Source organism: Psychrobacillus sp. Z3-81 (assembly GCF_056620325.1).
On sequence record NZ_JBWQPU010000006.1, the window covers coordinates 115344 to 173014 of the forward strand.

General features: G+C 38.6%; 57 protein-coding genes, 2 pseudogenes, 2 riboswitches and 1 other annotated feature (2 of these 62 cut by a window edge). Of the genes and pseudogenes, 33 read left to right on the forward strand and 26 right to left on the reverse strand.

Annotation, left to right across the window (positions count from 1 at the left end):
* Both AC1ECF_RS08530 and AC1ECF_RS08535 read left to right on the forward strand, forming a co-directional pair.
* A protein-coding gene (locus AC1ECF_RS08530; RefSeq protein WP_480389069.1) for a long-chain-fatty-acid--CoA ligase crosses the window boundary here: on the forward strand, nt 1–404 show its 3' portion. Its footprint begins 1186 nt before the window's first position; the window shows 404 of its 1590 coding nt (coding positions 1187–1590); the start codon falls outside the window, past its left edge; it ends in the stop codon at nt 402–404.
* Nucleotides 405–507: 103 nt separating this feature from the next.
* Nucleotides 508–954, forward strand: a complete 447-nt coding sequence (locus AC1ECF_RS08535; protein WP_480388985.1) for a GNAT family N-acetyltransferase — start codon at nt 508–510, stop codon at nt 952–954.
* Nucleotides 955–1431: 477 nt separating this feature from the next.
* Here the strand turns inward: AC1ECF_RS08535 and AC1ECF_RS08540 are convergent, their stop codons facing one another.
* The 4 genes from AC1ECF_RS08540 to AC1ECF_RS08555 all read right to left on the reverse strand — a co-directional run bounded on the left by AC1ECF_RS08540 (nt 1432) and on the right by AC1ECF_RS08555 (nt 4366).
* The gene (locus AC1ECF_RS08540; protein WP_480388986.1) at nt 1432–2712 is read right to left on the reverse strand and encodes a hypothetical protein; all 1281 of its coding nucleotides are present in this window, start codon (nt 2710–2712) and stop codon (nt 1432–1434) included.
* Complete coding sequence (locus AC1ECF_RS08545) at nt 2699–3211, reverse strand: RNA polymerase sigma factor (protein ID WP_480388987.1); 513 nt, start codon at nt 3209–3211, stop codon at nt 2699–2701. Before AC1ECF_RS08545 ends, AC1ECF_RS08540 begins: the two co-directional genes overlap by 14 nt.
* Before the next feature lie 248 nt (nt 3212–3459).
* On the reverse strand, nt 3460–3771 hold the full coding sequence (locus AC1ECF_RS08550) for a phospholipase (RefSeq protein ID WP_480388988.1): 312 nt from the start codon (nt 3769–3771) through the stop codon (nt 3460–3462).
* An 85-nt stretch (nt 3772–3856) separates the two neighbouring features.
* Complete coding sequence (locus tag AC1ECF_RS08555) at nt 3857–4366, reverse strand: helix-turn-helix domain-containing protein (protein ID WP_480388989.1); 510 nt, start codon at nt 4364–4366, stop codon at nt 3857–3859.
* Nucleotides 4367–4529: 163 nt separating this feature from the next.
* On the opposite strand from AC1ECF_RS08555, the gene AC1ECF_RS08560 reads away from it, so the two are divergent.
* The 3 genes from AC1ECF_RS08560 (at nt 4530) to AC1ECF_RS08570 (ending at nt 7990) form a co-directional block, all read left to right on the forward strand.
* On the forward strand, nt 4530–5864 hold the full coding sequence (locus AC1ECF_RS08560) for an MFS transporter (protein WP_480388990.1): 1335 nt from the start codon (nt 4530–4532) through the stop codon (nt 5862–5864).
* 61 nt (nt 5865–5925) lie between these two features.
* Nucleotides 5926–6909: an ornithine cyclodeaminase family protein gene (locus tag AC1ECF_RS08565; protein WP_480388991.1), complete on the forward strand. Its 984-nt coding sequence runs from the start codon at nt 5926–5928 to the stop codon at nt 6907–6909.
* 94 nt (nt 6910–7003) lie between these two features.
* Complete coding sequence (locus tag AC1ECF_RS08570) at nt 7004–7990, forward strand: ring-cleaving dioxygenase (protein ID WP_480388992.1); 987 nt, start codon at nt 7004–7006, stop codon at nt 7988–7990.
* 357 nt (nt 7991–8347) lie between these two features.
* Here AC1ECF_RS08570 and AC1ECF_RS08575 read toward each other — a convergent pair whose 3' ends face one another.
* Entirely contained in the window at nt 8348–8830 is a 483-nt protein-coding gene (locus tag AC1ECF_RS08575; RefSeq protein ID WP_480388993.1) for a QueT transporter family protein, read from the reverse strand.
* 6 nt (nt 8831–8836) lie between these two features.
* A riboswitch (PreQ1 riboswitch) is annotated at nt 8837–8881 on the reverse strand.
* A gap of 121 nt (nt 8882–9002) precedes the next feature.
* A complete protein-coding gene (locus tag AC1ECF_RS08580) occupies nt 9003–10124 on the reverse strand; it encodes a polysaccharide deacetylase family protein (protein ID WP_480388994.1) in 1122 nt (373 codons plus the stop codon).
* A gap of 103 nt (nt 10125–10227) precedes the next feature.
* Between AC1ECF_RS08580 and AC1ECF_RS08585 the strand changes: the two genes are divergently transcribed.
* The gene (locus AC1ECF_RS08585; protein ID WP_480388995.1) at nt 10228–10479 is read left to right on the forward strand and encodes a DUF3006 domain-containing protein; all 252 of its coding nucleotides are present in this window, start codon (nt 10228–10230) and stop codon (nt 10477–10479) included.
* Entirely contained in the window at nt 10480–11106 is a 627-nt protein-coding gene (locus AC1ECF_RS08590) for an NUDIX hydrolase (RefSeq protein WP_480388996.1), read from the forward strand.
* 173 nt (nt 11107–11279) lie between these two features.
* On the opposite strand, the gene AC1ECF_RS08595 is transcribed toward AC1ECF_RS08590, so the two are convergent.
* Together AC1ECF_RS08595 and dapF are read right to left on the reverse strand one after the other, a co-directional pair.
* Entirely contained in the window at nt 11280–11837 is a 558-nt protein-coding gene (locus tag AC1ECF_RS08595) for a 3D domain-containing protein (protein ID WP_480388997.1), read from the reverse strand.
* Between the two features lie 182 nt (nt 11838–12019).
* Complete coding sequence (gene dapF, locus AC1ECF_RS08600; protein WP_480388998.1) at nt 12020–12874, reverse strand: diaminopimelate epimerase; 855 nt, start codon at nt 12872–12874, stop codon at nt 12020–12022.
* Nucleotides 12875–13203: 329 nt separating this feature from the next.
* Here dapF and AC1ECF_RS08605 point away from each other — a divergent pair, with 329 nt between their 5' ends.
* The 4 genes and pseudogenes from AC1ECF_RS08605 to AC1ECF_RS08620 form a co-directional block, all read left to right on the forward strand.
* A complete protein-coding gene (locus AC1ECF_RS08605) occupies nt 13204–14235 on the forward strand; it encodes a S66 family peptidase (RefSeq protein WP_480388999.1) in 1032 nt (343 codons plus the stop codon).
* Nucleotide 14236: 1 nt separating this feature from the next.
* The gene (locus AC1ECF_RS08610; RefSeq protein WP_480389000.1) at nt 14237–15325 is read left to right on the forward strand and encodes an NAD(P)/FAD-dependent oxidoreductase; all 1089 of its coding nucleotides are present in this window, start codon (nt 14237–14239) and stop codon (nt 15323–15325) included.
* Nucleotides 15326–15374: 49 nt separating this feature from the next.
* Nucleotides 15375–15713, forward strand: a pseudogene (locus tag AC1ECF_RS08615) (PAS domain-containing protein); the annotation flags it as partial.
* Nucleotides 15714–15917: 204 nt separating this feature from the next.
* Nucleotides 15918–16250: pseudogene (locus AC1ECF_RS08620) on the forward strand (methyl-accepting chemotaxis protein); the annotation flags it as partial.
* Here the strand turns inward: AC1ECF_RS08620 and AC1ECF_RS08625 are convergent.
* Nucleotides 16243–16908, reverse strand: coding sequence for an HAD family hydrolase (locus AC1ECF_RS08625; protein ID WP_480389001.1), 666 nt, complete (start codon nt 16906–16908; stop codon nt 16243–16245). The pseudogene AC1ECF_RS08620 and the gene AC1ECF_RS08625 overlap by 8 nt on opposite strands.
* Before the next feature lie 71 nt (nt 16909–16979).
* Between AC1ECF_RS08625 and AC1ECF_RS08630 the strand changes: the two genes are divergently transcribed.
* The 4 genes from AC1ECF_RS08630 to AC1ECF_RS08645 all read left to right on the forward strand — a co-directional run bounded on the left by AC1ECF_RS08630 (nt 16980) and on the right by AC1ECF_RS08645 (nt 20667).
* Nucleotides 16980–17276, forward strand: a complete 297-nt coding sequence (locus AC1ECF_RS08630; RefSeq protein WP_480389002.1) for a hypothetical protein — start codon at nt 16980–16982, stop codon at nt 17274–17276.
* Nucleotides 17277–17400: 124 nt separating this feature from the next.
* A complete protein-coding gene (locus AC1ECF_RS08635) occupies nt 17401–17718 on the forward strand; it encodes a YbjQ family protein (RefSeq protein ID WP_480389003.1) in 318 nt (105 codons plus the stop codon).
* A 333-nt stretch (nt 17719–18051) separates the two neighbouring features.
* On the forward strand, nt 18052–19323 hold the full coding sequence (locus AC1ECF_RS08640) for an MDR family MFS transporter (RefSeq protein ID WP_480389004.1): 1272 nt from the start codon (nt 18052–18054) through the stop codon (nt 19321–19323).
* 372 nt (nt 19324–19695) lie between these two features.
* On the forward strand, nt 19696–20667 hold the full coding sequence (locus tag AC1ECF_RS08645) for a GNAT family N-acetyltransferase (RefSeq protein WP_480389005.1): 972 nt from the start codon (nt 19696–19698) through the stop codon (nt 20665–20667).
* Between the two features lie 418 nt (nt 20668–21085).
* Here the strand turns inward: AC1ECF_RS08645 and AC1ECF_RS08650 are convergent, their stop codons facing one another.
* Both AC1ECF_RS08650 and AC1ECF_RS08655 read right to left on the reverse strand, forming a co-directional pair.
* Nucleotides 21086–21739, reverse strand: coding sequence for a DUF975 family protein (locus AC1ECF_RS08650; RefSeq protein WP_480389006.1), 654 nt, complete (start codon nt 21737–21739; stop codon nt 21086–21088).
* 86 nt (nt 21740–21825) lie between these two features.
* Nucleotides 21826–23184, reverse strand: a complete 1359-nt coding sequence (locus AC1ECF_RS08655) for an aspartate kinase (protein ID WP_480389007.1) — start codon at nt 23182–23184, stop codon at nt 21826–21828.
* A gap of 369 nt (nt 23185–23553) precedes the next feature.
* Nucleotides 23554–23787 (forward strand) — a binding site (T-box leader).
* 55 nt (nt 23788–23842) lie between these two features.
* Between AC1ECF_RS08655 and AC1ECF_RS08660 the strand changes: the two genes are divergently transcribed.
* Both AC1ECF_RS08660 and serA read left to right on the forward strand, forming a co-directional pair.
* Nucleotides 23843–25000, forward strand: a complete 1158-nt coding sequence (locus AC1ECF_RS08660) for a pyridoxal-phosphate-dependent aminotransferase family protein (RefSeq protein WP_480389008.1) — start codon at nt 23843–23845, stop codon at nt 24998–25000.
* Between the two features lie 2 nt (nt 25001–25002).
* Nucleotides 25003–26586: a phosphoglycerate dehydrogenase gene (gene serA / locus AC1ECF_RS08665; RefSeq protein WP_480389009.1), complete on the forward strand. Its 1584-nt coding sequence runs from the start codon at nt 25003–25005 to the stop codon at nt 26584–26586.
* 187 nt (nt 26587–26773) lie between these two features.
* Here serA and AC1ECF_RS08670 read toward each other — a convergent pair whose 3' ends face one another.
* On the reverse strand, nt 26774–27562 hold the full coding sequence (locus AC1ECF_RS08670) for an HAD family hydrolase (protein ID WP_480389010.1): 789 nt from the start codon (nt 27560–27562) through the stop codon (nt 26774–26776).
* Nucleotides 27563–27705: 143 nt separating this feature from the next.
* Between AC1ECF_RS08670 and AC1ECF_RS08675 the strand changes: the two genes are divergently transcribed.
* From AC1ECF_RS08675 to AC1ECF_RS08695, 5 genes are all read left to right on the forward strand, one after another.
* Nucleotides 27706–28305 carry a VanZ family protein gene (locus AC1ECF_RS08675; RefSeq protein WP_480389011.1) on the forward strand — a complete coding sequence of 200 codons (600 nt, stop codon included), beginning with the start codon at nt 27706–27708 and terminating at the stop codon, nt 28303–28305.
* Nucleotides 28306–28340: 35 nt separating this feature from the next.
* Entirely contained in the window at nt 28341–28508 is a 168-nt protein-coding gene (locus AC1ECF_RS08680; RefSeq protein ID WP_480389012.1) for a Fur-regulated basic protein FbpA, read from the forward strand.
* 100 nt (nt 28509–28608) lie between these two features.
* Nucleotides 28609–29763, forward strand: coding sequence for a DEAD/DEAH box helicase (locus AC1ECF_RS08685; protein ID WP_480389013.1), 1155 nt, complete (start codon nt 28609–28611; stop codon nt 29761–29763).
* A gap of 1 nt (nt 29764) precedes the next feature.
* The gene (locus AC1ECF_RS08690; protein ID WP_480389014.1) at nt 29765–30994 is read left to right on the forward strand and encodes an aminopeptidase; all 1230 of its coding nucleotides are present in this window, start codon (nt 29765–29767) and stop codon (nt 30992–30994) included.
* 13 nt (nt 30995–31007) lie between these two features.
* A complete protein-coding gene (locus AC1ECF_RS08695) occupies nt 31008–31868 on the forward strand; it encodes an SGNH/GDSL hydrolase family protein (RefSeq protein ID WP_480389015.1) in 861 nt (286 codons plus the stop codon).
* A 303-nt stretch (nt 31869–32171) separates the two neighbouring features.
* On the opposite strand, the gene AC1ECF_RS08700 is transcribed toward AC1ECF_RS08695, so the two are convergent.
* Nucleotides 32172–32495 (reverse strand): magnetosome magnetite crystal formation protein family, encoded by a 324-nt coding sequence (locus AC1ECF_RS08700; protein WP_480389016.1) that lies wholly within the window; start codon nt 32493–32495, stop codon nt 32172–32174.
* A 54-nt stretch (nt 32496–32549) separates the two neighbouring features.
* The gene (locus AC1ECF_RS08705) at nt 32550–33614 is read right to left on the reverse strand and encodes a M20 family metallopeptidase (protein WP_480389017.1); all 1065 of its coding nucleotides are present in this window, start codon (nt 33612–33614) and stop codon (nt 32550–32552) included.
* A 99-nt stretch (nt 33615–33713) separates the two neighbouring features.
* Nucleotides 33714–33806: riboswitch (TPP riboswitch) on the forward strand.
* Nucleotides 33807–33868: 62 nt separating this feature from the next.
* Here AC1ECF_RS08705 and thiT point away from each other — a divergent pair.
* On the forward strand, nt 33869–34441 hold the full coding sequence (thiT, locus tag AC1ECF_RS08710; protein WP_480389018.1) for an energy-coupled thiamine transporter ThiT: 573 nt from the start codon (nt 33869–33871) through the stop codon (nt 34439–34441).
* 89 nt (nt 34442–34530) lie between these two features.
* On the forward strand, nt 34531–35280 hold the full coding sequence (gene map, locus AC1ECF_RS08715; protein ID WP_480389019.1) for a type I methionyl aminopeptidase: 750 nt from the start codon (nt 34531–34533) through the stop codon (nt 35278–35280).
* Between the two features lie 51 nt (nt 35281–35331).
* On the opposite strand, the gene AC1ECF_RS08720 is transcribed toward map, so the two are convergent.
* Nucleotides 35332–36057: a tryptophan-rich sensory protein gene (locus AC1ECF_RS08720; RefSeq protein WP_480389020.1), complete on the reverse strand. Its 726-nt coding sequence runs from the start codon at nt 36055–36057 to the stop codon at nt 35332–35334.
* A gap of 163 nt (nt 36058–36220) precedes the next feature.
* Between AC1ECF_RS08720 and AC1ECF_RS08725 the strand changes: the two genes are divergently transcribed.
* Entirely contained in the window at nt 36221–38023 is a 1803-nt protein-coding gene (locus AC1ECF_RS08725) for a M3 family oligoendopeptidase (RefSeq protein ID WP_480389021.1), read from the forward strand.
* A gap of 5 nt (nt 38024–38028) precedes the next feature.
* Nucleotides 38029–38586 (forward strand): GNAT family N-acetyltransferase, encoded by a 558-nt coding sequence (locus tag AC1ECF_RS08730; protein WP_480389022.1) that lies wholly within the window; start codon nt 38029–38031, stop codon nt 38584–38586.
* Nucleotides 38587–38718: 132 nt separating this feature from the next.
* Here AC1ECF_RS08730 and AC1ECF_RS08735 read toward each other — a convergent pair whose 3' ends face one another.
* From AC1ECF_RS08735 to AC1ECF_RS08750, 4 genes are all read right to left on the reverse strand, one after another.
* Nucleotides 38719–39288 (reverse strand): beta-class carbonic anhydrase, encoded by a 570-nt coding sequence (locus AC1ECF_RS08735; protein ID WP_480389023.1) that lies wholly within the window; start codon nt 39286–39288, stop codon nt 38719–38721.
* Nucleotides 39289–39363: 75 nt separating this feature from the next.
* Nucleotides 39364–40371: a rod-share determining protein MreBH gene (gene mreBH, locus AC1ECF_RS08740; protein WP_480389024.1), complete on the reverse strand. Its 1008-nt coding sequence runs from the start codon at nt 40369–40371 to the stop codon at nt 39364–39366.
* A 262-nt stretch (nt 40372–40633) separates the two neighbouring features.
* Nucleotides 40634–40774, reverse strand: a complete 141-nt coding sequence (locus AC1ECF_RS08745) for a hypothetical protein (RefSeq protein WP_480389025.1) — start codon at nt 40772–40774, stop codon at nt 40634–40636.
* 84 nt (nt 40775–40858) lie between these two features.
* The gene (locus tag AC1ECF_RS08750) at nt 40859–42091 is read right to left on the reverse strand and encodes an aminopeptidase (protein WP_480389026.1); all 1233 of its coding nucleotides are present in this window, start codon (nt 42089–42091) and stop codon (nt 40859–40861) included.
* Between the two features lie 190 nt (nt 42092–42281).
* Here AC1ECF_RS08750 and motA point away from each other — a divergent pair, with 190 nt between their 5' ends.
* From motA to AC1ECF_RS08770, 4 genes are all read left to right on the forward strand, one after another.
* Nucleotides 42282–43085, forward strand: a complete 804-nt coding sequence (motA, locus tag AC1ECF_RS08755; RefSeq protein ID WP_480389027.1) for a flagellar motor stator protein MotA — start codon at nt 42282–42284, stop codon at nt 43083–43085.
* Nucleotides 43069–43836: a flagellar motor protein MotB gene (gene motB / locus AC1ECF_RS08760; RefSeq protein ID WP_480389028.1), complete on the forward strand. Its 768-nt coding sequence runs from the start codon at nt 43069–43071 to the stop codon at nt 43834–43836. Before motA ends, motB begins: the two co-directional genes overlap by 17 nt.
* Nucleotides 43837–44055: 219 nt before the next feature.
* Nucleotides 44056–45156 carry a PfkB family carbohydrate kinase gene (locus AC1ECF_RS08765; RefSeq protein WP_480389029.1) on the forward strand — a complete coding sequence of 367 codons (1101 nt, stop codon included), beginning with the start codon at nt 44056–44058 and terminating at the stop codon, nt 45154–45156.
* Complete coding sequence (locus AC1ECF_RS08770) at nt 45153–46067, forward strand: pseudouridine-5'-phosphate glycosidase (RefSeq protein WP_480389030.1); 915 nt, start codon at nt 45153–45155, stop codon at nt 46065–46067. The genes AC1ECF_RS08765 and AC1ECF_RS08770 overlap by 4 nt, the downstream gene beginning before the upstream one ends.
* Nucleotides 46068–46308: 241 nt before the next feature.
* On the opposite strand, the gene AC1ECF_RS08775 is transcribed toward AC1ECF_RS08770, so the two are convergent.
* The gene (locus AC1ECF_RS08775) at nt 46309–46530 is read right to left on the reverse strand and encodes a DUF1128 domain-containing protein (protein WP_480389070.1); all 222 of its coding nucleotides are present in this window, start codon (nt 46528–46530) and stop codon (nt 46309–46311) included.
* A gap of 89 nt (nt 46531–46619) precedes the next feature.
* The gene (locus AC1ECF_RS08780) at nt 46620–47978 is read right to left on the reverse strand and encodes an alanine/glycine:cation symporter family protein (RefSeq protein WP_480389031.1); all 1359 of its coding nucleotides are present in this window, start codon (nt 47976–47978) and stop codon (nt 46620–46622) included.
* A gap of 206 nt (nt 47979–48184) precedes the next feature.
* Here AC1ECF_RS08780 and AC1ECF_RS08785 point away from each other — a divergent pair, with 206 nt between their 5' ends.
* Together AC1ECF_RS08785 and AC1ECF_RS08790 are read left to right on the forward strand one after the other, a co-directional pair.
* Nucleotides 48185–48568 (forward strand): YtxH domain-containing protein, encoded by a 384-nt coding sequence (locus AC1ECF_RS08785; RefSeq protein ID WP_480389032.1) that lies wholly within the window; start codon nt 48185–48187, stop codon nt 48566–48568.
* A gap of 24 nt (nt 48569–48592) precedes the next feature.
* Nucleotides 48593–49567 carry a YihY/virulence factor BrkB family protein gene (locus tag AC1ECF_RS08790; RefSeq protein WP_480389033.1) on the forward strand — a complete coding sequence of 325 codons (975 nt, stop codon included), beginning with the start codon at nt 48593–48595 and terminating at the stop codon, nt 49565–49567.
* A gap of 246 nt (nt 49568–49813) precedes the next feature.
* Here AC1ECF_RS08790 and AC1ECF_RS08795 read toward each other — a convergent pair whose 3' ends face one another.
* From AC1ECF_RS08795 to AC1ECF_RS08805, 3 genes are all read right to left on the reverse strand, one after another.
* On the reverse strand, nt 49814–51718 hold the full coding sequence (locus AC1ECF_RS08795) for a heavy metal translocating P-type ATPase (RefSeq protein ID WP_480389034.1): 1905 nt from the start codon (nt 51716–51718) through the stop codon (nt 49814–49816).
* Between the two features lie 159 nt (nt 51719–51877).
* Entirely contained in the window at nt 51878–53437 is a 1560-nt protein-coding gene (locus AC1ECF_RS08800) for a fumarate hydratase (protein WP_480389035.1), read from the reverse strand.
* Between the two features lie 583 nt (nt 53438–54020).
* Nucleotides 54021–54206 carry an SE1561 family protein gene (locus tag AC1ECF_RS08805; protein WP_480389036.1) on the reverse strand — a complete coding sequence of 62 codons (186 nt, stop codon included), beginning with the start codon at nt 54204–54206 and terminating at the stop codon, nt 54021–54023.
* Between the two features lie 398 nt (nt 54207–54604).
* On the opposite strand from AC1ECF_RS08805, the gene AC1ECF_RS08810 reads away from it, so the two are divergent.
* Nucleotides 54605–55774: an MFS transporter gene (locus AC1ECF_RS08810; protein WP_480389037.1), complete on the forward strand. Its 1170-nt coding sequence runs from the start codon at nt 54605–54607 to the stop codon at nt 55772–55774.
* 13 nt (nt 55775–55787) lie between these two features.
* Here the strand turns inward: AC1ECF_RS08810 and AC1ECF_RS08815 are convergent, their stop codons facing one another.
* Together AC1ECF_RS08815 and AC1ECF_RS08820 are read right to left on the reverse strand one after the other, a co-directional pair.
* Complete coding sequence (locus tag AC1ECF_RS08815) at nt 55788–56558, reverse strand: SDR family oxidoreductase (RefSeq protein ID WP_480389038.1); 771 nt, start codon at nt 56556–56558, stop codon at nt 55788–55790.
* Nucleotides 56559–56844: 286 nt separating this feature from the next.
* Nucleotides 56845–57671: the 3' portion of a zinc-dependent alcohol dehydrogenase gene (locus AC1ECF_RS08820; protein WP_480389039.1), read on the reverse strand. It continues 313 nt past the right edge of the window; the window shows 827 of its 1140 coding nt (coding positions 314–1140); its start codon lies off the right edge, out of view; its stop codon occupies nt 56845–56847.

The window sequence follows — 57671 nt, forward strand, 5'->3', positions numbered from 1 at the left end:
TCCGCGATGGCTGGTTCTATACAGGAGATCTAGCAGTGACACATCCGGATGGCTATATTGAAATTCAGGATCGAATAAAAGATATGATCATCTCAGGTGGAGAAAATATCTCTTCCACAGAGATAGAGGGAGTTCTTTACAAGCATCCAGCTATATTAGAGGTGGCAGTTATTGCTGTTCCAGACGAGAAGTGGGGAGAGGTACCGAAGGCAATTATCGTAAGACAGCCAGGTCAGGAAGTGTCGGAGCCGGAGCTTATTGAATACTGTCGCTCTAATATGGCACATTTTAAAGCACCAAAATCAATTGAATTCGTCGAGGCCCTTCCTAAAACTGCGACTGGAAAGCTACAAAAATTCCGTTTACGTGAAATGTATTGGAAAGGAAATAAGAAAGTGAATTAGTTTGTAGGGAGTTCTCCAAGAGTAGGGAGAACTCTTTTTTTATTAAGTAAAGATTTAGTTCCTATGTCTGGTAAACTGAATATAGACTAAGGGGGAATAAGAGATGAAACTAGTAGATATAACAAAGGATAACTGGCTAAAGACAGTGCTGCTAACGACCAACGAAAATGGCAAGGCCACGGTGATTGAAGAATTTGTCGCATCCAACGCCTTATCCATCGTGCAATCCATGTTTGAGACAGGATGGATCACGAAAGGTATAGAAGTAGAAGGCAAGCTAATCGGCTTTGCTATGTATGGGTTTGATGAAGAGACGTCTAATTATTGGATCTGTCGTTTAATGATTGACCATACAGCCCAAGGAAAAGGATATGGGAAAAAAGCGATTGGATTAATCCTTGAGGAAATAAAACAAATGGAAGGCTGCGATGCTATCTATCTTTCCACTGAGCCAGAGAATGAGAAAGCTATCAAACTATACGAGAGCTTTGGGTTTGTAAAGACCGGACAGATTAATGAAGGCGAAGCAGAGATGGTGTTGCAGCTATAAGTGTGAGGGGAAAAGGGCTTAGCGGCTCTTTTTTTATTGGATTTAGATGGAGAGGGTGGAGAAAGTCGTAAAATTTGGGCTCAATGTCGTAAAAACAGTAGAGTAAGTCGTAAAAAACTGCTGCCAAGTCGTAGTTCTGGTCTTTGGTCTAAAGAATATCGTAAAATTGTGGCTTGAAGTTGTAAAAACAGTAGAGAAAGTCGTAAAAATGAGCTCCTAAGTCGTAATTATTTTTCCAGGAGAAAAATGTTGTAAAAAGAGAAGGAAATGTTGTAAAAACAAAGGGGAATGTTGTAAAAATAACCATTAATGTTGTAATTTTATTTACTGATACAAATAATGTTGTAAAAAAAGGAGGTAATGTTGTAAAAATCAGCGAGAATGTTATAAAAACAAGCGAGAATGTTGTAAAACCCTTTAAGGTCTTAATTAATGACTAGTAAACAAAAAACCAACCGAAGTTGGTTTTTAAGAACTTTATTCCCCTGAAGTTAGATAGGCATCAAAGTTTTCAATCTTATCATACAACTCTACTCCACCACCGTCTTTAATTCCATTATAATTTCCTATTTTACCTGGTTCCTTTTCAGAGAATATAAATTCTTCTCTTAAGGTATGGAAGACTTGCTGCCCCTTGTTATTGGTTAAGGATACCTCTATGATTGGTCGATAGATGTTCGGATAGTTTTCGTCCTGCTTAACCGTAACCTTTTCTAATTTCATATGTAAGCTATTGGTTAGTAGCCGGGCTTGATATTGGAATAATAAATTTGTGCCAAGGAAGCTTTCGAATTTTTCTTTCCTAATATATTCACCAAAACTTGCCTCATAATAATTCATTAAGGCTTTATATTCCTCTGAATTTAGAAGCACATCATAATCCTCTTGGCTTTCAACAACTGTTTCGCTTTGTAGGGTCATCCATTCATCTAGCAGCCGCTCATATTCCATATCAGGTCCATTGTATTGTTTTTCAAGAAAGCCCATAATTGCTTCTTCATTGGAAAGTGCCTCTGTAGATTGGTCTTCTTGAGAAAGGTATGCATCAAAGTTCTTGATCTTCTCATCAAGTTCTAGTGAACCTCCATTTATTCCATTATTATATCTTCCAATTTTATTAACTTCTTCACTAGAGAATATGAATTCATCTCTCATTGTATGGGAAATTTCCTGCCCCTTCCTATTAGTTAGGGATACCTCAATGATAGTCCTGTATATATTTGGATGAACTTTATCCTGCTCCATCGTAACTTTTTCTAAATTCATTTGTAACTCTCTATCTATAAGCAGGTATTGGTATCGGAAAAGTAAGTTTGTATTTATAAAGTCTAACAGTTTATCCCCCACAATGTATTCTTCAAATATATTTTCAATATATTTCATAAAGTTTGTATCCTCTTTTGATTTCTCTTGTTTTTCTTCTAAACTATTGCTTTCTAGTTTCAACCAATTTTTATACAGTTTTTCAAATTCAACATCAGGCCCATTATATTGCTTCTCCAGGAATCCCATAATCACTTCTTCCCTCGAAAGTGTATCACTTGTTTGCTCTGTTTCAGTAGGGAGTAGGTAAGTGACAAGTAAGAAGGAGGCAATTGCAATGAGAGCTAAAGAGATAACTGCCGGGAAAACTTTTCTTCTCTTAGGTTTGTTTATTTTTCCTTTTAATGCGAGCCAGCTGTTCTCTCGGGCCTTTAAAGACCTATCTACCTGTTTCATTTCTCCGAAAAGCTTATCGAATTCTTCATTCGGTTTCATTGTCTTCACTCCTTCCTTTATGAAACTCTTTTTTCAAGGCATCTAATGCCCGACCTGATTTCATTTTTACCTTAGCCTCTGTCCACCCTAGGATAAAGGAAGTTTCCTGAATGGAGCATTCCTGAATTTTACGAAGAAGCAAAACCTCTTGATAATCCTTCTTTAATTTGCTCATAGAGGTGTACATTCGAGCAAGCTCCTCATTTTTTTCTGCATGACTTTCTGGTGAGATTTCTTCTGTATCGTAGTCATGCTCTTTTTCAAAGCTAAAGAATTGGATTACTTTTTTCCTTCGAAAATAATCGTATGTTATATTTCTGGCTATCTTTAATAACCAAGTTGGAATGGAAGATTGTTGGTTAAAGTTATCGTAACCCTTATAGGCCTTATAAAATGTTTCTTGTGTCAGGTCCTCTGCCGTTTGTTTATGGCGAACGAGCATCCATATGTAGCTGTATACTCTGTCGCTGTGCTCTCTATATAGCTGTTCCATCTCCATCTTTTACCCCCCTTGCCCTTATAGACGAAGTTAAATCTATAAAGTATCGCATTTATTTTACCTTTTTAGTATTTTTTGTCATTTTATCACAAAAAAGGGCCCGTCTGAAAAATCATTTTGAGACGGGGCCTTTGCGACGAGGATGGTGGCATTTTAATGCGACCACCACAGGAGCAATGCTACATAGCATAGATATCTGTTAAAGAAGGAAAAGGGTGTCCCATAAGTAAAAAACTTATGGGACACCCTCAATAACGACGGCGATTATTAAAATTGCTGCAAGTAAAGGCAGTTTGAAGCCTCATATAGTTTGCGACTAAGCGGGCGTGTCTTCCGACGTCTGTGCGAGGATTTATAAGAGGATAAAGCCGATGAAGAAATTCACGATCACATTCACATCTGCTTCTACCACTATCGTAGCATCTGTCATGCATTCTACATGCAGCGTCTAATTCATTTACAGGAGGGCCGGGTCCGCTACAACCAGGGCCGCACCAGTTATAGCCAGGTAAAAGGCAAAAACGTGGACCTCTCCTTTTTCTGTGTGGCAAGCTCAACACTTCCTTGATTAATTGGATAATCTATAGGTTATGCAAGTTGTCCACTTATCCTATATACAAGCACCTACTCTAGAAAAATAAAATACTAATTAGAGGTAACCACTAAAAAACGAACTGGCTTGTCGGTTAAGTTATACCAGTAGTGAGGCTTGGTTGCGTCAAACATTTTAGATTGTTGTGCTCCTAACTGTTCTTTCTTGCCATCTATTAAAATGGTAAGTATTCCTTCCACTACAAAAATAAACTCATGTCCATTATGTGCAAACGCATTTCCTTCATTTTCACCTGGCTGTAGCGTAACAAGGATTGGAGAAAAGCTGCTGTCGTGTATACCATACGAGAGATCCTGATAAAAAAATTGTTGTTTTATTACTTCTAGGTTGTCATTTGAAGGCCCTTCCGGGAAAAATACAGCAGGATTTACTTGTAAGGCATCTGCAATTTTCCTTAACGATTCTAATGTAACACTAGATTTCCCATTTTCTACTTGGGATAGAAAGCTGATCGATACGCTTGTCTTTTCTGCTAGTTCCTTTAAGGTCATTTTCTTTTCTTTTCTTATTGTCTTTAAGACAGTTCCAATCGTAGATGACATATAATATACTCCCCGTTGCTTCATTCGTTATATCTATCATACCGAGAAAATTAAAAACCCTCAATGTTGCTAAATAAAAAATATTGACAGAATATTTTTATATCAATAAAATAGCTACATGGGGATTTAAGTGTCACTTCAATTTTAGATAAGGGGAGATTTTATGAATGCAAAGCAAATGAGAAAAGTGTGGATTGCTAGTCTTGTAGGTAGCTCTATTGAATGGTTTGATTATTTTCTTTATGGAACAGTTGCAGCACTTGTATTTAATCAATTATTTTTCGTGACAGAAGATCCGACTGTTGGGCTGCTGCTTGCATATGCAACATTTGCTTTATCCTTTTTTATTCGTCCATTTGGCGGTATTATATTCAGCCATATTGGAGATAAGATTGGACGTAAGCAGACACTTGTATTGACATTAAGCTTAATGGGAGTTGCTACCTTAGGGATGGGGTTATTACCAACCTATCAAGCAATCGGAATATGGGCTCCTATTCTTTTGATTACGCTTCGTCTAATTCAAGGACTTGGAATAGGTGGAGAGTGGGGAGGAGCGCTCTTACTTGCTGTAGAATATGCACCTAAAGAAAAACGAGGACTTTATGGGTCGATTCCTCAAATGGGCGTAACAATTGGGATGGTATTAGGTACAGTGGCGTTATCTATCATGTCGCTCTTGCCAGAAGGTTCATTTATGACTTGGGGCTGGCGAGTTCCATTTATCATGAGTGCCTTACTTGTAATTTTTGGTCTGTGGATTCGAAAAGGAATAGATGAGACACCATCCTTTAAAAAAGTGCAGGAATCTGGAGATATACCAAAGTTGCCTCTGGCTGCTACGCTTAAATATCATTGGCGTGAGGTGTTAATTGCAATAGGTGCAAAGGTGGTAGAAACAGCACCATTCTATATCTTTGGGACGTTTATCGTCTCTTATGCGACTTCGACTTTAGGATTTTCTAGAACAGTAACGTTAAACACAGTCACTGTTGCAACCATTGTAACTACCATTCTAATTCCGATTATGGGGGCGCTATCTGATAGAGTTGGGCGAAAAAAGGTGTATGTAGCTGGATCTGTTGGGATGATCTTATTTGCATTCCCATATTTTTGGATGCTCCAACAACAATCTGTTGTACTTTTAGTCATTGCGACTATTATCGGGCTTGGTGTTATTTGGGCTCCTATAACAGCAGTTCTTGGAACAATGTTTTCGGAGATTTTTGATGCCAAGGTCAGGTATACCGGGATAACGCTAGGGTATCAAATTGGTGCAGCTTTGGCTGGAGGTACAGCACCACTTGTAGCTACAAGCTTAATGCTGCAATTTAACGACTCCTATGTACCCGTTGCTTGCTATATTATCTTTACTGCCATAGTATCTCTGCTTGCAATATGGGCTGTGAAAGAACGGAGCCAACAAGATTTGGATAATGTATCTATGGAGGATAACCATAACAAGCTGAAGAATAGTTCTAAGCTGAGTGAAGTATAAATAAAAAATGGAACTCGTCTCATGCAAAAAGCAAGACGGGTTCTTTTTATAGGAGGACATCATGTTAGTCATCAATGAAAAAGAAATTATGAGTTTCTATCATATGAAAAATGCAATTGCCGATATCGAGCAAGTACTAAAAGCGAAGGAGAAGGAGCAAATACTGAATCCACATCGAACGGTAATTGAGTTTCCGCAGTATAACGCTTCCTCTCTTTATATGCCAAGCGCAGATTTAGTAAGCGAGGTAGCAGCAGTAAAGGTTGTAACCATTTTTCCGAATAATCCATCCCAAGGCAAGCCTACTACACAAGGGGTTGTATTAATTTCTGATGCACAAAACGGGGAACATCTCGCTTTTATGAATGCTTCTTATTTAACGAGACTTCGAACAGGTGCATTAAGTGGAATTGCAACCAATTATCTTGCTCGTAAGGATGCAAAGGTTTTAACCGTTATCGGAACTGGCGCTATGGCATTTGAACAGGTGCTAGGAATTCTAGAAGTACGTTCTATGGAACAAATTATATTAATTAATAGAAATGTATCAAAGGCTTACGAATTCAAAGAAAAACTCCAAAATTTCGGGATCAATATTCCTATTGAAGTATCAGAAGATGTGAGATGGGCGGTAAGACGAGCAGATATTATCTGTTGTGCGACACGCTCACAAGAACCCGTTTTCATAGGCGAGGATTTAAAGGAGGGTGTTCATATAAACGGTGTTGGCTCGTATCTTCCTCATATGAGAGAAGTAGATGAAATAACCGTTTCAAGAGCATCAAAGATTGTTGTTGATGATGCAGAGGGAGTAAAGGTGGAAGCAGGAGAACTGATACATGCACAAAACCAGAGTATTTGGTCTTTCCAACAGATACATAGTGAAGTTGGAAAGCTGGTTACAGGGGAACGAGCAGGCCGTGAAAATGACAAGGAAATAACCTTTTTTAAATCAGTTGGAGCTGCTTATTTTGATTTGGCAGTAGCCCAAGGGGTTTATAAGCAAGCTATTAATAAAGATTTTGGTATACAGGTTGATGTCTAATCGAAAGGCTACCTTCTTTGACTGTCTAAATAGTTCATGATAAAATTATCTCGAATTAAAGATATTTGAGTGAGAGACAAATAGGAGGAGCGACATGAATCATTTAAAGGGGATCCACCATGTAACAGCGATTACTAGCAGTGCTGAAGAAAATTATAAATTTTTTACGTATGTTTTAGGTATGCGTCTAGTGAAGAAAACAGTAAACCAGGATGATATTCAAACCTACCATTTGTTCTTTGCAGATGATGTAGGTGGAGCGGGAACGGATATGACGTTCTTTGATTTTCCAGGAATCCCAAAAGGGACACATGGAACAGATGAAATCTACAAAACGGGTTTTCGTGTACCAAGTGATGCTGCGTTAGAATACTGGGTGAAACGCTTTGATAAATTTCAGGTGAAGCATACAGGAATTCAGGAGCAATTTGGTAAAAAGGTTCTCTCCTTTGTAGACTTTGATGATCAACAATACCAGCTTGTTTCTGATGAGAACAATGAAGGAATAGCAGCCGGAACTCCTTGGCAAAAAGGACCGGTTCCATTAGAATATGCTATTACAGGTCTAGGTCCAATTCATATTCGTATTGCTCAGTTTGACTATATGAAAGAAGTATTGGAGAAGGTTTTATTATTTAAAGAGATTGCTCAGGATGGGGCGTTACATCTCTTTGAAGTAGGAGAAGGAGGAAACGGGGCACAGGTAATCGTCGAGAAAAATGTCGTATTACCACCGGGGCGTCAAGGCTTTGGTACAGTTCATCATGCAGCGTTTCGAGTAGAGGATAGGACCGTTCTAGATGAATGGACTGCCAGAATGGAAAGCTTTGGCTTCAGCACATCTGGCTTTGTCGATCGCTTCTTCTTCCAATCCTTGTACGCTCGTGTAGCTAATGGCATACTTTTTGAGTTTGCTACAGATGGTCCAGGCTTCATGGGTGACGAGCCATATGAAACCCTAGGAGAAAAATTATCTCTTCCTCCATTTTTAGAAAACAAACGTGAACATATTGAAAGCTTGGTAAGACCGATTGGCACTGTGCGAAGTACCCTAGAATTTGAAAAAGAATACTTGGATTGAAGCTTCGCTGAAAGCAGTAGATCCCTCCTTTTTAAGTCGAAATTAATTTTAGTAGGAAACACTTATTGGTTCGGAGCAGCGCCGGCGACTCCTGCGTCCGACGCAGCGGAGAACCATGAGGTACTAAAAAAGCCCTTATGATTCTATCATCTGATAAGAATCATAAGGGCTTCTCATTTAATTTTTTCCGGTCAACATTTATTTTATCCCGCATTAAGGGACAGTAAGACTCCCACTTCAAGATGGCAAAAGAAATGAGACAGCTAAGTGGGAGGTCAACTGTCCCTAAAAGCCCGATTGGTTCAACTAATGATTGGTGGGGGATGAAAGAATACCCCCACCAATCAAAGTTTCACTTTATATTAAATCTTTAAATTGAACTCTCTTGTTTAAAGCCATCATTATTGGAATACCCACTGCAAGTACAACGAATTCCCCAATTGCACACGTGTAATAGGTGTATAGGAAAGGTAGTTCCAATGTAAGATGAAGCTCGAACGCAATAATAAACATCGTAAAGGTAAATAGCAATGTATTTAAAACCATATGAGTCAATTGGTTTTTCACAAATTTACCTATTAGTATACTGATAGATAACGTCAAAACGGAATGTCCGACCCCAAATGTTAGATCATATAACCCTAACGGGGAGAAGAGATTCGTGATAAATACACCAAGCACAATACCAAAGAAATACTTCTTGTTAAAGATAATTAGGTGGTTAAACATTTCGGCAATCCTAAATTGGACCGCACCGAAAGCGAAGGGCGCCACCAAAAGCGAAACAGCAATATAAAGTGCTGCGATGATTCCGCTTGTCGCCATCGTTTTAATTTTCATATTCATTTCTCCTTAGTTTTTTTACGTGGGAGGTTCTCGAACCACGTTATTTCTAGAAAAGGAAGAGGTCTTTTCTCCAATTCTAGTTTCCTTTTAACAAAAGATAATATTATGCTATGAAAATAACGATGTCAAGGTCATTGCTGTAAATTTTATAAAATAGGGCAAAAATTTACAAAGAAGAATCCTTTAAGAAGTTTTGAATAACATGTTCTTTGGGATTATAGCTTTTTAGTCGATACCCTTCCTTTTCAATCCACTCTATAATCGTCGGAAGTGCAAGAGTCGTTTGACTACGATCGTGTAGAAGGACAACGATGTCTTTGTCTCCCGTTTTATATGCATTTATTATTCCCTCTTGTACATTACGTACAATTTGTTGCGCCTCTTTATCCTTGTATCTCCAGTCGTTCGAATCTACATCCCAATCCCATAGTTTATATCCAGCATTTTTTATTTCATTTTTGATTGATTTGGTTACATGGGGAACACTTCCATATGGAACTCTTATAAGCTTGGCATCCATGAGAGTCATTTCTTTAATTAGTTTAGTTCCGGCATTTATTTCATTGATAAAAGCTTTGGCATCCTTGTATACTTTCTTTTTATCATGCGTCATACTGTGAGTACCGATATAATGGCCGCTATCAGCCGTCGCTTGAACAATTTTCTCATTTCCAAGCATGTTATTACCTAAAAAGAAAAAGGTGGCTTTTACCTTATACTTTTTTAATATATCTAAGTTAGCGACTGTATATTTATTTGGACCATCATCAAAGGTTAGATAAACATTGGCTTTTTTAGCCGAAGATTTGTTTTTTTTAATCTTGCTTTGGAGTAGTTTTTCAAAATCGATATGTGACATAGAGGGATAGCTATCTCGGAAAATCCGTAGAGTCTTGTAATTTGGGAAGTATTTAATGTTAAATCCCAGCTCCTTCGCAAGGAATTTAACACTAATATAGAGCTTGCCATCTACATTTGTAATTGGAGACCATTTAATTTGCTTCCCATCTAGATATGTTTTTTCGCTAGATGGATAATATATAAAAACCTTTTTATATTTCTTAATGATGGTATTCCCATTAACTGTATATGGCTCTAAGTAAAGATACTTAGAGATTTCATCAAGCGGGACCTTTGTGTCGTTGTGAATAACTTGGACATCAGAAAAATCTATTAGTTTATCGTGAAGAGCTACGTTACGCTCTAGTTCCTCTGCTTGTACAGTGGAGGTTGAATAAATAAGGATGCTAATAAGTGCAGAAAAAAGAAAGAATAAATTTTTTTTCATATGTATCTCCTTTTCATATTAATCGTCCTATTATGTATACTCAGCCTGGACAAGGCTTAGAAGTGAATTGGAGAACAATAAAACAGAGATAGGAGAGATAAGCGTGAAGTACACGTTGGACCGGTTTGAGGAAGGCTTCGCAGTATTTTTGAAATTTCCCGAGGAAGAGGAGCAGCTTTTAATTGATAAGAGAGAAATAGAGGCGGAATTAAAAGAGGGAGATATCGTTGAAATAAACAAATCGGAAGGTAATTACGATATAAAAATACTAGAGCAGGAAACGGCTAATCAAAAGAAAAGAATTGAAGATTTAATAGAGAAGTTAACGAAAAAAAATAATATCGGAGAAGATTAAGTGGAGCTGCTAAAAATTTTTGATGAGAATCAATCTCCAATTGGAATAGCTACGAGGGAAGAGGTCCATCAGCAAGGTCTTTGGCACGAGACCTTTTCCTGCTGGTTCGTTGGATTAGAGAAGGGAAGTTGGATGATTTATTTACAGCTTCGAAGTGACCAAAAAGAGAACTATCCTGGTCTGTTGGATATAACAGCAGCAGGTCATCTCCTTGCTGACGAAACTGTAAAAGATGGAATTCGAGAAGTGAAGGAAGAGCTTGGGATAGACCTTTACTTTGAGGACCTTGATTCCCTGGGAGTAATCCCTACGACAATTTCTTCTGATAAACAGATAGATAGAGAATTCATTCATACATATTTATATAGATACGAGGCTTCTTTAGAGGATTTCCGTCTCCAAGAAGAAGAGGTTTCGGGAATAGTGAAGGGTAGTTTTTCGGACTTTGAGGCGTTATTTCTTGATAAGCGTCGGGTTATGGGGGTAGAAGGCATACTCTATATGGAGGGAAATCGAATCTCTATTAGCAGGATGGTAGAGAGAAAGGATTTTGTTCCTCATGAGATGAGTTATTATAAGCGAGTTATCTGTGGAATAAAAGAATACATCAGTAAAATAGATTCATGACCATCAAAAAAGGGGCCGTCTGAAAAGCCATTTTGAGACGGTCCCATTGCTCCTGCGGTGGTGGCATTTTGATGCGACCACCGCAGGAGCAATGCTACATAGCGCAGATATCTGTCAAAGAAGGAAGGGGGTGTCCCATAAGTTTTTTACTTATGGGACACCCCCTACTTAGATTATTCTAGTATTTTAATGGTTACTTTTTTACGACCCCATTTATAAGCTTCCGTCTTTGATGGGAAGAAAACATCGATTTTATTTCCTTTAATAGCTCCTCCCGTATCAGCAGCTATTGCGTATCCATAGCCTTCCACATATACCTTTGTACCAAGTGGGATGACATCTGGATCTACAGCAATTACTTTAACGTCAGGATTCTTTTTTAAATTTATACCGGTAGTGGTGATACCAGAGCAGCCATTACAATTAGCTGTGAAGGCACTTGCTGAAACAACAAATTCCTTTTCAACCTTATTATTTGAACGTGATGGTTTTTTCTTCGATGTTTTTTTAGAGCTTGCTACAAGTGTAAGCTTTTGGTTAACTTTAATCTTGTCTGATTTTAAATTATTCCATGATTTCAATTTGTTTACTGATATTTTGTACGTTTTGGAGATGCTATATAATGTCTCTCCTTTTTCTACTGTATGAGTAGTAGTTGCGGCATTCGCAATGTTTACTCCGCTGACCAATAATGCAATTGTCATGATAAGTGTGCCTAAGATTTTCTTCAAAATACACTATCCCCCTGCTATTTAGTCTAATTATATAGTAACAGTTGAATATTACAGAATTATTACACAATATTTCCAGTATCATTACATTTCGATTATAAACTGGTAGATACCTTAGTTTCTTTATATATTATTAAGAATAAAGACCCTTAAATCATTTTGTGATTTGAGGGTCTTAAGTCTTATGTATTATTCCAGCTATACACACCATCAAAAACGGTAGTGGCTGGTCCGGTCATATACACCGTATCATCTGTGTAACGGATGATAAGATCTCCACCAAGTAGCTTCACTGTAACATCTGTGTTCTTATCACAGTAGCCATTTAGAACAGCTGCTACTACAGAGGCACATGCTCCTGTACCACATGCCCAAGTTTCTCCGCTTCCACGCTCCCATACACGCATTCGTAAGGAGGTCTTATTCTCTACTTGTATAAATTCAGTATTCACTCCCTCGGGAAAGAGAGGATGCTGTTCAAATAAAGGTCCGATTTTCGGTAAGTCGAGAGAGTAGATGTCTTCACAAAACAGTACGCAATGTGGATTGCCCATAGATACTGGAGTAATAGAATATGTTTTTCCTTCCACATTTATCGCCTGGTTGATGAAAGGCTCAACTCCTTCAACGCTCATGGGAATATCCTTTGGCTCTAAGATCGGCTTGCCCATATCTACTGTGGCAGTTTGCACGTCCCCATTTGCTACTGTTAAATCGATTGTTTTTATACCGCTAAGCGTTTCAATAGTGAGTGTCTCTTTTCGTACAATATTACGGTCATACACATACTTGGCAACACATCGAATCGCATTCCCACACATTTTTCCTTCACTGCCGTCTGTGTTAAACATTCTCATTTTTGCATCAGCAATTTCAGAAGGGCAAATTAAAACAAGGCCATCACTCCCAATCCCAAATCGACGATCAGACATGGCTTTGCTTAGCTCTTTTGGATGTTGAATATCCGTCTCAAAGCAATTTATATATATGTAATCATTTCCACAACCGTGCATTTTGGTAAAGGGAATATTCATCAAGCAGACCTTCTTCCAAGTTTTGAATAATATACTTATTACACATTTTACTAAAATATGGACGTAAAAAGAAGGGTAGGTAAAAAGGAAAGTCTAATCAGTTATTCTGAGTAGAGCAAGGGTATGTGTAAATCAAGGTGGGGAGGGGGTTATTTTACCGGTTGCTCCAGAGTGATAGCAACACCGGTGTAAGGTGGTTCTTATTGAGTTGTTCTTTACAATATGGAATAATTCTTTCTGTCGTTACGCTTTTGCTTATAACAAGACCTTAAAAATATAGCGGTCTATCTCTCCAATTTGTTTTATAATCTTAGTTAAAGGAGTGGAAAAGAATGTTAAAAAAGCCGAAAATGCTGCAGCCGGGTGATAAAGTAGCTACAATTAGCTTGTCCTGGGGAGGAGCTGGAGACCCAGAGCTAAGATGGAGATACGAGCAAGGGGTAGAGAGATTGAAGACTGTATTTGATTTAGAGGTAGTAGCCATGCCAAACAGTTTAAAGGGGACTGCTTTTGTATATGAAAATCCAAAGGCAAGAGCGGAGGATTTAATGAACGCATTTGCTGATCCAACTATTAAAGGGATTTTTTCTAATATTGGGGGAAGCGAGAGCATTCGTTTATTGCCATATATTGATTTCGAGATAATAAAGAACAATCCAAAGGTACTCATAGGCTATTCAGATACGACCATTACCCATTTGTTGTGCCATAAGGCTGGATTATCCTCCTTTTATGGACCTTCCATATTAATGGATTTTGCTGAAAATGTAGAAATGCATGAGTATACCGCTGAAGCTGTAAGAAAGACCTTGTTTTCAACTGATCCAATAGGAGAAATAAAACCTGCGAAGGAATGGACAAGCACAAGACTTGAATGGATTGAAGAAAATAAGCATAAGAAGAGGCCAATGACACAAAATCAAGGCTATGAGCTGCTGCAAGGAAAAGGGCTTGCAGAGGGGCGTTTAATAGGTGGTTGTATTGATGTGTTAGAGTTTGCGAAGGGTACAAAGCTATGGCCAGAAGAGGCAGCTTGGAGGGATAGCATCTTGTTCTTTGAAACCTCAGAGGATCACCCAGAACCAAGTTATATAGAATATTGGTTAAGGAATTATGGCTCACAGGGGATACTTCAACAAGCAAAAGGAATTATCTTTGGAAAACCGCAGCATGAAAAATACTATCAGGAATACAAACAATCCATCTTGCGAATCTTACAGGAGCTTGGTCTAACCGAGCTGCCAGTCTTATATAATATGAATTTTGGACATACAGAGCCGAAATTTATCCTACCATACGGGGCGATGGCCCAAATTGATTGTGAAAGTGTTAGCTTTTCGATTTTAGAAAGTGGAGTGGAATAGAATGTCTTATATAGTAGTGGGTGGAGGAATTTTAGGAGCCTCCACCGCTTATCATTTGGCGAGGTACAAGGTTGATGTTACCTTAATAGATCGAGAGGATGAGGGACAAGCATCTGTAGCAGCTGCTGGGATTATTTGTCCTTGGGTGTCACAGCGAAGAAATAAAAAATGGTATCAGCTTGTGAAGCATGGTGCTAGATATTATCCTACTCTTATTCAAGAGCTAGCGGAGCTTCAAACAGGAAAAACTGGCTATAAAAAAGTGGGAGCCATTGCCTTGCACGATGAGGAAGCAAAGCTACAAAAAATGCTTCAAAGAACAGTAGAGAAAAAAGAGGATGCCCCTGAAATTGGAGAAGTAAGAATCTTATCGAGTGAAGAAGTGAGGAAGCTTTTCCCCCTTGTTACAGCTGAACATCATGCCTTGTTTATAGAAGGAGGAGCTAGAGTAGATGGAAAAGCCTTAACTTCCGCATTAAAGGATGCTGCTAAGAAACTGGGAGCAAAAATAATTAAGGGAAGTGCTTCCTTTTCAGACGGCAGATTATTGGTTGATGGGACTCCCATTAATGCCGATAAGATCATTTTAACTGCAGGAGCTTGGGGGAACGAGCTTCCCAAACAGCTGGATATTGATGCAAATGTGACCTTTCAAAAAGCGCAGATTATGCATTTTCAACTGGAAGAGACAGATACAAGCGCTTGGCCGGTTTTATTGCCGCCGAGTAGCCAATATATGCTTGCATTCGATAACGGCAGAATCGTCGCAGGATCTACGTATGAAGAAAATACTGGTTACGACAGCTCGGTGACGGAGGAAGGGAAAAAAGAATTGCTCCACCACGCGATAAGTATTGCAAATTCTCTGAAAAATGTAAAAATAGAAGAAGTAAGGGTTGGTTTCCGCCCTTATACTCCGGGTCATTTGCCGGTCTTCGGAAAGCTGCCAGGATATGAGAATATTTTCTTTGCAAATGGATTAGGAGCTTCTGGATTAACAGCAGGACCATTTGTGGGAGCGGAGCTTGCTAGATTAGTGTTAGAGAAAGAAACGGTTTTAGATTTAGAGAATTATGCGCCGTTTGAATGATGGGGGAAATAGCGTGAAGCATGTTCAGCAAACAGAAGAAGTAAATGATATGACAGTTGTTGAGGCATTGGAAAGAAATCTTGCCATCATCCGCTTTGACCATAATCGTCAGGTTGCTTACGTAAATGAGAATTTTGCTAAGGAGCTGGGGTATACGGTAAATGAGGTGTATGGAAAGTTTCATAAAGATTTTTGCTTTCCAACGCTTGTGAATAGCCCTGCATACGAGCAATTCTGGAAGGACTTATTCGCAGGAAAGTCTTATTTTAACAAGGTTGAAAGAAGAGATAAGCATGACAAAAGTGTTATGTTTGAGGCTTCTTATATGCCTGTTTTTGGAAAGAACAAAAAGGTCCTTGGTGTATCGTTAGTTGCAAGTAATGTGACAGAACGTCATTTAATATTAGAAAACGTGACAGAGGAATTAAAAGCAATGTCTGAGAATCTTCGGACTCGAGCGGATATAGGGATGGGGAAAAGTGAGGAATTACTTCAACGAATTGACGATATAGCAATCAGTTCTCAAGAAAATACTGCCTCACTAGAGAGTCTTCAGATGCAGGCCGATTCTATAAAAGGAATTGTCCAAACAATCCGGGAAATTGCTTCACAAACAAATCTCCTTGCCCTAAATGCAGCGATTGAAGCTGCAAGGGCAGGGGAACATGGTAGAGGCTTTAACGTCGTTGCACAGGAGGTTAGGAAACTGGCTGCAAGAGTAGAAGCGTCTATTGTAGAAGTACGTGATAATATCGAAGGTATTACGAAGCAAGTGAACAAAGTTGCTGTTAGTAATAGTCAGACTCAGAAAATCATTGAGAAGAGCCAGGACGAGATCAGAATAGCCTTAGAGGAATTCAAGGATATATCCAAGGCGTCGGAAAAGCTGGAGATTCAAACCTCTGAATTTGCCAAGCTTATTTAATGATGCTTTTGATAATGGGAGGTATTTCTGATAAATCATCTATTACATGGTTTGCTTCTAAACAATGATAGCTAGGATCCTTCTTCCAAATGGTGTGGATTCCCACTGCATTTGCAGCTTGAATATCATTGATTGGATGATCACCCACGTAGACACATTCATGGGGGCTTACTCCTAATTTGCTTAATGCTCGCTGGAAAATGAGCGGATCTGGTTTGTTTATTCCCTCTAATTCTGAAATTAAAATAGTATCAACATAAGATTCAATCCCTAGCGCATGTATATTATCCATTTGGAATTGGCCCTTTCCATTGGTGATAATACCAAGTGTTAGGGACATTTGCTTTAATTCCTTTAGCATAGAGTGTAAGTTTGGAAATGCTACACAATGTTGCTTAAAATTATGGCTGTAATAGAGAAGTAACTCTTCCACAGTCAAGCCTTCTATTTTGTATTCCTTGATTAATTGTCGATAAACTTGATCCTTCCATACATACCCTCTGTTATCAAGCTCGATAAACCGTGAACAGAATTGCTGTTCATCCACATCAGATAGGACATTTCGCAAACTATTAAAATGACTTGCTATAAATTTTGATAAGGAAGCATCTCTGTTTAAAAGGGTTCCATCTAGGTCGAATAAAACAGCTTTTAGCACTCCGATTCCTCTTTTCTGAATAATTCATTACAAACATGATACACTAAAGAAGAGCTAGGAGGTGTTTGTATTTGAGTAAATATCTGATGATTTATATAGAAGTTGAAAGGCAAATTGATTTTTACTTTCAGATGCAACAAATCGAGAAGCAATTGGAAATCGAGATGACTATAGAAGGTATTCGGACAGCGGAAAAGAGCTTCGAGCTCCAGCATGTACACGATATTTCCTATAAACCGTTTTCCTTTGGTGCTGGCATGCTCTATTTGCATACAAATCAAGGTGTTTTCTCTTTTAATGTGCAAGAAAACCCTGAAATTTTTATAGAAGGCTTTCGTAGCTTAAAAAAACAGTCTAAAAAGGTATGAAGAGGATCTAGTATTAAAACCATTTAGAATTTTACATTCTGTAATAATTTTAGAAGAATTACTGGGTGAAAATGAAAGAAGCTGGTGTATGATATAGCTAGAAGCTTTTAAAGGAGGAATTAGAATGCTAGTGACGACAACCAACACTGTTGAAGGAAAAACTATTGAAGCCTACCACGGCATCGTTATAGGAGAAGCAATCATGGGGGCTAATATTGTCCGTGATTTGTTTGCCTCTGTAACCGATATAGTGGGGGGTAGAAGTTCTGCCTATGAAAACAAGCTTTCTGAGGGAAGACAAATTGCTTTAGAAGAAATGAAAGTTCAAGCTAGTAAACTAGGAGCAAACGCAGTCATTGGAGTGGACCTAGATTTCGAAACCATCCGTGATGGCATGATGATGTGTGTAGCTACGGGTACAGCTGTTACTATTAGAGATTAAGTATGAAGAGATGACGCATGGCTTTATGCCGTGCGTTTTTAATTTTTTTATAGGTAAATTAATATCCAGTTTATACCCAATACTTGCGATGTAGCAACAAATACTTGCGTGCCTACAAAGTTACTTGCGATGTTGTATTGCTTACCTGCACTTCCTTAAGGAATACTTACGGTTTTGCTTCTAATACTTGCGGAAGTCAACCAACCTATGTATATATGCTTACTTGATATTCTAGGCTAACCTGATACGTATTACTTTTTTAGACTTTCGACTATTCCGAATCTTAGATTTCTGTGATAGGATTGTCTAGGTTATTAAAAGTGAGGGAATTTTATGAGAATTAGAGATTGGGATAGAGCCTTAAAGGTTCGTTTATTTGGGGAGTTTTTTAGTAATCTAAGCTTTTGGATGGTTTTTCCTTTTTTAGCTATCTATTTTGCTGAAGAGTTCGGTGCGAGTGTTGCAGGGGTATTACTGGTGTTTTCTCAGTTGTTTTCGGTAGCTGCAAATCTTGTAGGGGGATATTGTGCGGATCGATTCGGTAGGAGGACGATGCTGTTTTTCTCTGCAACGGCACAAGGACTTGCATTTATTTTATTCGCTATGGGAAATTCGCCTTGGCTAGATTCCCCTTGGTTGGCTTATGTGGCATTTACTATAGCAGGTATGTGTGGATCCTTTTATCATCCAGCCAGTCAGGCAATTGTTGCGGATGTAGTGCCAGAGAAGGATAGAAGTACTGTCTTCTCTGTATTTTATACATCCATTAATATTTCGGTAGTAATCGGACCGATAGTTGGTGCTGTGTTGTTCTTCCAATATCGTTTTGCGTTATTATTAGCTGCTGGGATTATTTTCTGTATTGTTGGATTTGCTCTTCGATTCTTGACGGAAGAGACGCTTTCTAATGAAATGAAACAAAAGCTGATGGTCAATAGCGGAGATAATTGGATACAAGTCATGGTAAATCAAGTAAAGGCCTATGGGTTGATTGTAAAGGATAAAGTGTTTTTCTTATTCATCATTGGTGGCATTCTTCTGGCACAAACTTATATGCAATTAGATTTATTGATTCCTGTTTATTTAGAGGGGATGATGGATAAGCAAGTGTTAGGAAATCTCTTTAATCGAGAATGGGCTGTAACAGGAGAGGGAGCATATGGAATCCTGTTATCGGAGAATGGGTTATTAGTAGTCATGCTAACGGTGTTTATAACGAGATGGATGACAAAATATCCGGAGAAATGGGTTTTCTTCCTGTCTTCCTTTTTGTATGCAGTTTCCATGCTCGTTTTCCCGATGACCACTAATTTTTGGGTACTTATTTTAGCGATGGGTATATTTACATTTGGAGAGCTTGCTACAGTTGGCTTACAGGAGAGTTTTGTTTCTAAGCTGGCCAAAGAGGAAATGAGAGGGCAATACTTTGCTGCGGCAAGCTTGCGTTATACTATCGGTCGGACTATCGCACCCCTTGTGTTACCGTTATCTGTACTAGTGGGGTACTCCTGGACATTTGTAGTTCTTGCAGTGCTTGCCTTATTGAGCGGCTTCATCTATTTATGGACATTTGTAGAATACAACAAAAGAAAAGTAACGGCATAATTGGACAAAGGCTGATCTCTATGGAAGAGACCAGCCTTTGATTTTTTGTAGGTAATCATAATCTTTGAATATTCATTATCAATCCGATATAAATCGGAGATCATTTTCCATGAAAGTCACGCTTTCAATGCCGCGGTAAATTGTCCACTGGTTGCTTTCTAACCTAAGCAACGTAAACCCTACCTGCTTTTACGTCCTTGCGACCCTATAGTCGCTCCAGTGTGAATAAGTATTATCAAAAACACATAGTAGAATGCCAAATTTCTTTAGACTATGTCTACCCAAATTGTTAACGACCATCATCATCTCATATTTAAAAGTTTTTGTCAAATGAACTATGATATTCTTAATGGAAAGAGAGAGGGTGGGAGAATGGAAATATGGGATGTGTTCAATGAATACAGAGAGAATACAGGAAAAACACACATAAGAGAAGAAGAAATGCCGAAGGATACCTTTCACCAGGTAGTGCATGTCTGGATTGTAAACGATGAAGGGAAGCTATTGATTCAGAAAAGGCAACCTTGGAAAAAAGGATGGCCAAATATGTGGGATTGCTCAGCTGCAGGCTCTGTTTTATGCGGGGAAACTCCTGAAATGGCTGCTGTCAGGGAAACAAAGGAAGAGCTTGGAATAGATTTAGATATAGAAGCAGCAGAGGTTTTATTTACTGTCAGATTTTCCAGGGGCTTTGATGATCATTTTCTAATAAGGCAAAATGTAACTGAATGGAGCCTTCAATATGAGGAGGTTGCTGATGCTAGGTGGGCAAGTGTGGAAGAAATTAGAGAAATGGTTCTTAAAGGAGAGTTCATCCCTTATCATATTCTGGATGAAATCTTTGAAGTGCTTGCTTCCGGAATAAGTCTTCAAAAGGCTAAGCCTACCGATGCAGAACACTTATATCATCTACAGAAACAGGTCTTTCAGCCATTATATGATAAATATCAAGATCATGAAACAACTCCTGTCAATCAAACCTTTACACGCTTTATGGAAAGAATGGAGCAAGGCACATTTTATAAAATCATAGTTGATCATAAACTAGCAGGCAGTGTCCATGTGTACAAGAAAGATTCAGGAGTAATGAGATTACATATGATTAATATTCTGGATCAATATCAAGGCAGAGGTTTGGCCCAAATTGTTATGAAGCGTATAGAGTCGCTATATCCAGAGGCAACTGTATGGGAGCTTGATACAATCCTTCAGGAAGAGAAGAACTGCTACTTGTATGAGAAAATGGGCTATACAAAAACCGGAGCTTTGAAGAAAATCAGTAATTTGATGACGCTTGTCTCCTATGAGAAGAGAGATGGCATTTATCGAATGCAAGAGCTTTGATGTTCAGAGGTGAGGAGAATTCATCTGTACTAATTCAGATTTTCTTGTAATTGGAAACGATTGTGATTTACATGAAACTAAAAGTACTACAATGCCTGGGATTTTTGCTACAATGAAGACCATTTTTGCTACAATGCACCTCATTTTTGCGACAATCAAATTCAAAGGAGTACTGGATTAGCAAAAGTGCTACAATGCTCGAGATTTTTGCTACAATGGAGCCCATTTTTGCTACAATGCATCTCATTTTTGCGACAATCAAATTCGAAGGGGTACTGGATCAGCAAAAGTGCTACAATGCTTGGTTTTTTTGCTACAATGAAGCCCATTTTTGCTAAAATGCCTGGGATTGGACATAATGAAAATGGTAAAAACACTTACGATTGTTTCAAAATCGTAAGTGTTTCCTTGTAATGAGTTATTCCAAGTTTTCCGCTATTTCTTCCTCGTAGAATGTTGCTAAGCTAGTCGCCATATAAGGTACTAACCAAAGGAATCCTATACCTAGGGTAAGAATGCTCAGGAACATCCAGCCTATAAAGCTTAAGTTAAGTAAAAAGTATTTTCCCTTTTTTCCTTGCATCCTATTTTTACTAGCCGTAATTGCTTCATTTGGTGAAAGTTCTGGATGGTCTTTTAGGATATAGTAAGTTTGTGAGTAGGATAATGTTTTAATGATTCCTGGTATAATAAGAAGAAGGGACCATAAAAATATATAAATACCTTCTAATAGAGCGGTAAGAAAGAGTTTAACGCATTTTGCTGGCTGTGTATAAATGGAAAAAATAGTACGGATGCTTCCAGCTTTATCTCTAGTTATATCAAGAAAGAACCAGCTAAAAGCAATGGACAGTGGAGTTAACAGGATGCTCATAATTAATCCATACAATTCTGCACCAACAGAAGTATTATACGGATCCTGCCATTCTTCGAATCCTCCATAAATGGCTATCGTTACTCCATTAACTAATAACATCTGAATTGCAAAAAAGATGATTACTAAAAACACCGATTTTCCCCAGTTGGTGGTGAGGGATTGCCTAGCTTTCTTTTTTATTTCAGAGATGGACATGAAACTCTCCTTTTTTAAAAGATATAACAGTATATAAAAAAGGAGGGATAATCATGAATGTTATCCCCAAAATTCACCAAATTATTTTAGACTGGAACAGGAGTAAAAAATTCTTTATATAACTCTCGAAGAATCTTTTCTTCACTGCTCTGATGAACACCGAAGGACAAACTGACTTCCGAAGACCCTTGGTTGATCATTTCAATGTTAGCCCCTGTTCTAGCAATGGCAGTTGCTGCTCTTGCGGCAAGACCAGTACTGTTGTTCATACCTTCCCCAACCAACACAATCATGGAAAAGTCATGTCGGAAATGGACATCCTCCGCTTGTAGCTCTTCCTTCACTCTGGATATAATTCTCTTCTCCTTTTCCGGATTGAGCTGATGGCTTCTAAAGATAACAGAAATATCATCGAGTCCGGATGGAGTGTGCTCATAGGAAATATATTCTTCTTCTAAAATCTGTAATAGCTTTCTTCCAAATCCAATTTCCCTATTCATCAAGTACTTGCTCACATATAGAATGGAAAAACCACTATCTGCGGAAATACCTGTAATTGGACGTCTGTTTTCCTTTCGCACATTAACAATTTTGGTACCTGGTGCTCCAGGATTGTTTGTATTTTTAATACATACGGGAATACCAAGTTTATACACTGGCATCAATGCTTCGTCATGGAAGACGGAGAAGCCTGCATAAGACAGCTCCCTCATTTCCCTATACGTAATCTCTTGGATTTCTTCTGGATTATGGATGACCTTCGGGTTAGCACAAAATACAGAGTTAACATCTGTAAAATTTTCGTAAAGGTCTGCTTGAACTGCAGCTGCTAGAATAGAGCCTGTTATATCTGAGCCACCACGGTCAAAGGTTCGGAGTTCGCCTGTCTGTGTGAAACCAAAAAATCCTGGAAAAACTGAGACATAGTCATTATGTTGAAGCGACTCCTTTAAATTTTGATAAGACACTGGTAATGCAAATGTTCTTTCTGGAAAGTCGTTTACAACTAGACCCGCATCCTTTGGGTTCATATATCGAGCAGGAATTCCACGGCTAGATAAATATGCAGCTACTAGTTTTGCGTTGTTATCCTCCCCACTAGCCTTGATGATATCTAAAAAGTTATGGGTTTGGTATTCAGTAACTCTCTTCCTTAAATCTTCTTCAATAATTTGCATGATAGGAGCCTCAATCTTTAGCTCTAAAGCAATTTCTCTATATCGATCTAATACGAGCTTAAGAGCTGCTTCTATATCTTCTCCCTTAATAGCACTTAAACCTAACTGAATAAGTAAATCAGTTACCTTTACGTCATTTTCATGCCTTTTACCTGGAGCAGATACAACGGCTATTCTTCTAGTTGGATCGGCAAGGAGAATAGCTGCAACCTTCTGTATTTGGGCTGCACTAGCCACAGAGGTACCTCCGAATTTACATACTTTCATATCATCAAATCCTTATGATAAATTTATATTTTTGTGTATACAGAATAAACAAATGTTTTTATACAGTGTACAAATTAACAGATAAAACGTCAATAAAATAATGAATATTCTTTATATTCCATTTAAATGACACGAATAAATAGTTGTGTTATGGAATTATTGTTCGTTTTTATTCCTTTGATTATCTGTTTAAATAGTGTTTTTGGATGAAAATCGAAAGATAGACGAACTTTAATAAAAAAATTTCTTTTGAAAATACAGGTATTTCAAGGGTTTAAGAGGTTTAAAAAAAATGATAGCGCTTACAAGTTATCAGACTATATTGACAATTTAAAATACCTTGCGTATGATAGGTTTAATTCAAATAATCAAACAATTTTGATGGAGATAGGCCTTGCAAATTAGAAATCCCTAGAGAGCTGATGGTAGGTGAAAATCAGTGATTCTGTTTGAAAAGGTAGCCCTCCGGAATTGACTGGTTGAAAGGGAGAACGAGCTCCTAAGTAGGTTGGTCCGTGAAGACACGTTATGTCTTAGAGATGCTGCGTTTTAGCGAAAATTGGGTGGTACCACGTGAGTTTATACAAGCTCTTCGTCCCTTACATGATGTAAGGAATCGAAGGGCTTTTTTTGTTTTTAAAAAAAGGAGGAAATAAAAATGTTACAAGATCAAACAATTTTACGTATTCCAGGCCCGACTCCAATCCCGCCAAGTGTACAACAAGCGATGAATCAAGCAATGATTGGGCATCGTGGGAAAGAGACGTCAGATTTACTAAAGCGAATTGCTCCGAGACTCCAAAAAATATTTGGTACAAATCAAGAAGTGATGATGATAGCTGGGAGTGGGACTGCCGGTTTAGAGACTGCAGTAGTCAATGTCGTAAAACCAGGAGACGAAGTACTAGTTGTAGAGACGGGAGCATTTGGAGAACGATTCACAAAAATATGTGAATCCTTTCGTATCGAAACACATGTGATAAAGGTGGAGTGGGGGAAAGCATTAAATCCTGAAGAGGTCAAAGCCTACGTACAGAATCATCCAGAGATAAAGGTAGTATTCTCTACTTACTGTGAGACTTCTACGGGTGTATTAAACCCCATCTCAGAGCTTGCAAAGGCGATAAAAGAAGTGTCTAATGCCTTACTAGTGGTAGATGGAGTTTCCTGTGTAGCTGGTGTGGAAACCAAGATGGATGAATGGGGAATTGATGTAGTGGTAACGGGCTCACAAAAGGCTTTTATGCTACCGGCAGGCTTGACCTTTATTGCGGTAAGTGAAAGAGCGTGGAAAGTAGTAGAGGAGAATGAGCAGCCACGCTTTTATCTAGATTTAAGGAAATACCGAGATAACCTAGAAAAGGATACGACACCATTTACACCTGCCATTTCTCAATTGTTTGGATTAGAAAAAGTATTGGAGCTATTAGAGCGAGAGGGGCTGGAGAACGTATATGCAAGGCATGAGCTAATGAAAAACATGACTCGAGCAGCATGTAAGGCGCACGGCATACCGCTTCTAACAGAAGACGTCTCAGCATCTCCTACTGTGACAGCAGTCCAGCCGGCTGATTTCGATCCAGAGGAATTTCGAAAAGTATTAAAGAAAGAGTTTGCGATTACGGTTGCCGGCGGGCAACAGCACCTTACCGGTAAAATTCTTCGAATTGGGCATATGGGCTATTGTTCTCCAGCAGATCAGCTGCAACTGATAAGTGCAATGGAGGTAGTATTGAAAAAGATAGGGAAAAACATAGAGCTTGGTAAAGGTATAGCCGCAGCTCAACAAGTCTATTTAGGGGAAGGAGCGAACTAACTATGTTCAAAATTCTAATTAGCGATCCACTTAGTGAAGAGGGTATCTTTCCTTTAAGAGAGGCAGAAGGGTTCTCGATTGTAACAGATACCTCTTTAAGCAGAGAAGAATTAGCTGAAAAAATTGGTGAATATGATGCATTACTCGTGCGCAGTCAGACACAAGTTACAAGAGAAATAATCGAGAGAGGGACTAATCTAAAGATAATCGGCAGAGCTGGAGTAGGAGTGGATAATATCGACCTCTCTGCTGCTACCGAGCGTGGAATTATCGTAGTTAATGCTCCTGACGGTAATACAAATTCAGCAGCGGAACATACAATTGCGATGCTTATGGCACTTGCTCGAAAAATACCTCAAGCATTCCATGCCTTAAAAAATCAAAAATGGGATCGGAAAAGCTACATAGGAGTGGAAGTGAAAAACAAAACTTTGGGTGTCGTAGGATTAGGCAGAATTGGTGCGGAGGTAGCTGCAAGAGCAAAGGGTCAACGGATGAATGTTATTGCTTATGATCCATTTTTAACTCCTGAGAAGGCTGAAAAGCTTGGTGTAGAATTCGGGACAATCGACGAGGTTATAAAGGCAGCAGATTTTATCACTGTTCATACACCGTTACTAAAGGAAACGCGTCATTTAATTAATAAAGAGGCTTTTGAGAAAATGAAGGAAGGTGTTCAAATTATCAACTGTGCTCGTGGCGGCATAATTGATGAGGACGCACTTTATGATGCTATTGTATCAGGAAAGGTTGCTGGTGCAGCGCTTGATGTATTTGAAGAAGAGCCTTTTGTAGATCATCGCCTGCTAACTTTGCCACAGGTGATTGCTACTCCGCACTTAGGAGCTAGTACGGTAGAGGCACAGGAAATCGTAGCAGTGGATGTTTCTTATGATGTCGTTAGCTTTTTACAAGGAGGGGTAGTGAAGAATCCGGTAAACTTACCATCAGTATCGAAGGATGTAATGGCAAAAATAGAACCCTTCTTTCATCTGGTTGAAAAGCTTGGGTCTTTCTTGAGCGATCTTACTACAGGAGTGCCCGAGGAATTAAATGTTACTTATTCAGGAGACTTAGCTAACGTAGAGGTGAAGCCTTTAACCAGAAATACAGTAAAGGGCCTACTAAAAAGCAAGCTGGGTGAGTCTGTTAACGATGTAAATGCTCAATATCATGCAGAACGTATTGGTATTGTAGTAAATGAGCAGAAAACATCAAAATCCAAGGGCTTTACAAGTCTCGTTACTGTCGAAGTGAAAACGGCCGAGGAAACAAGAACAGTTTCAGGGACGTTACTCAATGGTTTAGGTCCTCGAATCTTGAGGGTAGATGATTTTATCGTGGATGTAGTACCTGAAGGGCATTTGCTATTCATTCGACATAAGGATCAGCCGGGTGCAATCGGTCGTGTTGGGACATTACTCGCAAAAGAAGGAGTCAATATTGCGACAATGCAAGTAGGCCGCTCAGAGATTGGCGGAGATGCCATTATGATGCTCTCTATTGACAAAGCGGTAGAGGAAAGTGGTATCGGCCGGTTAAAGGGCTTAGAAGATATTTATGATGCCACAGCTATTAACTTGTAAATAAAAGAACCTCTTAGAGAGAAGAAAGCTTGTAAAATCTCTCTAAGAGTTTTATCGCGAGTAGGTGAATGATCATTGTTCACTTGCTCGCTTTTTTTATGACGTGGATTTTCATTGTGTCACCCAGTCATTGTATATAAAATTTTCTATTTACCAGAAGTCTCAGGATCATATAGGAGCTTGTGTTTTATTGGTTTGGTTCCTCTAAGATTTGTAGTAATTCTCTTAAGCTTGTAATGGTATATGTAGGAATGACATCGGTGGAAGGCTTTTTATTTTCCCGATTAATCCATACTGATTTAATACCAGCTTTTGAGGCTCCGAGAATATCAGTCATTAAGTTGTCTCCGATCATTAGCGCTTCCTCCTTAGAAACAGAGGCTAGCTCTAACGCATGCATAAAGATGGAGGGGTCTGGTTTGCCTTTGCCGAAAGCGCCTGAGATTACGATGTGGTCAAAGTAAGGCGCGATTTCTGGCGTGATAGAAAGCTTCTTGTTTTGAAGGCTTGGAGAGCCGTTTGTCATAAGAAGTAACGTATACTTTCCTTTTAAGTATGCTAAAATTTCAAAGGTGTCTTCATATACAAAGGGACTTTCTTTTCGCATAACCGGAAAATATGCGGCAAGCTCCATTCCTAGTTTCTCGTCTTCTATACCTAATTTTCTTAATCCTCCAGTCCAAGTATCCACTTGATAGTCTTTGATAAGAGCCTTCATTTTTTGAAAGTCTTCCCCTGGGTCATCAAAGGTTCCCCACAGACCTTCAAAGGGATTAATGCCAATCATTTTAGTGAATGGACGAGTTTCATATGTATCATATAATCGTTCTGCTTCTTCTCTTACAGCTTTTTCTAAACAACTAGCCTCCATTCCTGTCTTGCTGGCAGCATAGTTGCATGTTTTTAGAAAGGCGGTCTCCACACTTTTCTTATCCCATAGCAACGTATCATCTAAATCAAAAAACAAAGCTTTCATTTGTTCGCCTCCGTCATTCTCTTTCTAATAACTTTACCGTAGAAAAGAAAGAAAATCAGCAGAAAATTCTAATTTTCAATGTTATGATTGATAGCGAACCACCCTTCTACTAAAATCGTTATATAGGTGGGAGTGAAAAAAACATGCAAGTGATTATAAATTATTTAGATGATATGCTATTTTTTATATTAATTGCACTTCCTTTAGTTTTAATCTGGAGACTACTTAGATGGAAAAAGAGGGGCTTTGAATGGCGGGAATGGCTACATGAAATGGGCATTTTTATTCTCGTTTTAGTGATGATTGGGTTGTTCTCTCAAACGATCCTGCCTAAGAACGGTTTGACAGAGCCTTCCATTGAGCATGTAAATCTCGAGTTTTTTCGTGTTTTTAGGGAAACGTATAATGCTATTATTTATCTTGGATTCTGGGAGCCCTTCTATATAAATTTTTTAGGGAACATCATTCTATTTGTTCCTTTAGGTTTTCTGTTACCTCTCCTATTTACAAAACTAGAAAATGGTCTATTTACAGTTTTCATTGGTCTAAGCATTTCTTTGGCTATAGAAATAATGCAGTTGCCGCAGCATAGAAGTAGTGACGTAGACGATCTCTGGTTAAATTCATTAGGTGCGCTAGTGGGCTTTATCATTTACCGGATATTGAAGTATAAGTATCCTGCTTTTACTCGACTCTTTAAAAAACTACGGGATAGAAGTTTATACAAAGAAGGTAACGGGTAAATATTTCTTGCATGAGAATGTAAGGAGAGAGACAAATGATGATAAAGAAAGATTCTAAAATAGAGGAAAAAAGAGATTTCATGATAGAGGATTTAGTAAATCACGGTATATATAAAGCTGATGGAAGACAATTATATGAATTAAATCTATATGAGCTGACGAAAAAATATTTAGTGGAAAATGAACGAAAAAGTGCATTCTAAGGAGTGCACTTTTTTATATTGCATAGAATATCTAATATATCTGATTTCGATTGGAAATGTGGTACACTTGAGTATAAATACAATTTAGGTGGAGAGAAATTTGACAGTGATAGATCAATTAAATGAACATTTACAGGCGAAATGGAAGAAAGCTAATTTTTCTTTTGAAATGCCAATACAAACTGAGTTAATCCCTCCTATGCTGGATGGCTCTGATATAGTAGCAGAATCTCCAACTGGGACAGGGAAGACGCTTGCCTATGTCCTGCCTTTATTACAAAAGGTGGATCCTTCCAAGAAGCAGACGCAGGGGCTTATTATGGTCCCATCTCAGGAATTAGGGATGCAAATTATAGAAGTGCTAAGAGAGTGGGCTTCAGGTTCTGAGGTTACGGTAGCGCAGTTAATTGGTGGAGCAAATATAAACAGACAAATAGATGCCTTAAAGAAGAAGCCGCATATTGTCGTAGGGACACCGGGTAGATTACAGGAATTAATGAGAGTGAAGAAGCTGAAAATGCATGAGGTACGTATGATTGTGTTAGATGAAGGCGATCAGCTTCTAAGTAGAGATCATCGAACAACAGTGAAATCATTAATCGAAGCAACTGTTGAGAGACAAATTGTCGTCACGTCGGCCACGATTACGGAAGAAATAGAATTAGTTGCAGAAAGAATGATGAAAGATCCTGTTCGAATAAGTATCTCTAAAGAGGACATTCCTGCTCAAGGTGATGTTGTTCATAGTTTCGTGAAAGTAGAGCAACGAGAAAAAACAGAATTTTTAAGAAGACTTTCTCATATGAAAGATATGAAAGGCTTGGCGTTTGTGAATAGCTTAGACCAGCTTCAAATGAAGGATGCGAAGCTATCTTATCGTGATGCTCCTATTGTAGCGTTACATTCAGAGATGAAAAAAGAGGAAAGAAAGAAAGCGTTAGATGATTTTAAAAATGGAAAAGTGAACATCATGATTGCTACTGATGTTGCTGCTAGAGGTTTGGACATCTCCGGATTGACACATGTTATACACGTAGACGTGCCACATTCAATCGAGCAATATTTACACCGATCCGGACGAACTGGAAGAGCAGGGAACGATGGGGAAGTATTAACGCTCTTATCGTATCCGGATGAAAAAACATATAAGAAATGGACAAAGGGACTCCCTAGCAAGCCAGTACAAAAGGTTTGGTATCGTGGGAATTTAGTGGAGGGCTCCTCCAAAATGGTGAACAAAAAGGGGAAAAGGTAAGATGACATTTCAAGAAAAATTAGAAGAATATGCCGAATTGATTGTTAGGGTAGGATTAAACATTCAAAAGGGGCAGCCACTTCTAATTAATACCACAACCGAGACTCTTGAGCTGACTAGACTAATTGTAAGAAAAGCATATGAGGCTGGTGCGATACGAGTAGATGTTAGTTACACAGACGAGCCTACAACTAGAATGTTCTACGATTTAGCACCCGACGAGGCGTTTTCTGCTTATCCTGAATGGATCAAAGTACAACGAGAAGAGCTGGTAAGAAACAATGGGGCTATTCTATGGATTGATGCGGATAATCCCGACTTATTAGAGGGAGTGGCAATTGAAAGAATCTCTAAATACCAAAAAGCGGGCGGAGAAGCTTTGGTTAACTACCGAAAGGCCGTAATGAATGATGAGATTACATGGTCAATTGTAGCGATGCCTTCTCCAAAGTGGGCAGAAAAGGTATTCCCAGATTTAGAGCCAGAGAAACAAATGGAGGCTTTATGGGAGTTAATTTTTCAAGTTGTTCGTGTCGGAGAAGGAACAGCTGTTCAAAAATGGCAGGAACATATTCATAATCTAGAGAAACGTGCTGCTATGTTAAATGAAAAACGTTATAAAAAACTACATTACGTAGCTAGCGGAACAGACATAGTGGTTGAACTACCAAAGGATCACTTATGGATTTCAGGCGCAAGTAAAAATGCAAAGGGTACTTCCTTTATCGCAAATATGCCAACGGAGGAAGTATTTACTGCTCCTCTTAAGACCGGCGTAAACGGCTACGTTAGTAACACCAAGCCTTTTATTTACCAAGGGAACATGATTGATGGCTTTAGGCTGACCTTTGAAAATGGGGCTATTACGAAGGTAGAGGCGAAGCAAGGTGAAAACTTGCTAAAAGAACTAATACAAACAGATGATGGAGCAAAATATTTAGGTGAAATTGCGTTAGTGCCCCATGAATCACCTATATCTGCCTCTAATGTACTGTTTTACAATACGCTATTTGATGAAAATGCATCTAATCACTTTGCGATTGGAGAAGCGTACCCAACCTGTGTAGAAGGGGCAAAGGGATTAAGTGAAGAAGAGCTGAAAGAGCTAGGGATTAACACATCTATCGTCCATGAGGATTTCATGGTCGGAAGCGCTGAAATGGATATAATAGGAGAGCTGCCTGATGGAACAGAGGAGCCTATTTTCCGAAAGGGAACATGGGCATTTTAAGGAGCTGAGTGTGGTGAAGAGCTGGCTAAATCTAGTCATTTTAATTGCATTACTTTTTACTGCTGTACCAGTAGAAGCAAAAGGAAAAGAAGTATATATTGCTATAGGTGACTCGCTCGCAGCCGGACAAACGCCAAATCAGGCAATCGATGCCGGTTATACAGATTTAATAGCGCAAGAGCTTCAACGTGCTGGTCGCCTTTCTTATTTTTCTAAAGCGTTAAGCTTTCCGGGGTATACCACCTCTCAAGTAATGGAAAGTATCCAAACCGAAGAAGCCGCGAAGCTATTAAAAAATGCCACTCTCGTCACAGTATCTGCTGGAGCAAACGATTTATTAAGGCTAGTACAAGTGAAATCAGGAACTGTTGCATATCAACAGATACCTGCAGACTTTGCCCTAAATGGAGTCCGAAAGAACCTTGAGAAAATAATACATGAATTGAAAGAGCTTGCTCCTAAGGCGGATATCTATATAATGGGTTATTATGATGCCTATCCACATGTTAGCGAGAAACAAAAGGTTGGGCTAAAAGAAGAGTTATCTGTCCTTAACCAAATTTTACGTAGTCAGGCTGAAAAAGTCGGAGCGAAATATGTGCCGGTAGAAGAAGCATTCAAGGGAAAAGAGAAAGAGTTAGTGACTAATGCATCGGATGTCCATCCAAGCATGGAGGGGTATCGCATAATGGCTAACACCTTTTTCACCCAATATGATCAACGTCTTTCAGTAGTGAAAACAGAGCTGCCAAAGCCTAATCCACTGACGTTTGAAGAAATCATACAGGCTAGACAACGGAGTACAGAGGAGGGAGTGACCAAGAGTACAATGAACGGTTATCTCTCTTTAACTGAATTAAAAGCTTACACATGATTTCAAGCTGTATTAGTTTACCGATGAAAATAGAGGGTGGTCAGGAGTAACTTCCTGGTCCACCCTCTATTAATTTTCTTATGTGTTCCCTGTAATGGAGATTACTGACTTTTTCTAATCCACTTGAACTGGTTACATGTAACCTACCTTACTGGTTTCTTTGCTTTCATTACTTTTCGGATTATGGGATACACTACAGGTCCCCATTTCATCGCAGTCTTTATGAGAGATTTTATTTTCATGCTATCCGCTCCTTATTTTGTCTATATTTTTTTATTCCCCAACCCTGTTTTCCATAAACATTTAACGGAGAACCTTAATACCTTGTACAATGTTCCAAATCAGAAGGATACCATAAACAAGCATGTAGAGGAGCATAAGAATAATAGGTAATACAATCGGACCCAATGAAGTTCCATCAGCTGGTATAGAGAATATATTTAAAAAAAGTGAAAAAAATAGGATGACAGTTAGAATGACAGGGAAAATATGTGATATTAGAGATCTTTTCGCATGGTATTTTACCTCTCTATCCTCTGAAATGAAATAGACGATGATAGGTAATAGAAAAGGAGCAAAAAGAATAGAAAAATAAGACAGAGAACTTAAAATTTTGTTTGTTTCCATAAAGGTCTCCTTTAGATAGGTTAACTACTATACGTGTTTACAGGAGTTTTGGTTTCACTGTAATGCAAAAGAGACAAGGATGTCTTTATAGGTTTCGACAGACTCGATGGATACCCATTCCTTATCACCGTGCCAATCTCCTCCTATCGGTCCGTACTCAATTGCCCCTGCTCCTTTAGCCGCATAATATCTTGTGTCCGCTGCACCGTGCTGTCCAAATAAAACGGTTGGTTTGTCTCTTAAGTGGTTTGCAATAGATTGTAGCGTTTGGATATACTTGTTATCCTCTTTGTTCGTGATAGCAGGGGATTTGCCTTGCAATACAACCTCGCTTCCTGGATACTTTGCTATTAGTTCTCTTATCTCTTCGGTAATTGCTTCTATATCTTGCCCAGGTACAAAGCGCAGAGAATAACTAATAACGCATTTATCAGGAACCATATTGTATCTTTCTCCTGCCTCTATTTTTGCCAAATTTAGAGATGGATAATCATAATAAGCATTACTAGCCGTCATAAAGGAACATTTACGTAGCTCTTGATCTAATTCCATTGCTTTTTCAATGGCATTTATCCCTTCCCAAGGTCTACTTCCGTGCGCTGATTTTCCTTTCACGATAAAGTCCCATTGAAGAATCCCCTTTGCTTGAAGGCCGATGTTCAAGTTAGTAGGCTCCCCACAAATAACGAAATCTCCAAAGTGCCCTTGCTCAACTATGTGCTTGGAGGTCTTTCCACCCTTTTCTTCATCTGTGGCAATATGGAGCTGTACTCGTTTCGTCAATTGTTCTTGACTTTGAGCTAATCTACAAAATGCTTCCATCATCGCTGCAACTCCAGCCTTCATATCAGCAGCTCCTCTACCAAAAAGCTGATCTCCCAGTATATAAGGAGTAAACTGCTCGATATTTCCTGGCACTACGTCAATGTGCCCGTTCCATACAATACATTCTTCTCCTGTGCCTAATTCTGCCAGGAGCATTAGCTTGGAATCTAATTCATAGGTGGTACAAGTAACTCCACGCTCTTCTAGCCAATCCTTACAGAAGATAAGTGCCTCATTAGCTCCCTCGATTGTGTCGCTTTTAATTCTTATCAAATCCATTAGTAACTGAATCAAGCTATCACTCCCTCTCCAATATTACTTATCTATTATTTTACCCCAAGGCTTGCATTATCTAACTTCTTCCATTAAAATGAACTCGAATATAATAAAAATCGAAACCACAGGGGGCGTCGCTTTAAGCGGCTGAGATAGTACCCTTTGAACCTGTAAGTTCATGCTTGCGTAGGGATGTGGATAGAATCTGACAATCGCGCGGTGTCTGGCTCTGTCCCACGGCGTTTTTTTTGTGGTTAAAAAGGGGAGAGATCATGAAGAATACTCGTGTTGTATTGTTAGTGGAGATTGCTATTTTTGCTGCGTTAGGTTATGTGTTGGATATGATTGGGTTCGGAATGCCACAAGGAGGAGACGTTTCTTTTGTGCTCGTTCCAATTATACTAATTGCTTTTCGTAGAGGGATTGTAGCAGGCTTAGTTACTGGGTTTTTAGTTGGACTTTTACAGGTGGCAACAGGAAGAATTTCTACCGCACCATTATCCTTTGAGATTGTTGTTATACAGGTAATTATGGATTATTTCTTGGCGTATATGGTTGCAGGGTTTGCAGGACTATTTAGGGGCTCTTTCTTGACGGCACTGGAACGACAGGACAAAAAACAAATGATATTAGTGGTAACCTTAGGTGCACTTCTTGCTTCTTTTCTCCGTTATCTTGCTCATGTAATATCTGGCATACTATTCTTTGGTGAGTTTGCAGAGGGGAATGTCATTCTCTATTCACTGGGCTATAATGCAACCTATATGATTCCTGTTTTCCTATTAGCAGCTATTATATGTTCTTCTCTATTCGTAAAGGCTCCACGCCTTATACTGCCTAAATAACGTGAAATATGGTATGATATTTGTACAGTTATAATCATATTAGATGTATATAAATAGAAGCATCTAGTAGGAGAAGGGATCTTGTTAAGATGATTGTACAAACAAATGAAGATTTACAAGCTTTAAAAAAAATTGGCCAAATAGTTGCTGAAATACGAGAAGCGATGAAGGCTGCAACAAAGCCAGGTGTAACCACAAAAGAGCTTGACGAAATTGCAGGAAGAATGTTTGAAGAAAAAGGTGCTGTGTCAGGCCCAGTGGGTGAATATGACTTTCCTGGTTTTACTTGCATCAGTGTAAATGAAGAGGTTGCCCATGGTATTCCAGGCTCAAAGGTAATCCAAGAAGGCGACCTGGTAAACATAGATGTTTCTGGTTCTTATAATGGATATTTTGCTGATACAGGTATTTCTTTCGTAGTTGGCGAGGGGTATGAAAGTAAGGAAAAGCTTTGTAAGGTAGCTGAAAGTGCTTTTAATCGTGCAATGACGAAGGTAAAGGCTGGATCTAGATTAAATCAAATAGGTAAAGCAGTGGCTAGAGAAGCGAAAGATAATGGATTAACGGTTATTATGAACCTAACTGGTCACGGAATTGGTAAATCGCTTCATGAAGCGCCACAGCATGTACTAAATTATTATGATGCATGGGATCCAACTATTCTGAAAGAGGGGATGGTTTTAGCAGTAGAGCCATTCATCTCCGAAAAGGCAGAGCATATCGTGGAATCTGGCGATGGTTGGACGTTTGTTACTCCAGATAAATCGCTAGTGGCTCAAATCGAGCACACGATCATCGTGACAAAAGATACACCAATTATTCTAACAAAATTAGATTAATCTTAGATTTCTTGGAAACAAAGTTGAGTATAGAAAAACGTCTGCGAAATATTATTTCGCAGACGTTTTTTTTATAAAGAAAATACCAAATATTAACACAGCACTTAAAAATAGCGAAGCTGTAGATATTAGTAACTCATTAAACATATGGCGGAAAGCTATGCCTATAAATGCCCAAATAAATACAAGTATAATTGCGCGGTCATTAAAATGATAACGGAAATGAAGGGCAATAGCAGTTGCAATGGTTAGAAAAATAACCACCCAAAGGGAGTTAGTCATACCAAAGCCACTAAACTCATAGTAGGTTAACACATAATCAAGGTTTGCAAAATTGGCTACAAAGATCCACCCTAAATAGATAGAAATCGGTAATCTACTCTTCCAGTTCTTTTCTTCTGTTGAATAGCTTAAGTAGAGTAAGAAAAGGGACCAAAGTAAAGCGATATTTGTGACTAATGAATAGCTGAATTTTTCATAATGCCATAAGTAAATCCAAGAAATATTAAATATGCAGGTTGCTAGAAACAAAGCTACTCTCGTTAAAGGAACTCTTTCTCCGTTGCGATATTCTTTAATGATATTCCATATCCAAAAGGCCAATAAAATGTATATAAATATCCAAATAGAAAATACATAATTAGCAGGAGTGAATAGCGCAGGAATTCTAGCAGAAATAGCCCCAGTGGTTTGCCCATTAATAGGAAGTGTGTTGGCTAATATATTGATTGAGATCACAGCAATATAGCCAATTACCAAAAGGATAATTTTAATCATACAACCCCCCTCCTTCTATCTAATAAGTATACCTTCGAAATATATGAACGACAAATTCAATTATGGGAATTATGTGACAAAAAAACGAATAATCAACAGGAATGCTTTAAAACAATGATATAATACAAATGATGTAAATATTTAAAATAGGGGGAATATTTAGATGATAAAACAAGACTATTCAAATGTCTGGGATCTTGACTGCTTTTTTCCAGGTGGAAGTAAGTCTCCAGAATTAAGAGCACATCTAGACAAAGTAAAGGAAAGCTTAGTAGTTTTCGAAAGAGAAACAGCTCGCTATGAAATCCCTTCCTCGATACAGGATGTCCAACTTATGCGTAATACTATTGAAGAGCTAAAGGATATAGCCATTCATTTGTCTCAAGCTAGTGCTGTTATCTCTTGCTTCCTTGCACAGGATACGAGAGATAAACAAGCGGCTCTTTTACAAGGAGAAACTAGTGCATTATATGCAAAATTGTCTTCTATCATGCTTTCTATCCAACAATCTTATAGTAAGGTTGAGGATACAGTTTGGGAGCAATTGTTACAAACGGAGGAGCTATCTCCTTTTTATTTTGTTTTGAACGAGTGGAGAGAAAAAGCAAAGAAAGCGTTGTCTGAAAAAGAAGAGGACTTAATCACAAAATTAGAAGTGGATGGATACCATGCATGGGGTCAACTGTACAATATGCTGGTGGGAGACATGAAGATTAAGCTCACAAATGACGGGAAAGAAGAGCTCTTATCGGTTGGCCAAGCAAATAATTTAAGCTCCCATCAAAACAAGGATGTTAGGAAAGAGGCACATGAAGTTTTGGAAAGCTCTTGGGAAGAGAAGGAAGAAATCTTTGCAAAGACTCTTAATCACCTGGCAGGATTTCGCTTAGCAACTTATGAAAAGAGGGGCTGGGATTCTGTCCTTCAAGAACCATTAGAAATTAATCGTATGAAGCAGGAAACATTGGATGCAATGTGGGGAGCAATTGCGAAAAATAAAAAGCCATTTGTTGATTATTTAAAAAGAAAATCAGATATGCTTGGAGAAGAGAGCATGCATTGGTACAATTTAGATGCACCAATAAGTTCTTCTACTCAAACTATGAGCTACCAAGAGGGTGCGGAATTTATATTAAAGCATTTCAAAGAGTTTGGTCCTAAGCTAGAAGCCTTTGCAAGACATGCATTTGAAAATCGTTGGATTGAAGCAGAAGATCGCCCTAATAAGCGACCGGGTGGTTTTTGTACAGGAATGCCTGTTTCAGAAGAGTCACGTATTTTTATGACATATAGCGGGTCAATGTCTAATGTTTCAACCTTAGCTCATGAATTAGGACATGCTTTCCATTCATATGCTTTAAAACCTGTACATTGGCTAAATCGTAGATATGCAATGGGAGTTGCTGAAACTGCTTCTACATTTGCAGAGATGATTGTTTCTGATGCGGCAGTTAAAGAAGCACGTACGAAAGAAGAGAAAATCGCTCTGCTTGAGGATAAAATTCAACGTAGCGTAGCCTTTTTCATGAATATCCACGCTCGATTCCTTTTTGAAACTAGATTTTATGAAGAGCGTAAAAATGGGATAGTCTCTGCAGCAAGGTTAAATGAACTGATGGAAGAAGCACAACGAGAAGCTTATGGTCATGCTCTTGATACTGCTCACCCTCATTTTTGGGCATCTAAGCTACATTTTTATATTACGGGAGTACCGTTCTATAATTTCCCTTATACTTTTGGATACTTATTCTCTTTAAGCATCTATGCGAAAGCGAAAAGTGAGGGGACTGGCTTTGAAGAAAAGTATATTGCATTACTGCAAGATACTGCAGTAATGACTGTAGAAGATTTAGCGATGAAGCACTTGGGAGAAGATATTACACAAGAGTCCTTTTGGATGAAGGGGATTAACCTTTGCATTCAGGATGTCCAGGAGTTTTTGCAATTAACTAATGCCGAAGGGTGAAATTATTGATTTATTTAGATGGAACTACATGTTATTTAAGGACCTTAACGATTAAGGACGCCTCAAGCCTTGCTAATTTAGTATACGACAATAAATTTTATTGGTCTGTCTTTGAACCTTTACATCAAGATGAGTACTATACTTCCTCAGTACAGAGAGAAAAAATTAGAGAATCTTTAATGCTGATGCAGGAGAAGAGAGAGTTTAGTTTTGGTATATTTGAGCATAAGACGGATAGGATGATTGGGAGCGTATCTTTGTATAGCCTTAAACGCATGCCATTTTCAAGTGGCTTGATAGGTTATTCAGTGGACCAAGGGTTTATTGGTAAAGGGATAGCGACTGAGGCCGTAAAGCTAGTTAAATCATTTGGCTTTGAAAATGTACATCTGAATCGTATTGAGGCATATGTATCGCCTAGAAATTTTGGTTCTATCAAGGTACTAGAGAATAACCTTTTCCTTAGAGAGGGGTTACTTCGTAAGCTTCTCTTTATAAATGGTAAGTGGGAGGATCATTATATGTATTCGTCGCTTCGTGAAGAATATATTATAGGTAGATAATTTACCTACGTAAAGAGAGCCAGAATAATCAGATATGGAAAATGGAAGAGAGCACATCACGATTACTCGGAAAGATAGAATCGTAAGTGCTCTCTTTATACCAGGGGAAATGTCGATTTCCCGGGAAATATTTTACTTTTTGTCGATGTTTCCGTCAGATATCAAGTCTAATCGCCCAGTAGTTGGATCAATTATTAGTCCATGAACTGGAACATTTGGTACCATGAGCGGATGATTTCGAATCATTTTTACGCTATTTAATACACTTTCTTCTACATTAGAAAAGCCTTCAAGCCACTTATGTATATCTACACCTGAGTACTTAAGCACTTCGAAGGTTTTCGGATCAATACCACGGTTCTCCATCTCTCTCATCACCTTTTCAGGCTCAACGGAGTTCATTCCACAATCGTAATGTCCAATTACATAAACCTCATCCGCTTGAAGAGCATATACGGCAACCATCAGGCTTCGCATAATTCCACCAAATGGGTGGTTGATCACTGCACCTGCACTTTTTACGATTTTAATGTCCCCATTTTTTAAATTCATTGATTTGGGCAACAACTCTACTAATCGAGTATCCATACAGGTAAGGATAACAATTCGTTTATCCGGAAATTTTGTTGTAACAAACGGTTCGTACTGCTTATCTTCTACAAATGTTTTATTATATTCTAGAATGTTATATAAGCTTGGCATTGAATCTCCTCCTATTCTATATTCTATTATAAGTAAGAAAGGGGAGAGCTTCAAATTGTTGTGTATAAAATTCGCTTATTTTGCTATTTTCCGTTTTCGAGTATTAACGAAGAAGGACTTTCCCGTACCAACCGCCACGGATTGAAGAGGTTCTGGAGCGATATGGACAGGAACCTCAATGGTTGAACTTAGCCATTCCTCCATATCCTTTAATAGTGCGCCACCACCTGTTAGGACAACCCCATGATCTACAATGTCTCCAGAAAGCTCAGGCGGACAGATTTCTAGTGTTGCTCGGATTGCTTCCAAGATAGATTCTAATGATTCCTTTAGAACCTCTTGGATTTGAGTAGAAGAGAGGTTAATAGTTTTCGGTAGCCCAGTAACTACGTCTCTTCCACGCACCTCTAGTTGTTCAACTACATGAGGTACTAAGGCATGGCCAATCGAGATTTTAATATTCTCAGCAGTCGGCTCTCCTATCATTACGTTATATTCTTTTCGCACAAAATTAATGATTGCCTCATCCATACGGTCTCCAGCTGCTTTCACAGTGTTTGAGGCGACTACGCCACCAAAAGAAATAATGCCAACTTCCGTGGTGCCACCACCAATATCAACAATCATACTTGCAATTGGCTCATTAACAGGGAGACCAGCACCGATTGCGGCTGCTACGGGCTCATCCATTAGTTGAACTTCCTTTGCACCACTTTGTCTAACTGCATCTTGTATGGCTCTTTTCTCTACAGAAGTGGCACCAGATGGCGTGCACACAATAACGGAAGGCTTTCGTAGTGCTGTCCCTAGCTTCTTGCTAGCTTTTTGCATAATTAATTTTAATAGCTGCGTTGTAACATCAAAATCAGCAATGACTCCATCTTTTAAAGGTCGAATGACGTCAATAGAAGCTGGAGTCTTCCCAATCATTTTTTTTGCCTCATTCCCAAAAGCGACAATCTCATTCGTTTTATTGTTCACAGCTACCACTGTAGGTTCATCTATTAATATGCCTTTTGCTTTTGTATATACCAATGTATTAGCAGTTCCTAAATCTATCCCAATATATTGAGTTGATAACATAAGTATTCCTCCATTCGCTACTCTTTCACTTTCGTCATTATAATAGAAAAAGTCCTCATTGCCATGTGTAAGGATATGGAACTTTACTTATGTTGCAGAGAAAAAGGGGATAATTTAACTATGGTTAACCATTTAACCATCTGAAAAGTACTAATATGTTATATTTCTGCAAACTCCTTGTTACGTAAAAGTTATAAAAAAGAGAAGTAGTTACAGAAATTTAAAAAGAAAAAAAGCACTGCAATTGCAGTGCTTAAATCTATTAGAATTTTTCAGTTGGTTTAGGATCGATCGTACTTGAATCAAGGTTATTCATTGGCATGGAGAAATAATGCATAATAATATACCCTATTACACCCATTCCAACTGTAAAGCCAAGAACTGTTGCTAAGAATAAGCCCATTTTTAAAACACCTCACTAGCAAGTTTTGCTATTATTATAACGTAGATTAGATATAAATGTAAAAAGAAATATCTACTGAGCTGATTAGAACGCCCAGTTTCCATTACGGAATATTGGTTCTACTGAGCCATCTTCCTTAATTCCATCTATGTTCATGTTAGCAGAGCCAATCATAAAGTCAACATGTGTAATGCTCTCATTAAGTCCATTAGCGGCTAATTCCTCACGACTCATTTTCTTGCCGCCTTCAATACAGAATGCATAAGCACTGCCAATTGCTAAATGATTGGAAGCATTCTCATCAAATAATGTATTGTAGAATAATAGATTCGAATTAGAAATTGGTGAATCATGCGGAACAAGTGCAACTTCTCCTAAGTAATGGGAGCCTTCATCAGTTGCCACAAGATTTTCTAATACCTCTTGTCCTTCCTCAGCCTCTACTTTTACAATTCTTCCTTCTTCAAAAGTAACCGTAAAGTTGTCAATAATATTCCCGCCGTAGCTTAAAGGCTTGCTGCTTGCGACATACCCATTTACACCGGTTTTTAGAGGAACTGTGAACACTTCTTCTGTTGGCATGTTGGCCATAAAGGCTTCCCCTTTTTCATTTACACTGCTTGCTCCACACCATAAATGTCGTTTAGGAAGCTCTATAATTAGATCTGTTCCCGGAGCTGTATAATGTAACTTTTGATACCTTTTCTCATTTAGGTAATCTACTTTTGTATGCAACTCCACGTCATGCTCTTTCCAAGCTTCTACAGGATTTTCCTGGTTTACACGAACCGCTTGGAAGATAGCCTCCCATAATGCTGGTACTTGTTCTTCCTCAGATAGCTCTGGGTAAACCATGGCTGCCCATTTTGGGGATGGTGCGGCAATTACAGACCAGCTAATCTTATCGGATTGCACATATTGGCGATATTTGCTCATTGCTTTTCCAGATGCTTTTTGGAAAGCGGAGATTTTGGCAGAATCAATCCCTTTAAATAAATCAGGAGCTTTGCTCACGATACTCAAAAAAGCTGCTCCGTTTTCAGCTAAATATTCTCTTTCTTGAACCTTCCAAGGAGGGAAGAATTCAAAAGACTCTTGCGGAGCCATTTCATAATGAATACGTGACAGTTCATCGTCATTTAAGTCTACATATACGTTGCTCGCTCCAGCTTCATATGCTTTTCTCGTAATTAAACGTACTAACTCTAGGCTGTCTGTGGAAGCAGCAATATACAGTGCTTGGCCTTGCTGAATATTCACACCGACCTTCACTGCTAACGAAGCATACTTTTCAAGTTTCGTAGTAAAAGATGACATGTTCATACTTCCTTTCTGTGATAACTTCATAGTACCAGTTACATCCATGCACTTTCAATGGCAATTCAGACAAATCTGTCAAAAATTATTCATACATCAATAAATTATATGCTTGTTCCAAATCTTTTTATTAAAAAATGCTCCAACTTGCCGAAATAAAAAACAGAAATAGAATGTGGGGGTTAATGAATTGGATAAATCGACAGTCTTTGGACTTATTATTGCTGCAATAGCTTTACTAGTAGGAATGTTCTTTAAAGGAGTAACACCGGATGCATTATTAAATCCAGCTGCTATATTTATCATTATTTTAGGTACAATTTCAGCGGTTGTGATTGCATTTCCGACCAGTGACTTAAAGAGAGTACCAAAGCTATTCGGAGTTTTGCTGAAAGAACAGAAAGGTATCTCAGATGCCGAAATAATACACCTATTTTCGAGCTGGGCAGATCTTGCGCGCAGGGAGGGGCTGTTGGCTTTAGAAGGGAAGATTTCAGAAGTCGATGACGTTTTTCTGAAAAATGGTTTAACATTGGCAATAGACGGTCAAAACGCAGATTATATAAGAGATGTGTTAACAGAGGAAATAGATGCATTGGAAGATAGACATGCCGGTGGGGCGCAAATTTTCTCTCAAGCCGGGACTTATGCTCCTACTTTAGGGGTACTAGGTGCTGTTATCGGGTTAATTGCTGCACTTAAAGATATGAATGATATAGAAGCATTAGGACATGCTATCTCCGCTGCTTTCGTTGCAACATTAATGGGTATTTTCACTGGATATGTAATTTGGCATCCTTTTGCAAATAAATTAAAGAGAAAATCCAAACAAGAAATTCGTCAAAAAACGATGATGTTAGAAGGGGTATTATCTGTATTAGAAGGAGATGCTCCAAGAGTTATAGAGCAGAAGTTGGCTTCTTACTTATCGATGGCTGACCGCAAAAAAATCATGAATGAAAGCGGGGCGGCAAGTATTGGCAAGGAAGCATAAAAAACATAAGCATGAAGAGCATATGGATGAGTCTTGGCTTATACCATATGCCGACATCCTTACACTATTATTAGCTTTGTTTATTGTGTTATTTGCATCAAGTACAGTAGATCAACAAAAGCTAGAGCAAATGTCAGCTGTATTTAGTCAGGTTTTTGATGGCGGTGAAAGCATTATGGATAACCCAGCACCCCTAGAGATTCCTAATGCTTCTAAGCAAACTGGTGAAGGGACCGAAAGCACAGCGTATATAGAGGATCAGCAGGCGTTAGCTGAGATTCAAGACAGCGTGGATGAATATATAGCGGTGAATGAGCTCGAAAAACAATTTGCTACTAAGTTAACTGATGAGGGTCTATTGGTTACGATTCGTGATAGTATACTCTTTGATTTTGGAGAAGCTGAAGTAAAAGAGGAGTATCGTGGGATAGCAGAAGATATCTCTGAACTCTTGGTGTTTGATCCACCAAGAAATGTTGTGATTACAGGGCATACAGATAATATTCCAATATCGAGCTCGGAATACGCATCGAATTGGGAGTTAAGTGTCATGCGTTCTGTCAACTTCCTAAAAATTTTAGTGAACAATCAAACGATTGATCCACTATATTTTAGTGCAAAAGGTTATGGAGAATATATGCCTCTCGCATCTAATGACACAGAGGAAGGCCGTTCTAAAAATAGAAGAGTAGAAGTTTTAATTCAACCAAGAGTATTAGAGGATGGGACGTTAAACGATACACCCCAATAGATAAGAATGAAGTATAGTACCACAAAATAGATGCACTTGCGATGTTATCTTTTGATAACCTCGTGAGTGCTTTTTTACTTCTCTAACGTCTTGTTAACTTATTGGACCGGAATAAATAATTTTTATTTGAAAAAACAATTGACTTTATTAAACAAAAGTTTATACTTTAAACAAAAGTAAAAAACATTTGGTAAAAGTTTGAATGGGGGTGTATACACCATGGAATCTAAGGAAGTGAAAATATTATCATTCCTGCAAAAAAACCCTTACGCTTCCCAGCAAGAGATTGCTAATGAGCTAGGCATATCAAGACCAGCAGTTGCTAATATAATTTCTCAGCTAATAAAAAACGGAAAAATTATAGGACGTGCTTATGTGCTTCCCGAGAAAAAGGAAGTAATCTGTATCGGCGGAGCCAATGTAGATAGAAAATACATAGTAAAAGATAAACTGCTAATGGGAACTTCTAATCCAACTACTAGTATGCAAAGCATAGGTGGAGTTGCAAGAAATATTGCAGAGAATCTTGGGAGGCTTGGTCATTCGGTCCGTTTGCTGACCGTAGCAGGGAATGATATGGAGTTTGATTTAATTGAAAAGGCTTCAAGTCATTGGATGAATTTGTTCTCAGTGGAGAGGCTGTCAACCCATCAAACGGGAACGTATTCAGCCGTCCTGGATAAGGAAGGCGAAATGCTCTTTGCATTAGCTAACATGGATATATATGAACAATTAACGGTGGATTATATTAAAAAGCATGAATCTTTCCTAACAAATGCTAGATTACTTGTTTTGGATATGAATTGTCCTAAACAAGTGATTGAGTATGTGCAAGGTTTAGCTAAAGGACATCATATTCCCTTAGCGATTATTCCTGTTTCCTCTCCCAAGATGAATAGAATGCCCGATTCTTTGGAAGGCTTAGATTGGTTAATCGTTAATCGAGATGAAGTGGAAACATATCTACATATAGAAATATCAGATGAAACAGCATGGAAAGCTGCGGCAGATCAGCTAGTGGCCTTAGGTGTTAAACATGTAGCGATTACCAATGGATCAAAGGGAGTTGTGTCAGCCGGTTCATCATACGAGCCGATGCATATCCCAGCAATACCTACTACGCAGGTAGTCGATGTAACGGGAGCTGGTGATGCTTTTGTGTCAGGCACCTTGCATGCTTGGTTGGAGGGAGAAGGCTTGAAGGAGGCTATTCAAGCTGGAATGATGAATGCTCACAAAACATTACAATCTGCAGACACTGTAAGAACTGAACTTTCAAAAATTACTTTATTAAAAGAGTTGGAGGAACAAACGATATGAAACAATACTTAACATATTCAGAAGAAGTAAAAAAAGCGATGGAGGCTGGTCTTCCAATCGTTGCATTAGAATCAACTATTATTTCCCATGGCATGCCATACCCACAAAACGTTGAAATGGCAAGAACAGTTGAACAGATTGTCAGAGACAATGGTTCAGTTCCAGCGACTATAGCTATTATGGATGGAAAGATTAAGATAGGTCTATCAGATGAGGAGCTTGAATTGTTAGGAACAAGTAAAGGAGTAAGAAAGACTTCTCGCCGCGATCTTCCTTACGTGATAGCCTCCAAAGAAATTGGGGCAACTACTGTTTCGACTACCATGATATGTGCGGACCTAGCGGGAATCAGAATGTTTGTAACTGGTGGTATAGGTGGAGTTCATAGAGGAGCAGAAACTACTATGGATATTTCTGCAGATTTAGAGGAACTAGCTTCTACGAACGTAGCTGTCGTTTGTGCAGGAGCAAAATCTATTTTAGATATCGGATTAACATTAGAATATCTAGAAACAAAGGGTGTTCCGGTAATTGGCTATCAAACTTCTTCTTTCCCAGCATTTTATTCAGCAACAAGCCCTTTTGAAGTGAATTTCCGATTAGATTCAGAACAATCAGTTGCAGAATTGCTGAAGGTGAAATGGGAGCTTGGACTACAAGGGGGAGCAGTTATCGCAAATCCTATTCCCGCTGAATATTCCTTAGACGAGCAATATATGGATGAAATTATTCGAAAAGCACTTGGAGAAGCTGAAGAAAAAGGTATTAAAGGGAAAGATGTAACTCCTTTCTTATTAGGAAAAGTAAAAGAGCTTACAGAAGGAAAATCTTTAGAATCTAATATTCAATTAGTATATAATAACGCAAAAGTTGGGGCGCGTATCGCTGCGGTTTTAAACAAACTTGCTTAAACATAAAAAAATAATTTAAACAAAAAACATTTTTCTCAGCTGAGAAAAATGTTTTTTTATTTAAAAGGTATATAATTTTAGGGCCAAGTGTTTATATGACTCCAGCGTCTTGCCCCTCGAGGGCCAACAGGATGTTGGTCAGGAAAACGTTGTCACACGATGTTACGTTCTTAGTTTTTCTTCCTTGCTTACGTTCCCCATTTGCTTGTCGGGGCAAACCAGGCGCTTGCGCTTTTCTTGTTTATTTTCTTAGGTTGCCTAATTCTGATGCAATAGCTTGCATTTCACTAGGACTAAACGAATCTCTTTTTTGAACCATTTCATAAAGGTAAACTAAATCCTCGTACTGTGTAGCGTTGAAATCATCTACACGCATTGCATCAACGTTCACCATTCGTAATTTTTCTTTTATTGTCTCAAGCATAAACTTTACATTTTCTGCAGAAGGTTTTGATAAATCCATCTTCGTACCTGCCTTTCTATTCTGAACTCTAGCTACTAAGCGTTCAAGTTTCAATTAATCATTTCATGCTGCCGATAGAAAGTCAATTGTTAATTGGATTTGGCTGCTGCCTTTTCTTCTTTAAGCTTCTCTTGAATTCTCTTTGTTTCAAAAACTACTACACCAGCTAAGCCTATTAAACCTATTAAGTTAGGTATCGCCATCAATGCGTTCGTAATATCAGAGAATTTCCAGATAAGGTCAAGGGAAACTACAGAGCCTACAAAAACCATTGCCACAAAAGCTATCCGATAAACAATCAGTAGGGAAGTGCTCTTGAATAAATATTGGAAGCATTTCTCACCGTAATAAGCCCAACCAAAAATAGTAGAAGAGGCAAAAAATATTAAACCAATTGCTACTACAATTGGACCCCAATCTCCTAAGAAATATCCAAAGGAAGCGGAAGTTAAAGCGTCTCCCTTGATACTAGTATCTAGATATTGACCAGACATTACGATCGTTAAGCCAGTGATTGTACAAATAACAAAAGTATCTAAGAAAACTTGTGTCATGGATACAAGCGCTTGACGGCCGGGCATATCCGTCTTTGCTGCTGCGGCAGCGATAGGAGCAGACCCAAGACCTGCTTCGTTAGAAAATACCCCACGTGCAATCCCATAACGAATAGCTGCCCCAATTGCACCACCAGCAGCAGCTTCTGTTGAAAATGCCATCTTAAAAATAGTTGCAAAAGCACTTGGGACTTCGGAAAAATTCGTCACCACAACTATTAAACCAGCAACTAAATAAAAGAGAGCCATAATAGGAACAAAAACAGCGGTCACTTTTCCAATTGATTTTATTCCACCAAGTATTACGAGTGCAGTAAATATTGTAAGTATAAGGCCTGTAATCCAAGTTTCAATACCAAAAGTAGTTTCTACTACACCAGCTACTGAATTAGATTGTGTACCATTTCCGATTCCAAAGGCAGCAACTGCTCCAAAAATAGCGAACAGTACAGCTAACCACTTTTGCTTTAATCCATGCTCTAAATAATACATAGGTCCCCCAGCCATTTGGCCATTAGAGTCCTTTACACGGTATTTTACGGCTAATATTGCCTCACTATATTTCGTAACCATCCCGAAAAAAGCGGAGAACCACATCCAAAAGATTGCTCCTGGTCCACCTAATACTACCGCTGTTGCTACTCCCACTATGTTACCAGTTCCGACAGTAGCAGCTAATGCTGTGGTAAGAGCTTGGAATTGAGAAATATCTCCTTCTGCATTTTTGTCATGCTTTCTTGAAAAAGCTAGTCTCAAGGCTACAGGCAATAATCTCACTTGTAAAAATGCAACTCGGACTGTTAAATAAATACCTGTTCCTACAATGAGAATTAATAGGGGCGCGCCCCATAAAAAATCAGAAATGCTTCCTAGTATGTCGTTTAAGCGTTCCATGCTTGCTTCCCTCCAAAAAATTATGTAGTATTTTTCCTTTCTAGTGAGACAGCTCCTTCTGCAATGTATTTTTCCTTTGTTACAATACTCTTAAATTAATGCGTTTTAGTCAAGATAAAATCAAATATTTATAATATTAGTTTGATTAATAACGACCCGGGTATAATGATGTTAAACTGATAAGTTTTAAAATGGAGGTATGTAAAATGAGTGAGAATAAGTTTTATAAAGGTATTTTGTACGGCGCGGTACTTGGAGGAGCGGTTACCCTGCTTGATAGAAAAACGAGAGATGCAGTGATGAATAAATCAAGAGTTATTCGGAATGAAATTAGTTATTATAGCAAAAATAGAGAGGAACTGAAAACTACCCTCGAAGATCAGATGAACAAATGGAAAGCTATTTATGAGCAATTTTCTTCAGATGCTAAATATCTATCTAATAAGGTTAATGAGGTAAAAGAAATTACTCCTCAAGTAAAAAATCTGTTAGCAGAAACCAAGGATACTTTTTCTCATTCAAAAGAGGAATATAAAACATTAGTTGCAGCAGAGGAAGAACCTAAAAGTATCTATGAACCAAAAGGATAAGGTAGGAAGAGGAGGGATGAAAACATGGAGCAAAACCATAACCACAAATCTAAGGCCTCCTCGTCGCATTGGTTATCAAGAATAAAGTTTTTAAATGTAAAGAAAAAGGAAGAGGCGGAAGAAAAACACGATTTAACCTCTTGGTCTGGTTATTTTAAGTATCTTGTGGCTCACATTAAGAGTGTTGATTTGTCGGGGCTAGCTGCTCAGCTAGCTTATTTCTTCCTTCTTTCTTTGTTTCCTTTACTTATATTTATGGTAACGCTTTTACCTTATTTAAATTTAGATGAGGCTCAAGTATATAGATTTCTAGAAAATTATGCTCCAGGTGAGGTATATGCATTAATCGAGGGTACTCTTTCAGATGTATTGCAGAATAGAAATGGTGGATTATTGTCATTTGGTATCATTGCTACTATCTGGTCTGCTTCTAACGGGATGAATGCAATTGTTAAATCACTAAATAGATCGTATGGAATAGAGGAGACTAGACCTTTTTATATTGTAAGAGGGTTATCTGTTGTTTTTACAATCCTAATGATTCTCCTATTTGCTGTCGCCTTAGTTCTACCGGTATTCGGAAGGCAAATAGGAAGTGTTCTATTTTCTTTCTTTGGCTTTGAGGAAGGTTTTATAAACATATGGAATAGCATTAGATGGACAATCAGTCCGCTTATTATCTTTATAGTTCTTAGTGCGCTATATTGGATTGTTCCTAATACAAAGTTAACGTTAAAAAGTGTTCTTCCTGGTGCATTATTCTCTACGATTGGATGGATTCTTACTTCTCTAGCATTCTCTTTTTATGTAAGCAATTTTGCGAATTACGCCAATACATATGGGAGTATTGGGGGAATCATCGTATTAATGCTATGGCTATACTTTACAGGAAATATCCTTCTAATTGGAGGTCAAGTAAATGCAGTAATGCGTGAAAGACAAGCGCAGCTAAATGCGAAGAAAGTAAACAGAGTGAAAGTGAAAGTGAAGGAAAGGTAATCCCTTTTGTTCGTAGAGAGAAAAGAGACAGGTTCTAATTCAAATGTAGAGGTGTGTCCAATTGATTTTTCCATTGGCGCACCTCTTTTTGATGCCTATGACTTCGTCAAAATAATAGGTGAATTCCTACTGAATCCCTACATTTTTAAATATATGATTGAGAGGAATTAACGCATAGAGAAAAAGCGCTTATGATTCCGAATAACATACAGAATCATAAGCGCTTTACCTTTACGAGGAATATTATTAAGAAGGAATGTTTCTATTTAGCATACGCAATCCATTTAGGATGACGAGAATTGTACTTCCTTCGTGACCAATTACTCCAAACGGCAAATCTACTACCTGCAGGAAGTTTGAAATAATAAGGACCACAATGACAGAGATAGAGAAGAAGATATTTTGCTTGACTATTCGTTGCATTTTTCGTGACAGTCGAACTGCATAAGCAATTTTAGATAAATCATTCTTCATTAATACAACGTCTGCTGTTTCAAGTGCGACATCTGTTCCTTCTCCCATAGCGAAGCCGGTTGTTGCGGTAGCTAGGGCAGGTGCATCGTTAATACCATCTCCGACCATACCTACAAAACGATGCTCCTTAAGCAACTCCTTCATATGCTCTACCTTTGTTTCAGGGAGGCATTCGGCTATATATCGGTCAATTCCAGCTTCCTTTGCAATTGCTTTTGCTGTTTTCTCATTGTCCCCAGTAAGCATGATCGGAGTTATACCAAGTTTTTTTAGCTGTTTGATAGCTTCTTTTGCTTCTTCACGTACTGTATCCTTTAATGCTACAGCGGCGGCAATACCAGCTTCATCACGCATAAATATGACGGTTTTCCCTTCGTTGGCAAGATTGCTAGTTATGCCATTCTGAAATGCGAAGGCATCCTCTTTATTCACGAAATCTGGCTTTCCGACTAAATATAATTGATTATTCACTGTAGCCTGTAATCCAAAACCTGGCTTATCCTCAATTGGAATCGGACTAAATTTAGTAATTCCTTTGTCCTTTGCGAAACTTGTAATGGCTACAGCAAGTGGATGATTGGACTGTGCCTCGATTGTTGCTAGAATTTCTAATGTAGCTAATTGATCTAAACCATCTCGAACGAAGTAATCTGTCACTACCGGCTTCCCTTGGGTTAATGTTCCTGTTTTATCAAGGGCTATTGCTTTCATTTCACTGATATTTTCTAGATGCATACCACCCTTAAAGAGGATTCCGCTCTTAGCTCCATTAGAAATAGCAGCTAGTGTCGCAGGCATAATGGAAGCGACAAGTGCGCAAGGAGAAGCAACTACTAAGAGTACCATAGCTCGATAAAAAGTAGTATTCCAATCCCAGTCAAGTAAATAATGAGGGAGAAACATCATCAAGGCAACTGCGACTAGCACTACTTTTACATATGTACCCTCAAATCTCTCGATAAATTGTTGAGCAGGAGATTTCTCATCTCTTGCTGCTTGTACGAGGTCGATAATTTTTTGGAAAAGCGAATCCTCATTTGTTTTCGTCATTTCCATTGTAATAGCACCACTTAAGTTAACTGTACCGGCAAATAATTCATCGCCTGTTTGTTTGGAAAGTGGGATGGATTCTCCACTAATCGTTGCTTCATCAACGGATGTAGCTCCAGAAATGATTACCCCATCTGCAGGAATTCTTTCTCCTGGTTTAACCACTAACCGATCTTTTAATTGTAGATCTTTGACGGAAACTCTTGTAGTTGTACCATCATTGTTAAGTCTCCATGCTTCTTCAGGCTGAAGCTCCATAAGAGAGGAGATTTCCTTTTCGCTCTTATTCATCGTATAAGTTTCCAAAGCACCACTTAGAGCAAAAATGAAGATTAAAATCGCACCTTCCGTCCAATATCCAATGATTGCTGAGCCTATTGCCGCTAGAATCATCAGCATTTCTACATTGAGTTTTCTCTCCTGAATGGTAGCCTCTATACCCTCTTTTGCTTTGGCAAAGCCACCGATAATAAATGCTAGCAAATAAAAAATAATAGAAGCAGTCTGTTGTCCTGCCTCACCTATAAGCCATGCAGCTAATATTAAGACACCCGAAAGTAGAGCAGCTATTAACTCTAAATGGGGAACAATTCTTTGTAAAATATTTATTGATTTACTGTTTATCATGAAATTACCTCCTCTTACCAGTATCCCTATAGAGAATGCATTCAATAGGGATTAATGGGAAAACTGGACCTCCCAAAGGGGGAAATCCAGTTAATTATATTAAATATTACTTTATAATCATTATAATGTAGAGAGGTTTTTCGTGTCAACCTTATACGATTAGGAGAATACTCTTTCTTTATACATAGCTAGTTTTTCTAAAGAAGATTTCTCTACGTCTGCATGTAAACTGTTGCCATGAGAATCCATTGTAACAACAGCAGTAAAGTCCTCTACTCGAAGATGCCACATTGCTTCTGGGATACCGAATTCCATTAAGTCTACGCCGTCAACCCCCTTAATGCAATCAGCATAATATTGAGCTGCTCCACCAATTGCATTCAAATAAACTCCTCCATGCTCTTGTAGGGCAGCGAGTGTTTTAGGACCCATTCCTCCTTTTCCGATTACGGCACGAATACCAAATTTTTTCATAATATCCCCTTGGTAAGGCTCCTCACGGATAGAAGTTGTCGGACCTGCTGCACGCACATGCCAGTTGCCGTCTTCGTCTTTTTGCATTACTGGACCGCAGTGGTAAATAATTTGTCCATTTAAATCGACAGGCGCATCATGACTCATTAAGTGATGGTGAATTGCATCACGGCCTGTATACATACGACCTGTGATAGAAACAACATCTCCTACTTTTAAAGAACGAATTTGTTCTTCTGTTATAGGAGCTTTCAGTTCGATTACTTGTTTACTAGCATCTTCTTTTATTTCATCTTTAAACTCTATTTTTTCTCCATCTTGGTAATGCCAATCTAAGATTTCTCCAGTAGATGGGTGTATATTAATAGCCATACGACGATATGCCCAGCAATTATAAGCTACTGAAACATAAAAGCTGGCTGGTATACGATGCATGACACCAATTTTGCAGCCCAGTAGAGTAGCTTCTCCACCAAATCCCATCGTTCCTATTCCTAAGGTATTTGCTTTTTCTACTATATATGCCTCTAATTTTGCAAGGTCCGGATTTGGATTAACATCCTCTACAGAACGGAATAGTTGCTCTTTAGCTAAATCATAACCGGATGAACGGTCTCCACCTATACCAACACCTATAAAACCTGCTGAACATCCTTGTCCTTGTGCTTGATAAACAGAGTGAAGGATACACTTACGAATGCCATCTAAATCTCTTCCTGCACGACCAAGCCCTTCTAATTCTGTAGGAAGACTGTATTGGATATTTTTGTTTTCACATCCGCCACCCTTAAGGATTAGCTTCATCTCTATGTAGTCTTTTTCCCATTGTTCAAACTTGATAACAGGGACACCATCTCCTAGATTATCTCCACTATTTTTTCCTGTTAATGAATCTACGGAGTTTGGTCGAAGTTTCGCATCTTTTGTAGCCTCAGCTATCGCTTTCTTAATAGCGGCTTTTATTTCTAATTGGTTAACACCGACAGGAGTTTTTATCTTGAACGTTGGAAGTCCAGTGTCCTGACAAATAGGAGATATATTTTCATCTGCCATTTGAATGTTATTTGTAATAGTATCAAGGCTCATAGCAGCGCGTGTTCCTGCATTTTCTGAAGCCTTAGCCTTTTGAATTGCTCGTCGAACATCCTTTGGTAAATTTGTAGAAGTTTCAGTAATTAACTGATATATGCTTCTCTCCAACTGCTCAAGATATGTACCGTTTCTTTCTAATTGCTCTAATTGCATATGGAAACGCCCCTTTTTAATATGTAGTAACAAGCCATCTTTCAGTATACTATGTTCTTCATCTGAAAAAAAGAGTGCTAAGCAGTTGAAAGAGGAAACAAACAATGTTTTCCTGATCTCCTTTTGGGCTACGGAAAGCGTCCGGCGCAACGAAGAACCCAATGGCGAAAAAATCTAGATAGAAGGAATAGGTCCAACAATCCCATTCCTTTCTTGATTAGGTGAATGGTATTTAAATTTATAGAACATTTTAATTTTAGTAGGAAACCCGATTGGTTCGTAGCAGCGTCGGCGACTCCTGTGGGAGCAAGGTGGTAGGTAAGACAGCACAACCACGCGCGTTAGCGTTGGGTGCTGGCTTACCTAAGGGAGGGAAAACTAAGAACGTCACATCCTGTGACAACGTTTTCCTGACCAACATCCTGTTGGCTTCCGACGCAGCGGAGAACCATAATGCTTCAAAATAAAAAAGTACTTACGATTCTAATCATCTATAGAATCGCAAGTACTCTCATTCAATCTGCCCCAGTCATTTGAGGTATTTTATCTACATTCATTTCAAAACAAGCATATTAGGCTTATTTTATTTATTGGAGTTTTTAAATTGTTCCATTTTAAGTTCTAGGTCGTCCATCATTTGAATAAGGCGATCAATATCCTCTAAATTAGTCGTTTCTGGCTCAATGGAATCAAGAACCTCCAAGAACATTTGCAGCCTGTCCTTTAAATAGGATACTTGCTGTTCTGGATTTGAAATTTGTTTGCCCAAAGAATAACACCTCGCTTTTATATGATAAGAATATAGGAAAGCTTCAAGAAAAGATAGGAAAAAAGAGTTATTTCTTTATTTTATTTATTTATAATATTTACAATAATCAGTTTACGTGTTATTGTAGATATAACCTTTACATAGGAAGGAGGCCGTAGTGAATAGTCGAAACCAATTCAATCTAGTGAAGGAGGGGTTCAGACATTTCACCGGCAACAGTGCCGTAAATGCAATTATGAAGAATTTCAAGGAGAATAGTTATCATTAAAGGCTCAGTCTTATCTATTTAGATATTGCTGGGCCTTTTGTTTTGTCTTTTTTCACCGTGTTTGGAAAGGTATATTTTATCGTGTTAGTTTGTTAAAATAGTCTCATCACACATCTACGAGGTACAGTTTATGCATTTTACAAGCACAGAAAAGAAACGTTTTCTTATTTTGGTCCTAATCGTCTCTATCTCAGGGTTCTCACAAGGAATGCTGCTTCCCTTAATATCTGTTATTTTTGAGATGGATGGGGTAAACTCCACGCTTAATGGACTTAGTGCCACAGGTTTATACATAGGTACATTATTAATATCCCCATTTATTGAAAAACCATTACAGAAATATGGATATAAACCGATGATTATCGTTGGTGGATTAATGGTAATAATCTCCCTGTTATTATTTCCTTTATGGAAATCGGTTGTATTTTGGTTTGTTTTACGATTGCTGATTGGAATAGGAGATCATGCGCTTCATTTTTCTACGCAAACCTGGATCACTAGCTTTTCTCCACAGCATCGTCTAGGGAGAAACATAGCCATATATGGATTGGCGTTTGGAGTAGGCTTTGCAGTTGGACCTCTGTTTGTTCAACTAGTTAAAATTCATGAAGCAGTACCTTTCATCGTATCTAGCTTGCTTTGTTTACTGGCATGGATATTTGTATTTTTTATTGAAAATGAAAAGCCTGAAATAGGGGTTAGTACCTCTGAAAATGGTACGTGGAAACGTTTTGGGGCTGCGTTCGCCGTTGCTTGGGTAGCATTTATTCCACCATTTAGCTATGGCTTTCTAGAGTCCTCACTAAATGCTATCTATCCTGTTTATGCTCTTCGAAATAGCTTAGAGGTGTCCGATCTTTCGTTTATCCTAGCTGCTTTCTCTATTGGTGGAGTGATCTCTCAATTACCACTTGGAATACTGAGTGACCGCTTAGGTAGAAGAAAAATCTTAATCGTAGCATTGGGTGTGGGTGCTTGCTTATTTACTTTCGCTAGTTTATATGAGCATTCAGCTATTGTATTAGGAATTATATTTTTATTTGCCGGGATGTTTGTCGGTTCCATGTTCTCCTTGGGTATTTCTTATATGGCAGACCTTACTCCGAAAAACCTTCTCCCAACAGGTAACCTAATGTGCGGCATTGCATTTAGTCTTGGTAGTCTAACAGGGCCTATTTTCGGAGGGATGTTCATCCAAATCTTTGCAGGAATCAGCTTTTTGTTATTAGTGGCTGTTTTACTTGGATTATTTAGTCTAATCATTTTTTTCTCCAATAAGAGGGAAAGGGCTATGTCATAAAGACAGCCCTTTTTTAGTTCTTATTATATTTCCAGCCGAAGCTATTATGATAAATCATCTGTTTAGACATTCCACCATCAATCGTAATTTCTTCCCCATTAATAAAATCATTGGCAGGGTCACATAAAAATATCGCTGCCCTTGCAATATCTTGTGGTGTGCCGATTCTATTAGAGGGATGCTGCTGGATATCTTCTTCTGATGGCTTATAGGCTTCTGCATCAAAATGATATTCTCCTGTTTCTATCCAACCAGGGTTAATTGCATTCACCCGAACCTTCCCTGTTAAACTAATCGCTAGTGCATGTGTTAAAGCGCTTATCCCTCCCTTAGCAGCTGTGTAGCTTTCTGTATCCGGTTCACTCATAGATGCTCTTGTAGAAGAGATATTTATAATTGAAGCATTCTTGGTAAAGTGGGGGAGTAGAAGCTTTGTAAGATAATAGGGAGCGGTTACCCCGACACGGAGGATTTCATTAAAATCTTCATAGCTACAATCACTTAATATTCCTTTATTACTAAAGCAAGCATTATTAATGAGACAGTCAACCCGTCCATATTTTTGTATGGTGCTTGAAATAAAATCTTCTATCTCTGTCTGGTTGGCTATATCACCAGCTATAAATAGATGATCCCCCTGTAGAGATGACAGTAGTTTGTCTCCCGCATCTTTATCCTTATCAATAAAGGCAATAGAGGCTCCTAACCGAGAAAACTCCTCTACCAAACATCTTCCAATACCATTTGCTCCACCAGTGATAATGCATACTTTTCCTTCGAACATAATCATCATTCCTTTATTCGTGTTTTACTTCATCATAACGTACAAAAGGGGCCGTCTGAAAAGTCATTTTGAGACGAACCCTTTGCGACGATGGTGGCATTTTGACGCGACCACCGCAGGAGCAAAAAAACTGTCTGAAAAGTCATTTTGAGACGGGCCCTTTGCGACGAGGATGGTGGCATTTTGATGCGACCACCGCAGGAGCAATGCTACATAACAGATATCTGTCAAAGAAGGAAGGGGTTGTCCCGTAAGTTTTTTACTTATGGGACAACCCTCAATTATTTTAAGGCTTTAGAACAAATTTAATACTTTCTTCCTCATGATCATGGAAAATGCGATAAGCTTCGCTAGCTTGATCTAGTGGCACACGGTGGGTGATAATTTGGGTTGGGTCGATATCGCCTTTTACAATCATATCGTATAGCATTGGCATGTAATGTACCACAGGTGCTTGCCCAGATTTAATGGTTAAGTTTCTTTCAAATATGTTTCCAAGTGGGAACATATTATAATTGGAGCCATAAACTCCTGTTAACATAATGGTACCAAATTTTCTTACGGCATCTTTAGAAGCTTCTAAAGCGCTAAGCGTACCACCCTGCAATTTAAGCTTTTGCCCTAATCTCTCCATAGCAGACATTTTACCGTCCATGCCGACGCAATCAATGACTACATCAGCACCGCCGTTGGTAACTTCTCTTAAGTATTTTCCAATATCGTCATGCTCGTCAATATTAAATGCTTCTACTTTATTATTTTTAACTGCATGTTCCAAGCGATAAGATAGATGATCGACCGCTATAACACGCTTTGCACCTTTCATCCATGCAAATTGTTGAGTCATCAGACCAATTGGGCCAGATCCCATTACAATTACGGTATCTCCTTTTTTAACTCCTGCATGCTCAACGCTCCAGTATGCAGTTGGGAGGACGTCAGAAAGAAATAAAAGTGATTCATCCTCTAGTTCACAGGATTCAGGTATTTTGAATGGCAAATAGTTTCCGTATGGAACGCGAAGATATTCTGCTTGGCCACCAGGGAAGTCCCCGTATCTTTCGGTATAGCCAAAGTATGCTCCAGAATCTAGTGCAGGATTTTCATTGGAGT

Bases quoted from the DNA above. Each gene is read 5' to 3' on its own strand.
- AC1ECF_RS08780 (WP_480389031.1), bottom strand. From the start codon at position 47,978: ATGGAACGCTTAAACGACATACTAGGAAGCATTTCTGATTTTTTATGG.
- AC1ECF_RS08800 (WP_480389035.1), bottom strand. From the start codon at position 53,437: ATGCAATTAGAGCAATTAGAAAGAAACGGTACATATCTTGAGCAGTTG.
- AC1ECF_RS08535 (WP_480388985.1), top strand. From the start codon at position 508: ATGAAACTAGTAGATATAACAAAGGATAACTGGCTAAAGACAGTGCTG.
- AC1ECF_RS08660 (WP_480389008.1), top strand. From the start codon at position 23,843: ATGTTACAAGATCAAACAATTTTACGTATTCCAGGCCCGACTCCAATC.
- AC1ECF_RS08640 (WP_480389004.1), top strand. From the start codon at position 18,052: ATGAGAATTAGAGATTGGGATAGAGCCTTAAAGGTTCGTTTATTTGGG.
- map (WP_480389019.1), top strand. From the start codon at position 34,531: ATGATTGTACAAACAAATGAAGATTTACAAGCTTTAAAAAAAATTGGC.
- AC1ECF_RS08580 (WP_480388994.1), bottom strand. From the start codon at position 10,124: ATGAAAAAAAATTTATTCTTTCTTTTTTCTGCACTTATTAGCATCCTT.
- AC1ECF_RS08635 (WP_480389003.1), top strand. From the start codon at position 17,401: ATGCTAGTGACGACAACCAACACTGTTGAAGGAAAAACTATTGAAGCC.
- AC1ECF_RS08575 (WP_480388993.1), bottom strand. From the start codon at position 8,830: ATGAAAATTAAAACGATGGCGACAAGCGGAATCATCGCAGCACTTTAT.
- thiT (WP_480389018.1), top strand. From the start codon at position 33,869: ATGAAGAATACTCGTGTTGTATTGTTAGTGGAGATTGCTATTTTTGCT.
- AC1ECF_RS08720 (WP_480389020.1), bottom strand. From the start codon at position 36,057: ATGATTAAAATTATCCTTTTGGTAATTGGCTATATTGCTGTGATCTCA.
- AC1ECF_RS08670 (WP_480389010.1), bottom strand. From the start codon at position 27,562: ATGAAAGCTTTGTTTTTTGATTTAGATGATACGTTGCTATGGGATAAG.
- AC1ECF_RS08750 (WP_480389026.1), bottom strand. From the start codon at position 42,091: ATGTCATCTTTTACTACGAAACTTGAAAAGTATGCTTCGTTAGCAGTG.
- AC1ECF_RS08565 (WP_480388991.1), top strand. From the start codon at position 5,926: ATGTTAGTCATCAATGAAAAAGAAATTATGAGTTTCTATCATATGAAA.
- AC1ECF_RS08605 (WP_480388999.1), top strand. From the start codon at position 13,204: ATGTTAAAAAAGCCGAAAATGCTGCAGCCGGGTGATAAAGTAGCTACA.
- AC1ECF_RS08745 (WP_480389025.1), bottom strand. From the start codon at position 40,774: ATGGGCTTATTCTTAGCAACAGTTCTTGGCTTTACAGTTGGAATGGGT.
- AC1ECF_RS08815 (WP_480389038.1), bottom strand. From the start codon at position 56,558: ATGTTCGAAGGAAAAGTATGCATTATCACTGGTGGAGCAAATGGTATT.
- AC1ECF_RS08610 (WP_480389000.1), top strand. From the start codon at position 14,237: ATGTCTTATATAGTAGTGGGTGGAGGAATTTTAGGAGCCTCCACCGCT.
- AC1ECF_RS08650 (WP_480389006.1), bottom strand. From the start codon at position 21,739: ATGTCCATCTCTGAAATAAAAAAGAAAGCTAGGCAATCCCTCACCACC.
- AC1ECF_RS08675 (WP_480389011.1), top strand. From the start codon at position 27,706: ATGCAAGTGATTATAAATTATTTAGATGATATGCTATTTTTTATATTA.
- AC1ECF_RS08570 (WP_480388992.1), top strand. From the start codon at position 7,004: ATGAATCATTTAAAGGGGATCCACCATGTAACAGCGATTACTAGCAGT.
- AC1ECF_RS08545 (WP_480388987.1), bottom strand. From the start codon at position 3,211: ATGGAGATGGAACAGCTATATAGAGAGCACAGCGACAGAGTATACAGC.
- AC1ECF_RS08790 (WP_480389033.1), top strand. From the start codon at position 48,593: ATGGAGCAAAACCATAACCACAAATCTAAGGCCTCCTCGTCGCATTGG.
- AC1ECF_RS08785 (WP_480389032.1), top strand. From the start codon at position 48,185: ATGAGTGAGAATAAGTTTTATAAAGGTATTTTGTACGGCGCGGTACTT.
- serA (WP_480389009.1), top strand. From the start codon at position 25,003: ATGTTCAAAATTCTAATTAGCGATCCACTTAGTGAAGAGGGTATCTTT.
- AC1ECF_RS08645 (WP_480389005.1), top strand. From the start codon at position 19,696: ATGGAAATATGGGATGTGTTCAATGAATACAGAGAGAATACAGGAAAA.
- mreBH (WP_480389024.1), bottom strand. From the start codon at position 40,371: ATGTTATCAACTCAATATATTGGGATAGATTTAGGAACTGCTAATACA.
- AC1ECF_RS08540 (WP_480388986.1), bottom strand. From the start codon at position 2,712: ATGAAACCGAATGAAGAATTCGATAAGCTTTTCGGAGAAATGAAACAG.
- AC1ECF_RS08810 (WP_480389037.1), top strand. From the start codon at position 54,605: ATGCATTTTACAAGCACAGAAAAGAAACGTTTTCTTATTTTGGTCCTA.
- AC1ECF_RS08560 (WP_480388990.1), top strand. From the start codon at position 4,530: ATGAATGCAAAGCAAATGAGAAAAGTGTGGATTGCTAGTCTTGTAGGT.
- AC1ECF_RS08795 (WP_480389034.1), bottom strand. From the start codon at position 51,718: ATGATAAACAGTAAATCAATAAATATTTTACAAAGAATTGTTCCCCAT.
- AC1ECF_RS08680 (WP_480389012.1), top strand. From the start codon at position 28,341: ATGATGATAAAGAAAGATTCTAAAATAGAGGAAAAAAGAGATTTCATG.
- AC1ECF_RS08725 (WP_480389021.1), top strand. From the start codon at position 36,221: ATGATAAAACAAGACTATTCAAATGTCTGGGATCTTGACTGCTTTTTT.
- AC1ECF_RS08765 (WP_480389029.1), top strand. From the start codon at position 44,056: ATGGAATCTAAGGAAGTGAAAATATTATCATTCCTGCAAAAAAACCCT.
- AC1ECF_RS08690 (WP_480389014.1), top strand. From the start codon at position 29,765: ATGACATTTCAAGAAAAATTAGAAGAATATGCCGAATTGATTGTTAGG.
- AC1ECF_RS08555 (WP_480388989.1), bottom strand. From the start codon at position 4,366: ATGTCATCTACGATTGGAACTGTCTTAAAGACAATAAGAAAAGAAAAG.
- AC1ECF_RS08655 (WP_480389007.1), bottom strand. From the start codon at position 23,184: ATGAAAGTATGTAAATTCGGAGGTACCTCTGTGGCTAGTGCAGCCCAA.
- AC1ECF_RS08700 (WP_480389016.1), bottom strand. From the start codon at position 32,495: ATGGAAACAAACAAAATTTTAAGTTCTCTGTCTTATTTTTCTATTCTT.
- AC1ECF_RS08775 (WP_480389070.1), bottom strand. From the start codon at position 46,530: ATGGATTTATCAAAACCTTCTGCAGAAAATGTAAAGTTTATGCTTGAG.
- AC1ECF_RS08770 (WP_480389030.1), top strand. From the start codon at position 45,153: ATGAAACAATACTTAACATATTCAGAAGAAGTAAAAAAAGCGATGGAG.
- AC1ECF_RS08735 (WP_480389023.1), bottom strand. From the start codon at position 39,288: ATGCCAAGCTTATATAACATTCTAGAATATAATAAAACATTTGTAGAA.